This window comes from Gordonia sp. McavH-238-E (assembly GCF_022348225.1).
GTDB lineage: Bacteria > Actinomycetota > Actinomycetes > Mycobacteriales > Mycobacteriaceae > Gordonia > Gordonia terrae.
Genome location: NZ_JAKRFE010000017.1, coordinates 57,672 through 107,242, shown reverse-complemented (window position 1 = coordinate 107,242; position 49,571 = coordinate 57,672). Strand labels below are relative to the sequence as shown.

Annotated in this window: 49 protein-coding genes and 1 pseudogene (1 of these 50 only partly in view); 30 read left to right on the top strand and 20 right to left on the bottom strand. The window is 68.0% G+C overall.

Translation table 11 applies throughout. The annotated features are described in order from the left end of the window. Both MHN80_RS21855 and MHN80_RS21850 read left to right on the top strand, forming a co-directional pair. Positions 1 to 139 (top strand): integrase core domain-containing protein (locus MHN80_RS21855; protein ID WP_239403655.1); only part of this gene is annotated, 139 nt, incomplete at its 5' end. A gap of 9 nt (positions 140 to 148) precedes the next feature. Beyond that, complete coding sequence (locus tag MHN80_RS21850; RefSeq protein WP_275448019.1) at positions 149 to 772, top strand: TetR family transcriptional regulator; 624 nt, start codon at positions 149 to 151, stop codon at positions 770 to 772. 84 nt (positions 773 to 856) lie between these two features. Here MHN80_RS21850 and MHN80_RS21845 read toward each other — a convergent pair whose 3' ends face one another. Further along, entirely contained in the window at positions 857 to 2,146 is a 1,290-nt protein-coding gene (locus tag MHN80_RS21845) for a DUF1214 domain-containing protein (RefSeq protein WP_239403647.1), read from the bottom strand. A gap of 82 nt (positions 2,147 to 2,228) precedes the next feature. Between MHN80_RS21845 and MHN80_RS21840 the strand changes: the two genes are divergently transcribed. Both MHN80_RS21840 and MHN80_RS21835 read left to right on the top strand, forming a co-directional pair. Continuing rightward, positions 2,229 to 2,600 (top strand): YidH family protein, encoded by a 372-nt coding sequence (locus MHN80_RS21840; protein ID WP_275448018.1) that lies wholly within the window; start codon positions 2,229 to 2,231, stop codon positions 2,598 to 2,600. A gap of 11 nt (positions 2,601 to 2,611) precedes the next feature. Next, a complete protein-coding gene (locus MHN80_RS21835; RefSeq protein WP_239403645.1) occupies positions 2,612 to 2,974 on the top strand; it encodes a DUF202 domain-containing protein in 363 nt (120 codons plus the stop codon). Positions 2,975 to 3,022: 48 nt separating this feature from the next. On the opposite strand, the gene MHN80_RS21830 is transcribed toward MHN80_RS21835, so the two are convergent. Then, a complete protein-coding gene (locus MHN80_RS21830; protein ID WP_374206404.1) occupies positions 3,023 to 4,096 on the bottom strand; it encodes an ABC transporter substrate-binding protein in 1,074 nt (357 codons plus the stop codon). An 84-nt stretch (positions 4,097 to 4,180) separates the two neighbouring features. Here MHN80_RS21830 and MHN80_RS21825 point away from each other — a divergent pair, with 84 nt between their 5' ends. Continuing rightward, entirely contained in the window at positions 4,181 to 5,584 is a 1,404-nt protein-coding gene (locus tag MHN80_RS21825) for a DUF1254 domain-containing protein (RefSeq protein ID WP_239403644.1), read from the top strand. A gap of 13 nt (positions 5,585 to 5,597) precedes the next feature. On the opposite strand, the gene MHN80_RS21820 is transcribed toward MHN80_RS21825, so the two are convergent. Then, positions 5,598 to 6,938, bottom strand: coding sequence for an amylo-alpha-1,6-glucosidase (locus MHN80_RS21820; RefSeq protein WP_239403643.1), 1,341 nt, complete (start codon positions 6,936 to 6,938; stop codon positions 5,598 to 5,600). Between the two features lie 85 nt (positions 6,939 to 7,023). Between MHN80_RS21820 and MHN80_RS21815 the strand changes: the two genes are divergently transcribed. Then, positions 7,024 to 7,704, top strand: coding sequence for an SDR family oxidoreductase (locus MHN80_RS21815; protein ID WP_064572123.1), 681 nt, complete (start codon positions 7,024 to 7,026; stop codon positions 7,702 to 7,704). A gap of 3 nt (positions 7,705 to 7,707) precedes the next feature. Here MHN80_RS21815 and MHN80_RS21810 read toward each other — a convergent pair whose 3' ends face one another. Next, entirely contained in the window at positions 7,708 to 8,097 is a 390-nt protein-coding gene (locus MHN80_RS21810) for a nuclear transport factor 2 family protein (RefSeq protein WP_064572124.1), read from the bottom strand. Between the two features lie 350 nt (positions 8,098 to 8,447). On the opposite strand from MHN80_RS21810, the gene MHN80_RS21805 reads away from it, so the two are divergent. From MHN80_RS21805 to MHN80_RS21780, 6 genes and pseudogenes are all read left to right on the top strand, one after another. After that, positions 8,448 to 9,383, top strand: a complete 936-nt coding sequence (locus tag MHN80_RS21805; protein WP_239403642.1) for a glycerophosphoryl diester phosphodiesterase membrane domain-containing protein — start codon at positions 8,448 to 8,450, stop codon at positions 9,381 to 9,383. Further along, complete coding sequence (locus MHN80_RS21800) at positions 9,380 to 10,060, top strand: DUF4129 domain-containing protein (protein ID WP_239403641.1); 681 nt, start codon at positions 9,380 to 9,382, stop codon at positions 10,058 to 10,060. The genes MHN80_RS21805 and MHN80_RS21800 overlap by 4 nt, the downstream gene beginning before the upstream one ends. Further along, positions 10,057 to 11,352, top strand: a complete 1,296-nt coding sequence (locus MHN80_RS21795; protein ID WP_374206403.1) for a DUF4350 domain-containing protein — start codon at positions 10,057 to 10,059, stop codon at positions 11,350 to 11,352. The genes MHN80_RS21800 and MHN80_RS21795 overlap by 4 nt, the downstream gene beginning before the upstream one ends. After that, positions 11,349 to 12,431, top strand: a complete 1,083-nt coding sequence (locus MHN80_RS21790) for a MoxR family ATPase (RefSeq protein WP_004021042.1) — start codon at positions 11,349 to 11,351, stop codon at positions 12,429 to 12,431. The genes MHN80_RS21795 and MHN80_RS21790 overlap by 4 nt, the downstream gene beginning before the upstream one ends. Continuing rightward, positions 12,431 to 13,723, top strand: coding sequence for a DUF58 domain-containing protein (locus MHN80_RS21785; RefSeq protein ID WP_239403640.1), 1,293 nt, complete (start codon positions 12,431 to 12,433; stop codon positions 13,721 to 13,723). The genes MHN80_RS21790 and MHN80_RS21785 overlap by 1 nt, the downstream gene beginning before the upstream one ends. 184 nt (positions 13,724 to 13,907) lie before the next feature. Further along, positions 13,908 to 15,606 (top strand): annotated as a pseudogene (locus MHN80_RS21780) (DUF222 domain-containing protein). 21 nt (positions 15,607 to 15,627) lie between these two features. On the opposite strand, the gene MHN80_RS21775 reads toward MHN80_RS21780, so the two are convergent. Beyond that, entirely contained in the window at positions 15,628 to 16,038 is a 411-nt protein-coding gene (locus tag MHN80_RS21775) for a RidA family protein (RefSeq protein ID WP_239403639.1), read from the bottom strand. A gap of 81 nt (positions 16,039 to 16,119) precedes the next feature. Here MHN80_RS21775 and MHN80_RS21770 point away from each other — a divergent pair, with 81 nt between their 5' ends. Further along, complete coding sequence (locus MHN80_RS21770; RefSeq protein ID WP_239403638.1) at positions 16,120 to 16,503, top strand: helix-turn-helix domain-containing protein; 384 nt, start codon at positions 16,120 to 16,122, stop codon at positions 16,501 to 16,503. Here MHN80_RS21770 and MHN80_RS21765 read toward each other — a convergent pair. Together MHN80_RS21765 and acnA are read right to left on the bottom strand one after the other, a co-directional pair. Then, entirely contained in the window at positions 16,500 to 16,793 is a 294-nt protein-coding gene (locus tag MHN80_RS21765; protein ID WP_004021037.1) for a hypothetical protein, read from the bottom strand. The genes MHN80_RS21770 and MHN80_RS21765 overlap by 4 nt on opposite strands. 93 nt (positions 16,794 to 16,886) lie before the next feature. Further along, the gene (gene acnA / locus MHN80_RS21760) at positions 16,887 to 19,481 is read right to left on the bottom strand and encodes an aconitate hydratase AcnA (RefSeq protein WP_239403637.1); all 2,595 of its coding nucleotides are present in this window, start codon (positions 19,479 to 19,481) and stop codon (positions 16,887 to 16,889) included. 106 nt (positions 19,482 to 19,587) lie between these two features. Between acnA and MHN80_RS21755 the strand changes: the two genes are divergently transcribed. From MHN80_RS21755 to MHN80_RS21730, 6 genes are all read left to right on the top strand, one after another. Further along, positions 19,588 to 20,268 (top strand): GntR family transcriptional regulator, encoded by a 681-nt coding sequence (locus tag MHN80_RS21755; protein WP_004021035.1) that lies wholly within the window; start codon positions 19,588 to 19,590, stop codon positions 20,266 to 20,268. Positions 20,269 to 20,523: 255 nt separating this feature from the next. Next, entirely contained in the window at positions 20,524 to 21,570 is a 1,047-nt protein-coding gene (locus tag MHN80_RS21750; protein ID WP_239403636.1) for a tripartite tricarboxylate transporter substrate binding protein, read from the top strand. A gap of 59 nt (positions 21,571 to 21,629) precedes the next feature. Next, complete coding sequence (locus MHN80_RS21745; RefSeq protein ID WP_064572029.1) at positions 21,630 to 22,028, top strand: universal stress protein; 399 nt, start codon at positions 21,630 to 21,632, stop codon at positions 22,026 to 22,028. Then, positions 22,018 to 22,581 (top strand): tripartite tricarboxylate transporter TctB family protein, encoded by a 564-nt coding sequence (locus MHN80_RS21740; protein WP_239403635.1) that lies wholly within the window; start codon positions 22,018 to 22,020, stop codon positions 22,579 to 22,581. Before MHN80_RS21745 ends, MHN80_RS21740 begins: the two co-directional genes overlap by 11 nt. Then, on the top strand, positions 22,581 to 24,086 hold the full coding sequence (locus MHN80_RS21735) for a tripartite tricarboxylate transporter permease (RefSeq protein ID WP_004021031.1): 1,506 nt from the start codon (positions 22,581 to 22,583) through the stop codon (positions 24,084 to 24,086). Before MHN80_RS21740 ends, MHN80_RS21735 begins: the two co-directional genes overlap by 1 nt. Beyond that, positions 24,086 to 24,757, top strand: coding sequence for an RraA family protein (locus tag MHN80_RS21730; RefSeq protein WP_239403634.1), 672 nt, complete (start codon positions 24,086 to 24,088; stop codon positions 24,755 to 24,757). Before MHN80_RS21735 ends, MHN80_RS21730 begins: the two co-directional genes overlap by 1 nt. Before the next feature lie 64 nt (positions 24,758 to 24,821). Here MHN80_RS21730 and MHN80_RS21725 read toward each other — a convergent pair whose 3' ends face one another. The 4 genes from MHN80_RS21725 to MHN80_RS21710 form a co-directional block, all read right to left on the bottom strand. Then, the gene (locus MHN80_RS21725; RefSeq protein WP_004021020.1) at positions 24,822 to 25,097 is read right to left on the bottom strand and encodes a hypothetical protein; all 276 of its coding nucleotides are present in this window, start codon (positions 25,095 to 25,097) and stop codon (positions 24,822 to 24,824) included. Between the two features lie 84 nt (positions 25,098 to 25,181). Then, positions 25,182 to 25,814: an alpha/beta hydrolase gene (locus tag MHN80_RS21720; protein WP_239403633.1), complete on the bottom strand. Its 633-nt coding sequence runs from the start codon at positions 25,812 to 25,814 to the stop codon at positions 25,182 to 25,184. 11 nt (positions 25,815 to 25,825) lie between these two features. Then, the gene (locus MHN80_RS21715) at positions 25,826 to 26,020 is read right to left on the bottom strand and encodes an epoxide hydrolase N-terminal domain-containing protein (protein WP_239403632.1); all 195 of its coding nucleotides are present in this window, start codon (positions 26,018 to 26,020) and stop codon (positions 25,826 to 25,828) included. 7 nt (positions 26,021 to 26,027) lie between these two features. Continuing rightward, the gene (locus tag MHN80_RS21710) at positions 26,028 to 27,023 is read right to left on the bottom strand and encodes a stage II sporulation protein M (RefSeq protein ID WP_064571866.1); all 996 of its coding nucleotides are present in this window, start codon (positions 27,021 to 27,023) and stop codon (positions 26,028 to 26,030) included. A gap of 111 nt (positions 27,024 to 27,134) precedes the next feature. Between MHN80_RS21710 and MHN80_RS21705 the strand changes: the two genes are divergently transcribed. After that, complete coding sequence (locus MHN80_RS21705) at positions 27,135 to 27,977, top strand: RDD family protein (RefSeq protein WP_239403631.1); 843 nt, start codon at positions 27,135 to 27,137, stop codon at positions 27,975 to 27,977. 339 nt (positions 27,978 to 28,316) lie between these two features. Then, positions 28,317 to 29,282 (top strand): lipase family protein, encoded by a 966-nt coding sequence (locus tag MHN80_RS21700; protein ID WP_239403630.1) that lies wholly within the window; start codon positions 28,317 to 28,319, stop codon positions 29,280 to 29,282. A gap of 29 nt (positions 29,283 to 29,311) precedes the next feature. Here the strand turns inward: MHN80_RS21700 and MHN80_RS21695 are convergent, their stop codons facing one another. Beyond that, on the bottom strand, positions 29,312 to 30,505 hold the full coding sequence (locus MHN80_RS21695) for an acyl-CoA dehydrogenase family protein (RefSeq protein WP_239403629.1): 1,194 nt from the start codon (positions 30,503 to 30,505) through the stop codon (positions 29,312 to 29,314). A gap of 72 nt (positions 30,506 to 30,577) precedes the next feature. On the opposite strand from MHN80_RS21695, the gene MHN80_RS21690 reads away from it, so the two are divergent. Then, a complete protein-coding gene (locus MHN80_RS21690) occupies positions 30,578 to 30,910 on the top strand; it encodes a TfoX/Sxy family protein (protein ID WP_064572148.1) in 333 nt (110 codons plus the stop codon). Positions 30,911 to 31,000: 90 nt separating this feature from the next. Here MHN80_RS21690 and leuS read toward each other — a convergent pair whose 3' ends face one another. Continuing rightward, positions 31,001 to 33,883: a leucine--tRNA ligase gene (gene leuS / locus MHN80_RS21685; protein WP_239403628.1), complete on the bottom strand. Its 2,883-nt coding sequence runs from the start codon at positions 33,881 to 33,883 to the stop codon at positions 31,001 to 31,003. A gap of 108 nt (positions 33,884 to 33,991) precedes the next feature. Here leuS and MHN80_RS21680 point away from each other — a divergent pair, with 108 nt between their 5' ends. From MHN80_RS21680 to MHN80_RS21665, 4 genes are all read left to right on the top strand, one after another. Beyond that, positions 33,992 to 34,501, top strand: coding sequence for an SdpI family protein (locus MHN80_RS21680; protein WP_004021012.1), 510 nt, complete (start codon positions 33,992 to 33,994; stop codon positions 34,499 to 34,501). A gap of 43 nt (positions 34,502 to 34,544) precedes the next feature. After that, the gene (locus MHN80_RS21675; RefSeq protein ID WP_239403627.1) at positions 34,545 to 35,552 is read left to right on the top strand and encodes a bile acid:sodium symporter family protein; all 1,008 of its coding nucleotides are present in this window, start codon (positions 34,545 to 34,547) and stop codon (positions 35,550 to 35,552) included. Positions 35,553 to 36,169: 617 nt separating this feature from the next. Next, positions 36,170 to 36,703: a hypothetical protein gene (locus MHN80_RS21670; RefSeq protein ID WP_239403626.1), complete on the top strand. Its 534-nt coding sequence runs from the start codon at positions 36,170 to 36,172 to the stop codon at positions 36,701 to 36,703. Positions 36,704 to 36,750: 47 nt separating this feature from the next. After that, entirely contained in the window at positions 36,751 to 37,290 is a 540-nt protein-coding gene (locus MHN80_RS21665) for a hypothetical protein (RefSeq protein ID WP_180819370.1), read from the top strand. 115 nt (positions 37,291 to 37,405) lie between these two features. Here MHN80_RS21665 and MHN80_RS21660 read toward each other — a convergent pair whose 3' ends face one another. The 3 genes from MHN80_RS21660 to MHN80_RS21650 all read right to left on the bottom strand — a co-directional run bounded on the left by MHN80_RS21660 (position 37,406) and on the right by MHN80_RS21650 (position 40,957). Next, positions 37,406 to 37,897 (bottom strand): hypothetical protein, encoded by a 492-nt coding sequence (locus tag MHN80_RS21660; protein WP_101820458.1) that lies wholly within the window; start codon positions 37,895 to 37,897, stop codon positions 37,406 to 37,408. A 266-nt stretch (positions 37,898 to 38,163) separates the two neighbouring features. After that, on the bottom strand, positions 38,164 to 40,215 hold the full coding sequence (locus MHN80_RS21655; protein WP_239403625.1) for a CocE/NonD family hydrolase: 2,052 nt from the start codon (positions 40,213 to 40,215) through the stop codon (positions 38,164 to 38,166). 148 nt (positions 40,216 to 40,363) lie between these two features. Next, positions 40,364 to 40,957: a YqgE/AlgH family protein gene (locus MHN80_RS21650; protein WP_004021009.1), complete on the bottom strand. Its 594-nt coding sequence runs from the start codon at positions 40,955 to 40,957 to the stop codon at positions 40,364 to 40,366. A 145-nt stretch (positions 40,958 to 41,102) separates the two neighbouring features. Between MHN80_RS21650 and MHN80_RS21645 the strand changes: the two genes are divergently transcribed. Further along, entirely contained in the window at positions 41,103 to 42,437 is a 1,335-nt protein-coding gene (locus tag MHN80_RS21645; protein ID WP_101820456.1) for an MFS transporter, read from the top strand. On the opposite strand, the gene MHN80_RS21640 is transcribed toward MHN80_RS21645, so the two are convergent. Continuing rightward, positions 42,418 to 42,975 (bottom strand): hypothetical protein, encoded by a 558-nt coding sequence (locus MHN80_RS21640; protein ID WP_239403624.1) that lies wholly within the window; start codon positions 42,973 to 42,975, stop codon positions 42,418 to 42,420. The two genes, MHN80_RS21645 and MHN80_RS21640, sit on opposite strands and share 20 nt — an antisense overlap. A gap of 120 nt (positions 42,976 to 43,095) precedes the next feature. Between MHN80_RS21640 and MHN80_RS21635 the strand changes: the two genes are divergently transcribed. Further along, positions 43,096 to 44,187, top strand: a complete 1,092-nt coding sequence (locus MHN80_RS21635) for an aminotransferase class V-fold PLP-dependent enzyme (RefSeq protein ID WP_239403623.1) — start codon at positions 43,096 to 43,098, stop codon at positions 44,185 to 44,187. Between the two features lie 31 nt (positions 44,188 to 44,218). Here MHN80_RS21635 and MHN80_RS21630 read toward each other — a convergent pair whose 3' ends face one another. Then, positions 44,219 to 45,748 (bottom strand): glycerol-3-phosphate dehydrogenase/oxidase, encoded by a 1,530-nt coding sequence (locus tag MHN80_RS21630; protein WP_239403622.1) that lies wholly within the window; start codon positions 45,746 to 45,748, stop codon positions 44,219 to 44,221. Between the two features lie 36 nt (positions 45,749 to 45,784). Then, a complete protein-coding gene (locus MHN80_RS21625; RefSeq protein ID WP_033204208.1) occupies positions 45,785 to 46,381 on the bottom strand; it encodes a TetR/AcrR family transcriptional regulator in 597 nt (198 codons plus the stop codon). Positions 46,382 to 46,430: 49 nt separating this feature from the next. Here MHN80_RS21625 and MHN80_RS21620 point away from each other — a divergent pair, with 49 nt between their 5' ends. Then, a complete protein-coding gene (locus tag MHN80_RS21620) occupies positions 46,431 to 47,339 on the top strand; it encodes a diacylglycerol kinase family protein (RefSeq protein ID WP_239403621.1) in 909 nt (302 codons plus the stop codon). Positions 47,340 to 47,366: 27 nt separating this feature from the next. Here the strand turns inward: MHN80_RS21620 and MHN80_RS21615 are convergent, their stop codons facing one another. Next, positions 47,367 to 48,833 (bottom strand): CCA tRNA nucleotidyltransferase, encoded by a 1,467-nt coding sequence (locus MHN80_RS21615; protein ID WP_239403651.1) that lies wholly within the window; start codon positions 48,831 to 48,833, stop codon positions 47,367 to 47,369. Positions 48,834 to 49,040: 207 nt separating this feature from the next. On the opposite strand from MHN80_RS21615, the gene MHN80_RS21610 reads away from it, so the two are divergent. After that, positions 49,041 to 49,571: the beginning of an NUDIX hydrolase gene (locus tag MHN80_RS21610; RefSeq protein ID WP_239403620.1), read on the top strand. The gene runs 717 nt beyond the window's last position; only the first 531 of its 1,248 coding nucleotides appear in the window; its start codon is at positions 49,041 to 49,043; its stop codon lies off the right edge, out of view.

The window sequence follows — 49,571 nt, the reverse complement described above, 5'->3', positions numbered from 1 at the left end:
CAGCTCAGAGACCGCCCGCACAGCCACCTACGACGACTGGCTGCACCACTACAATCACCACCGAGCCCACAGCGGTATCGGCGGACTCACCCCGATCGAACGCCTACACGTTCACAACCTGCCCGGGCCTTACAGCTAGTCTCGACGCATGCCAGATTCCTCCGAGACCGGTGGCCTTCGGGCCCGCCGGCGGGATGCGACGCGCATGGAGATCCACGAGGCCGCGGTGGATCTGTTCGAGCGCAACGGATTCGACGAGACGACCGTCGACGAGATCGCCGCGGCGGCCGGGGTGTCCCCACGGACCTTCTTCCGCTACTTCCCGACCAAAGAAGAGTGCGTGCTGTTCGACCGCTTCGGTTTCGATCAGGCGCTCGACGACCATCTGGCGGACATCGACCCCGACACCCTGGCGCTCGCCGACATCGAGCGTGTCTACCGGGCGCTGCTGGACGGCTTCGGCGATCGCAGCGACGACGTGTCCGCCCACTTCATGCGCGTGCAGAAGCTCGTGCTCGCAACCCCCACGCTGAGTAGAGCCGCACTCGGACGCTATGCCGACAAGTCGCGCCGCCGTCCGGAGGCTCTCGGCGACCGGAGTTCGGCGCGCACCCGGGGCCAGATCCGGATGATCCTGGAGATCGCCAATCTCGAGGTCCAATGCGCGTTTGAGGAATGGGTCGAGATCAACGAGGGCGCAGGCGCAGCGGGGACGGCCCGCGCGCTGGTGGACGTCTATGACGACGTGTGCCGTCGGATGCGGGAGCTGTAGGCGGAAACGACTCCCGCACCTGGATCACAGGCGATCACCCTGGCCGGGACCGGATACCGATGCGCAGCGACGCTGCGTCGAGGACTACCCGACGCGCACGATCGCAGGCGGCGACCAGGACGGGTCCCGCGGCCCGTACAGCCGAAGCATCACCCGGAACTCGTCGGGCGGACACGGAAGCCAGTTCGCCCCGGACGACGGTCTCGCATGCTGGAGGAGGAGAGCGAGCGTCCCGTCGTCGTTCACCTCGAGACCGGGCGTCCGATCGGTGATCGCATGGCGTCCGATGACGTTCTCGCACAGCAACCCTCGCCGGTGATACATCGTGAGCGACCAGAAGTGGTCCGCAGGAGGGAGATCGTCCGACGCGAACGTGATCGAGTAGTTGTGCGCACCGGTCAGGGAACGCCCGAGGTGGTCCGTCTCGCATACCGGGTACACCGCCTCGGCGGCCGGGTTGATGTAGATCTGCGAGTACGCCACTGCCGCTCGGAGAAGGTGGTCGTCGCCGAAGTCGGTCCCTCCGTCGTTGATCGCCCAGCCGTTCACGGTGCGGCCGAGCACCGAAACGTGCTGCGCGATCCGGTCCAGTCCTGTGGCCAGGCCCTGCGCGACCATGTTGCTCCCACCGCCCGATTCGTCGTCGGCCAACCACTTACGCAGTCGGAGTCGTGCCTCGACGACCCAGGAAGGTATGTCCGCCGTCGACAGGCCGGCCATCGCAGTGTCGAGCGATTCGAGAAACCCTTCTGGAGTGCGGACTTCGTCGTCGCGACCCCGGTTGACGAGGGCAACGGTCCCCGGGGCGGACGGAGTCGCGGGCGACGGCGGCCCGGTCAGTTCGATCAGGTCCTGAATCCGTTGCGCCGCAAGCAGGTCCCCGGACATACCGGGGTCGACGAGGATGCGGATCGCCACCATGACATACCGCGACCGGCACTCCACACGGTCGTCGACCTCGGAACGTCCGGCCCCTCGGGTCAGTAGGAGTGGCGGCAACGTCGCTCCATGCGTCCGACACCCCACGACGGCGGCCGTCGACGAGTCCGCCTCCCCGATCTGCACGCTGTAGTAACGACTGCCGAAGTCCGGCATCCGCAGCTCGAAATCCCCGGAGTCGAGGTCGAGAAATGCCAGCGAATAGAGGGTGTCGACGTTGGGCGCCACGCCGGCCGTCAAGGTGTGGTCGGACAGGCGTCGTTGATGCCCGAGTTCGTTGAGCGGCGCTCCTGCCGAGGTCGGCGGGCGCGGGGTGCGCGGGTCGAGCGGACAGGTGAATCGGAGACGCAGTCGCTGCGCAAAGATCAAGGGGTAGCCCCAGATCTGTAGATCGCGTGCCGCGTCCATCACGGCAGCGGATTGGCTGGAGGTCATGAGTTGACTCCTGTCCGGGTTCTTGAAGTAAGTTCAATTCGGTCGAGTTGATGAACGACGAGGGTTTGACGAGGGAGCGACGTTGCCGCAGAACCGATCAGCACCCCGCCGACCTCGGTGGGTCTATGCCGCGGGCGGGGAACCAGATGCTCGATTCAGCCTGGCGAACGAGCGGACGTACCTGGCCTGGATTCGAACGTCACTGGCGCTCATGGCATCCGGCGTGGCGTTGCAGGCCTTCGACATCGGTGGCGGGTCCGTCGCGGGCATCGTGGCATCCTTGCTTCTCGTCGGCACATCCATCTGGTTGCCACTCCAGGCGTGGTGGAGCTGGGCACGCACCGAGCGTCAGCTGCGGCGCGACAACCCACTTCCGGCACCGCACGTGGCCGTGCCGCTCTCGGTACTCCTCGCCGTCACCGGTTGCCTCGTACTCTGGGCGGTTCTGGATTGACCGCGGCGGCCGTGCCCCCGAACCGAATCGCCGACGGTGGGCTGCAACTCGAACGCACGAGTCTGGCGTGGCAGCGCACAGCGTGTTCGATCGTCATCCTCGCCGCCGTCGGGATCCGTCTCGCCGCACATCTCGATTCCGTGTGGATCACGGTGGCCGCATCGGTTGTGGGCGTCGGCGCCGCGCTCGCCGTCCTCGTCGCCATTCGCCAGACCATGCCGGACCGGCGGGACCTCGCCCTCGACGACGATTCGGGGCTCGTGTACCTACAGGCCACCGCTGCGAACCGCGGCCTGCTCATGAGCGCCGCTGTGTCCGCGATGGGTGCCATCGCACTCCTCGGTGTGCTCACAGTGGCGTCAACCGGTCGATGACCGCACCCCGAGTGGAGGCCTCGCCGGCTCCGAGGCCTCCACTCCGTACTACCCGGTGAACATCTGCTGCCAAGCCTGCGAGCGCTGCTTGACGTAGTCCGGAGTCAACTGTCCGGGGTCAGGGGACCGGATGTCCTTCGCATCGGCGGTCGACCCGGGAATTCCCGGTAGCGCGGTGGCCACGCCGATCGCCTGCGCCGCTTGCCCTTCCGGACTGACCAGGAAGTCAGCGAGCAGCTGAGCCGCGTTCGGATGCGGCGCGACTGCCGTGATGTGCCCGAAGAACGGTGTGCCCCAAGACGGATCGGGCAGCGCCCAGTCGACCGGCGCACCGGTGGCCGCCTCCTGCACGAGCGGTTGGACCATCGGCGACACGACGACCTCGCCGGACGTCAGCGCCTGGGCGACACCGATCGCACTGGGGAAGATGCGCGGCTCGAGACCTGCCAGCTTCTCCTCGAAATCAGCGCCGAAGTGCTCACCATAGAAGTCATACAGGTCGACGAAGGAAGCGATCCCGTTCGGGTTCACGATCCCGATCCGGCCCCGGTACTCGGGTTTCAGTACATCCTGCGGCGTCGTCAGACCGGCGGGAACCGCGTTCGTGTTCCATCCCATGCCGAAGGTCGCGGCCACGGTGAGAAAGAAGTCACCGGCGCGGACACTCGTCTCACGCGCGTAGTCGGGATTGTCGAAGGCCGGCCCGCGCACCGCCTGGGAGAAGTCACCGGATTCGCCCGCGGAAGTGATCCACGAGGTGTCGGTCACCACGTGGACGTCGGCCGCTCCCCGACCGGTTCGGTTCTCGGTCTCGATCCGCGGATTCAGATCCGCGTCGGTGCCTCGGACGAACTCCATCGTGATGCCGGGATACTTCTTGTTCCAGGCCTTCTTGACGTTCTCGAGGATCACCGAGTTCTGACTCGAGTACAGCAGCACCGAGCCTTCCTGCTCCGCGGCAGCGACCACCTCGTCCCAGCTGCCCTCGACGGCAGACGTAGCGCCCGAACTGCCACCGCACGCGGCCGTCGTCATTGCGACGGCGGCGGCAACGGTGGCGCAAGCGACGTGTTTGACCAGCCTTCTGACCCGCACGTTCTCCTCCTTATGTTGAACTGACATCAGTTCACCAGCTAGACTGAGTGATGTCAATCACGCTGTGGCAAGAGTTGTGATCAGCCTGATTTTTAAGAGAATGGAGCCGAGATGCGCGTCGACGACGACCGGAGATACACCACCTACGATCCGGCGGCCGCAGATCAGCTGACCAGCTCGTCCGCGCCCGACATCCGTCCGATGTCGTCCTGGGCGCGACGCTCGCTGGCGCGTGCGGCCTCTCAACAGGCGGTCATCTATGGCCTGCCGTCGGTGTACCAATACGCCGCGATGTGCGCGCAATGCGCGCCGGACGGCGAAGGAGAACCGTGGCGTCTCGACGAACTGGACCACGCTCGTCGTCCCGCGGATGCCCGTTACCAGCCGTTTCGGGTTCCCAACGTCGACACCCTGTACTCCAACGGATGGCTGGACCTCACCGCCGGGCCCGTCCTCATCGATCTTCCCGACTTCGGGGATCGCTACTACACACTGAACTTCCTGGACGCCTACAGCAACGCCAGCAACGTGAGCGCGCGAACACATCCGGTGCAACCCCGCCGACTCATGGTGGTCACCTCTGCGTGGACCGGAGACGTCCCACCGGGTACCACCCTGCTACGCGTGGCCACACCGGTGATGTGGCTGCTCTTGCGGATTCAGTACTTCGACGTCGACGACGACCTACGCGCGGTCCACCGGCTTCAGGATGGCGTGCACCTCAGATCACCCGCCGCCGGCTCACGGTCCTGGCCGGTTGTCGACCAGGGTGCTGTCGAGACCTCGCCGGGAGAGTTCCTGACCGCTCTGGACGCGTCGTTGCGGATCAATGGTGTGCCGCACGCCGATGCCGCCCACGTCGACCAGTTCCGCATTCTCGGCGTGGGTGACTCGCCGACCGACGGCCGGCCGGAGCCCGATCCGGATGTCGCGCAGGGAATCCAGGACGGTTTCGATGAGGCGATGCGGTTGCTGCGCGAGTCCAGACCGCTGTTGGGACGCAGGGTCGCCAGCGGATGGACCAGGGTGCTCGACAAGGGCGCCCACGGCACCAACTTCGTCGCCCGGGCCGTGATGAATCTGGTCGGCCTCGGCGCGAACGTCGTCGAGGAGAACTGCTCGTACAACACCTACGTCGACTCCGACGGGGACACCCTCGATGGGGCTGCGGCCGCCTATCGGATCTGTCTGCCGACACCACCACCCGCGCATGCCTTCTGGAGCGTCACCCTCTACGACGCCGACACCGGCCTGCTACACGACGCGCCCGACGCACGTCACAGCATCGGCACCGCGGTCAACCGCGATCACGACCAGGACACGTTCCCCGACATCGTCATCTCCACCGCTCCGCTGGCGACCCCCGATGAGGAATGGTTACCGTGCCCGGCGAGACCCTTCTTCCTCGTGCTGAGGATCTACCAGCCCGCGCTCTCGGCACTTCGGGAGGAATGGACCCCACCACCGGTCGAGCGGATCGATGTGCACGGTGCGGCGAAACCGGTATCCGCATGACCGAGTTGGTCTGTCAGTCCAGCCAATCCAGCACGGACGCCGCGGTCCAGCTCTGCTGCATGCTGCCGAGCGGCTCACCGGTGAACGGTTCGTAGTACTCGGCGAACGTGCCGTCGGTCGCTTGCCGGAGCCCCTCCTCACGCAGGCGTGCCGACCGTTCGGTCCAACCGCGGCGGGCGAATGCCCAACTGAAGAGCCAGGTCATCACCGGCCAGACCGGGCCACGCCAGTACTCGCGGGGACGGAAGTCCGCCGAGATCGGCGACGTCGACGGCGGGACCGCGTAGCGCAGGTCCGGGTGACCGCAGTACCGCGGGCCGTCGAAGAGTCGGATCAGGGCGCGTTCGCGGTCCCGGGAGAGGCCACCGCACAGCAGCGGCGCGAACACCGCGATCGTATCGGTGTTGATCCACGAGTTGGCGCGCAGGTCGAAATCCCGTGCGGCCCCGTTGCGGTCGTTGGCGGCGGAGACGACCCCGGCCCGGAAACGGTCGGCCCACGCGCGGAGGTCGCGCACATCCGACCGCGGTTTGGAGTAGTCCTCCCCGATGGTGGCCAGCACGTCGCAGGCGACGGCGAAGATGGCGCTGACGAAGACGTCCTCGACCGCGAAGTCCATCACCTTGGGAAGCAGCTCGTCGTCGTATCCGGCGCGCTTCATCTGTTCGACGAGCCAGATGTACCGGTCGTATTCGAGGTCGGTGGGGCGCATCGACGAATCGTCGACGTGGTCGAGGTCGGCCCGTCGATACGGCGGAAGGTCGGGGCCGGGAACGACATTGGCGTACGCCGAATCCCAACGGGGCGAATTGTCCATCCCCGACTCCCACCCGTGGAAGATCGTGATCCGACCGCGCCCGTTGGGATCCCGAGCGTGCGCCAGCCAGCGATGCCAGCGGACGAGCGAGCTCCAGCGCCGGTCGATGAACTCGTTGGCCACGGCGCGGGTGGTGCGTCCATGGCGTCGGGAGTGATCGAGGATCCGCTGCACCGCGATCGCGTGTACCGGCGGCTGGGTGATGCCGGAGGTGTCGGGGAAATCGGGCGCGCACTCGGCCAGTCGGGCGCACTCCCATCGGGCCGGCCCGGGGAAGTATCCGTCGCGGCCGTTGGCGAACACGATGTGCGGGATCATGCCGTTGCGCCACTGCGCCGACAGCAGGGTGTCCATCTCGATGACGGCTCGTTCCACCGACAACGGCGCCAGACCGACCGTGACGAATGCCGCGTCCCAGCTCCACATGTGCGGATACAACTTGGGCGCAGCGCTTGTCATCGTGCCCAGGTCATTGCCTCGGAGCAGGTACGCGGCACGTGCCGAGAGCTGCGTTGGGGTGAATCCGTACCTGGCCACGTCGACGATTGTGCCCCGCGACGTCGGCCTGTGCTCATCGAGCCCGACGCGGCTCCCGGTCGCCGATTCCCAGTAGGGTCGAGGCGTGCCCACCGCGTTGATCACCGGGGCGAGCCGTGGCCTCGGAGCCGAGATCGCCCGCCAGCTCGCGCCCACCCACGACCTCCTCCTGGGCGGACGACCCTCTCCCGAACTCGACCGACTGGCCACCGAACTCGACGGGGCGAGCACCTTCGCCGTCGACCTCACCGACTACGACGAGGTCGAGGCCGCCGTGGAGGCGATCAACGAACTCGACGTACTCGTCCACAACGCCGGAGTGGCCAGCAGCCTCGAGCCGGTCGCGGAGACCCCCGTCGAGGAATGGCAGCACGTCCTCGAGGTGAACCTCGTTGCGGTCGCCGAACTGACGCGGCTGCTCCTGCCCGCGTTGCGAGCGGCCGGCGGCCACGTCGTGTTCATCAACTCGGGCGCGGGACGCCGGGTGAACCCCGGCTGGACCCCCTACGCCGCGAGCAAGTTCGGGGTGCGTGCGCTGGCCGACGGATTGCGGGCCGAGGAACCGACTCTTCGCGTGACGTCTGTCTTCCCCGGGCGCATCGACACCGACATGCAGCGTGACATCGTCGCCATCGAAGGGGACGACTACGACGGGTCGCGGTTCCTGCGTCCCGCGACCGTCGCCCGCGCCGTCGTGCAGGCCGTCTCCACCCCGGCCGACGCCCACCCGGAAGAGATCATCCTGAGGCCGACCGGGCGGGGGTGACCCTCAGAGCTGCTTGAGGTCCGACTGCTGCCAGACCGCGCGCATCGTCGACACCTTGCCCTCGGCGTCGAAGACCATGATGTCGACGGGGGTGATCTCGAAGGCGAGTCCGGCGGTCTTGGTGACCAGGGTGAACTCGAAGACGGCGGTGTCGCCGGCGATCTTCTTCCACTTGAGCGTCGCGGTGCGCTCGTCCATCCCGGTGATCACCGAGTAGAACTCGACAAGCTGCTCCCGGGTGTCGCGGATGTCCGCGCCGATGGGGTCCTCGACGGTCGCGTCGGCCGCGTACAGGTCGGCGATCTGTTCGGCGGTACCCGAGTTGAGCAGCTCGATGTAGGCATCGACGGCAGCGTCGATCTTCTCGGCGAGCCCGGCTTGTTCCACGGTCATGAATCCTCCAGAAAAGTAGAACGTGTTCTAGTTCGGCACGGTAGCACGGCGTCCGTCAACCGGTGGATGATTCCGGTGCGCCGTCGCAGTTGTTTGATACGTTCGCCGCACAGTTCTCCAGCGCGGAAAGGCCGGTGCACTTCTCGATGACCGAGCCGCCGCGCGTCCCGCACCCGCCGTCCGGCGAACCCCCATGGCAGCCACCCGATGTCTCCGACGAGTGGAGCCCGGTCCCATCTGCCGAGGCGTCGGACCGTCCGCGGGCCCGTCCGCCGGCACCGCCGCAGCAGCCGTCGACCGAGCCCGGACCGCAGCCCGCGTGGGGGTCAGCCCAGAGGGGTTCCACACAGTTGGGTTCCACACATTGGGGTTACGGAGGTTTCACACCGACCGCCCCGTGGGCGGGATGGGGGCCGCCGCCGGTGTCGGCCGGCGTCCTGCTGCAGCGGATCTTCTCGACGGCAGTCGCGGCACCTCGTGTGTACCTCGGCCTCGTCGGCCTGACCTGGATCGTCGCGGCCGCCCCTCTCGCGCTCGCCACGTTCTGGCTGGTGAACGCCGAGGCCACCTTCGACGATCCGAGCGAATGGGCCTCGACCGTCGCACCGACCGCCGCGTTCGTCGGTGTCATCTTCGCCCAGTGGGTCGTGGTGGCGGGCATGGTCAGCGGCGTTGCCGCCCACTCGGTCACCCGACGTCGCGGCGGGTCGCGTCCGACCCTGGCCGACACGCTGCGCCATGCACGGGGGTCGCTGCCCCGGCTGCTGGCGTGGACCGCGCTCCTGGGGCTCGCCATCGCGGCGGCCTTCGCACCTGGCCTCGCGCTGTTCGGCCTGGGCGTGGGCTCCGGCGGGTTCGTCCTGCTCGCCGGGAGCCTCCTCCTCACCGTCGTCGCGCTCATCCCGGTGTCGTGGCTGCTGGTTCGTACGGCCTTCACCGCACCGGCGATCGTGATCGACGGGCTCGCCGTCAGAGACGCGATCGCCCGATCGGGTTCGCTGACGGCGGACCGGTTCTGGCGGACCTTCGGCATCCTGGCGGTCATGCTCGTGCTGGCGTGGGTCGCGATGACGACGATGATGTACCCGTTCGATCTGCTGGGATCGATCGCCGACACGTGGTTCGGCACCTCGGACTCCGGCATCGCGGCGACCGTTCTCTCGGTGATCGGCACCGTGGTCGCATCGATGGTCGTGCAACCGGCGCTGACGGTCGTGCCGGCAGTCCTCTACGACGATGCCGCGTCGGTACCGACAGCGTTTCCCCCGGGACGGGTCGACCGGTGATCGAAATCCTCGCGGCGCCGTTGGATCCCGACAACGAGCAAGCACGCCGGTGGGCCGAGCAGGAACTCTCCGAGTCCGACTACCAACCGCCCGAGCCGTCCTGGCTCGACCGCTTCGGTGAACGTCTCTGGGAGTGGATCGCCGACAACGTCTTCGGCTGGTTCGGCGGCTCCGACACCCTTCGCGCGATCGTCATCGTGCTCGCGATCGCACTCGTGCTCGGTCTCGTCGTCGCGGTCGTCCGTCACCTCCGCCGCAACCCGCGGCTCCCCCGGACCACCGGCTCGGCGTCCTCCGAGACGGTCCTGATCGGGCCCGCCCGGTCGGCGGCCGACTTCAGGTCCGACGCCGAGTCCGCCTTCGCCGCAGGCCGGTACGACGCGTGTGTCATCGCCGCCGTACGTGCCGTCGCGCGCCGCGGCATCGAGCGCGAGTTGCTGGCCGACGAGCCCTCACTCACCGCTCACGAGGTGGCTGTCGACCTCGGTCCTCGATTCCCCGCACAGGACGACCGGTTACGAAGGGCGACAGACCTGTTCGACGCCATCGCCTACGGCGACCGGCATGCATCCGCCGAATCGGCCCGCGAGGTACTGGAACTCGAGCAGGCAGTCTCGTCCACCCGGCCGGTCGAGGCCGACGCCTCACGTCCGCACCGCCTGGCGGTGCCCCGTTGACCGGCACCGTGCAGGCGACGCCGGCACCCGTGCCGGTCATGTCGTCACCGCTACGACCGGCCCCGGTCAAGAACCGGACCCCGCCGTGGGTCTGGGTGGTCATCGTCCTGGTGATCCTCGTCGTGGTCGCCGGTGTCGGTCTACTCGGGATCACCGCGCTCACCGGTGTCGGGGGTACCCCCGGGCCCGGGGTCAACAACGACCCCGACAACGCCCGTCCCACCGGGTCACGCGCGCTCGCGCAGATCCTCGACGACCGCGGGGCCGACCTCCGGCAGATGCGCGGACTCGACGAGTTCACCGACGCTCCTCGTCCCGGCCGGGGAACAACGGTCGTGGTGAGCTCGACGTCGTCGCTGAATCCCGGTACCACTCAGCAGTTCCGCGAGCGCGTGCGAGACGCCGACCGCGTGATCCTGATCGCGCCGGACAACACTCCCCTGACCGCGCTGGATCTGCCCGTCACCTCCGGTTACGGTGCCGGCCCGGCCGCGGTCGCCGCCGGGTGCCGCACATCCGACATCGACGAGACCGACATCGTCGACTTCACCCCCTTCGGTTACTCACCGACGTCGACGTCGGCCACCGCCTGCTTCACCTCCGGTGGGGCGTCGAATCTCGTGATCGTGCCGCGGACGGCGGGGCGCCCCGAATTCATCGTCCTCAGCGGCGAGATGCTCACCAACGAGCGACTCGCACAACAGGACAACGCGGGCGTTGCGATCCGGGTCTTCGCGAGCTCCGACGAGATTCTCTGGTATGTACCGTTTTTCACCGACCAGGTGGCATCCGACGACGACGAGTCCGACATCCCGGCCGCGGTCGGACCGCTGATCGTGCTGGGCGTGTTCGCCGTTCTGGCCCTGATGCTCTGGCGTGGTCGGCGTTTCGGGTCGCTGGTCGCCGAGCCGCTCCCCGCGGTCGTCAGGGCTGTCGAGACCACCCGTGCGCGGGGCCGGATGTATCACCGCGCCGGTGCCGACGCGCGGGCCGCGGGGGCGCTGCGCATCCACACCCTCGGTTCGTTGGCGTCGTATCTCGGTCTGCCGTTCGACGCGGCGAAGGCCACCGACGCACTCTCACGACCCGACTGGGAGACCGTCATCGCGCCGACCGAGACCGCGGATCCGTCGGTGTCGGCGATCGTCATCGCCGTGGCCGGGGCGACACACCGCGACCTCGCCGAGGTCCGTGCGCTGCTCGCCGGTCCGCTCCCCACCACCGACGCCCAGCTCGTCCACTTCACCGCCGAACTGACCGTCCTCGAGAAGGAAGTCCGACACACACCATGACCGTCGACCCATCCCGCAACCCCGGCCCCGGTCCGTACGCCCCGGCCGGACCCCCATCGTCGGACCCCTTTGCGAAAGCGTCCGCCGGGCCGCCGCCGGAGAACGCGCACCACCGGCCGGGCGGACCGCCGAACCGCGCCCGCGACGCGCTCGGCGCAGTGCGCGGCGAGGTCGCGAAAGCCGTTGTCGGGCAGGACCCGGCAGTGGCAGGCATCTTGATTGCGCTGCTGTGCCGCGGGCACATCCTCCTCGAGGGTGTGCCCGGCGTCGCCAAGACCCTGCTCGTCCGGTCGGTGGCCGCCGCGCTCGACGTCGAGACCAAACGTGTGCAGTTCACGCCGGACCTGATGCCCGGTGATGTCACCGGATCGCTCGTATTCGATTCCGCCAGCTCGGAGTTCACGTTCCGCGAGGGGCCCGTGTTCACCAATCTCCTGCTCGCCGACGAGATCAACCGCACCCCGCCGAAGACGCAGGCATCCCTGCTGGAGGCGATGGAGGAACGGCAGGTGACCGTCGACGGCGACCCACGCCCGCTACCGAGTCCGTTTCTCGTCGCGGCGACACAGAACCCGGTGGAGTACGAGGGCACCTACCCGCTGCCCGAAGCCCAGCTCGACCGATTTCTGCTGAAGGTCACGCTTCCACTGCCCCCGCGCGACGACGAGATCACCGTGCTCACTCGACACGCATCCGGGTTCGATCCGCGGAACCTGGCCGCCGCGGGACTCCGACCGGTCGCCTCGGCCGCCGACGTGGAGGCCGGCGCCGAACAGGTCCGCCGGGTGACGGTCGCTCCGCAGGTCACTGCCTACATCGTCGACATCGCCCGGGCCACCCGGTTCTCCCCGTCGCTGGCACTCGGCGTCAGCCCGCGAGGCGCCACCGCCCTGCTGGGCACGAGCCGCGCATGGGCGTGGCTGAACGGTCGCGACTTCGTGACCCCCGACGACGTGCAGGCGCTCGCCCAATCGACGCTGGCGCACCGGTTGTCGTTGCGCCCGGAAGCCGAACTCGAAGGCGTGTCGGTGGGTTCGGTGCTCGACGCGGCGATCAACTCGGTGCCCGTACCCCGCTGATGTTCCTCACGGGCCGCTTTCTGATCCTGGTGCTGCTCGGCGCGGTGCCCATCCTGATCTGGCCGAATTACGCGGTCCCCGTGCTGTGGGCGCTGTTCTGCATCCTGCTCGTCTGCCTCGACATCGCGTTGGCGGGATCCACGAAGTCGATCACCATGTCGAGGTCGGCGCCCGGTCCTCTCCGACTCGGGCAGAGCACGACGTGTTCGATCGCGGTCACCAACCACGGCTCGAACACGTTCCGTGGCGTCCTGCGCGACAGCTGGCAGCCCTCGGCCGGCGCGTCGGGAAACACGCACCGCGTGACCGTTCCACGATCGGAGACCCGCTCGGTGACAACGACTCTGGCCCCCACCCGGCGCGGTGATCGGCTGGCGGTCCGGGTTGCCGTTCGTCGCGTCGGTCCGCTCGGCCTCGGCGGACGGCAGCGGTCCGTGCCCCTGCCCGGTCGCGTCCGCGCACTCCCGCCGTTCGACTCCCGGCGGTTGCTGCCGTCGCGGCTGGCACATCTCCGTCAGCTCGACGGCAGGTCAGCGGTGCGGGTGCGCGGTCAGGGCACCGAATTCGATTCCCTGCGCGACTATGTCGAGGGTGACGACGTCCGCAGCATCGACTGGCGCGCGACCGCCCGGCGTCGATCGACGGTGGTCCGCACGTGGCAACCGGAGAAGGACCGGCACATCGTCATCGTGCTGGACACCTCCCGGACGTCGGCCGGGCGCGTGGGCGACACCCCTCGACTCGACGCCGCGATGGACGCCGCATTGCTCCTCGCCGCGCTCGCGTCGCACGCCGGTGACCGAGTCGACCTCATCGCCGGTGACCGCCGGGTCCATCGACGGGTGGTCGGCGTCGGCCGCACCATGTTGCTCAACAGTCTCGTCACCGCGATGGCGGATCTCGAACCTGCTCTGTTGGAGGCCGATTGGCCGCTGCTCGGAGCCGAGGTCGCCAAGATCGGGCGGCAGCGCGCACTACTTGTCCTGCTGACGCCGCTCGAACCCGCAGCCGTCGAGGAGTCGCTACTGCCCCCGCTGGCGGTACTGGCGCAGCGGTACAAGGTCGTCATCGGCTCCGTCGCCGACCCCGCGCTGGACGCCATGCTGATCGAGCGTGCCGACACCACGCAGATCTACGACGCCGCGGCCGCAGCCCGCACGCTCACCCTGCGGGACCGCACCGCCACCGCGGTGAGCCGGCTCGGCGTCGACGTGGTGGACGCGGCGCCCGACAAGCTCCCGGTGAAGCTCGCCGACCACTATCTGCTGCTCAAGTCGCGCGGGTTGCTCTGAGCCACCCCGGGATGGACCCAGCAGCGAGCGCAGCCCCCAGGCCGAGCAAGCGACGGAGAAGCGCGTCGAGGTCGAGGCGCCGAGTCGAAACCACCTCGCAACCAAACCACCCTTCTCTCAACCACTCCCGGCATCGACCGCGTTTGTCGGTGGGGTGGTTTACCTTGGTGGGCAGAGGGCCGGGATGGGGACCGGTCCGCGAGAGTCCGGGGTCATCGTGCGGGTGTGGACCGATCTACCGAGCGAGTTCCTCGCCGGGATCGAGCCTGCCTACGTCGACGAAGACGACATGGTCACCCTCACGAACGGGCTGTCCGCCACCCACCGGGGCCAGTCCTATCTCGCCTGGAGTCGCTACCAGACGGTCGCGGTCATGTACGACCGGCTCGTCGCCGCCCGCGAGCACACCGATGCGTTCGTGATGGACGGCTACGCCGACTGCGCCGCCCGCATCGCCCGCCAGTCCACCATCTCGCGGCGCCGCGCCGAGATACTGATCGACGAAGCCCTCGCCCTGCGAGATCGGCTCCCCGAGGTCGCGACCACCCTGCGCGACGGGATCCTCAGCGAGGACCAGATCCGCCTGATCATCTCGCGGACCGACCTCATACCCGGCGACAGTTCCATCACCCCGACCATCGACGCCCAGATCGCGAAGACCATCCGAAGCCGACGAGGCGCGTGGGATCGTGCACGGCTGCGGGACATGGTCGACCGACTCGTCTTCCGCCACGACCCCGACCTCGTCCGGGAACGACGCCGCGATGCTCTCGAGTCCCGCGGGGTGTGGACCGACAACTTCCACGACGGCGTCGGCGAGATCACCGCCGTCATGTCCGCCGAGAACATCCGCATCTCCGCCAAAGCGGTACGGATACTGGCCGATTCGGTGTGCGAGCACGACGGCCGCCTCCTGGGTGTCCGAACCTCCGACGCCATGTTCGCCCTCCTCACCCGAACAGCCTTCGAGTGCCAGTGCGACCGCGACGAATGCACCGCCACCATCCCCGACCCCGACGCTCTCGTCGCCGCTCTGCGCACCGAGGTCGTCATCCATGTCGTCACCGACGCCGCCACCCTCGCCGGCGCCACCGGACCCGGATTCCTCGACGGATACGGCGTCATCTCCGACGAGCATGTCCGCGACCTCGCCGCGCGTGCAGACGCCACCCTCACACCCGTCACACCATCCCGGACGCGGCCGATACCCGCAGCGGCCGAATCGGTTTCCGAACCCAGCACCAACGACCCCGACCACACCGGCGCACCGCGCACCGCGCACCGCGACGCACCGGCCGCGTCGTCAGATCCCGAAGTCGCGGTGATCTACCCGGGTTCACAACCGGCCGACCCCTACCGGCCCACGACGGCGTGTGCCGACTTCGTCCGCGTCCGCGACGGTTACTGCACCGAACCCGGTTGTGAACGTTCGGCTTTCGACTGCGACCTCGACCACGTCACCGAATACGACCACACCCATCCCGCGTATGGCGGTCCGACCTCGAGTGACAACCTCAACGCGAAATGCCGCCCGAGCCATCTCCTCGAAACTCACGGCGACTGGGTCGACGAGCAGTACCGCGACGCCGACGGACGCCTGCACACCGCATACACCACACCTGAAGGCGTCACGATCGACGGCGACGCCGAAACCCTCGAAGACCTGTTCGGTGAACCTGCGCCGCATCCGGTTCGAACAGGCCGCACAGGCACCGCCCTCACCCCACACGATCGTGCCCGAGGACAACCCGCGGCGCACCACCACCCGACTGGAGGCGAAACTGGCCCGTCGGCGGGCCGAACGTGCCCGGAACAAGAAGCAGCGCGAAGCCGAAGAAGCGGCCGAACGTCAAGACTTCCTCGACAACCCGCCGCCGTTCTGACATCGCGCTTCCGCGCCGCTATCAGTCGAGGATCGCGGTGGCCTCGACTTCGACGAGCACGTCTGGTTCGAAGAGGTAGTCGACGCCGATCAACGAAGCGGGCGGCATCGGAGACGGCAACCCGACGTCCGTCGCGACGCGCTCGACACCGGCCATGAAGTCGGCGATCTTCTCGGGAGCCCAGTCGGTCACGTAGAACGTCAGCCGGAGAACATCGTCGAAAGACGCTCCCGCCCCGGCCAGTCCGGTCGCGGTGTTCCGCAACGCCTGCGCGACCTGGCCCGCCAGGTCACCCGGTGCCACGGGCGTTCCGTCGGCCGTGCGGGCGATCTGGCCACTGACGTGCACGTGACGCGTCCCCGTGCCCACGGCCACGTGGTGGTAAGGCGTCGGTTGTGTCATGCCCTTCGGGGTCGAGTATGCAACTGCCATCGTGTTCTCCTTCGAGTGAATCCGATCAGGTATATCGTTGATACCTGGTTGTCGAAAGACACTTCAAGGAGACGTGGTTTCATGACCGATACCGGTGGGCAGGCCGCCGACCTCGCGATCAGCGCGCCGCATCGAGAGCTGCTGGATCAGGTGCTCGACAAATGGTCGTTGGCGGTGTTGAACGAACTCTGTGAACAACCGAGCCGCTTCAACGGTTTACGGCGCGCAATACCGACGGTCACACAGAAATCGCTGACCGCGACCCTGCGGAAGCTCGAGCGGAACGGCATCGTCGAACGGGTACTGCTGAGCTCGCGTCCGGTCGCGGTCGAGTACCGAATCACCCCGCTGGGCAAGACACTGCGTCCGCCGATCGATGCGGTCGTCGGGTGGGCGACGGCACACATGCCCGACATCGAACGTGCCCGCGCGGCCTTCGATTCCGCCGAAGACGACCGGACCTAGACCGCCACCGCAGGGATGTCCGCTGCGTAGCGGATGACCGAATCAACCCGGCCGAAACGGCGTTCGATGATCACGATCGCCTCGGCGAGCTGGTTCGGGTCGTCGACGTCGGCGACGAGGGCCGCGGTGTGACCGTTGTTGCCGAGCATGAACGGAAGGACCGCGGAGTACTGACTGCTGACGACGGCCAACGGGATGTCGCGACGGAACAGGTCGTAGGCGTGGTCGATCGCAGCGGGGTTCTCGAGGACGACCAGTGGGACTGAGGTGACGTGCTTGTTCTTTCTCATGATCCGAGAGTGAACCCGCAGGTTATGAGGCGGTTGACGGATCACTGTGAGTTCGCTGGCAGCTGCGTCCCGGCGCCGCCCCGGCCGACGAGGTCACCTGCCGAGTTGCTCGTCCAGAATGCTGGGGATGACCCCGCCGCGTCGGAGCAGGCGGCGGTCCAGGTCGGTCTCCGCGGCGACCTGCGCGTCGAAGCGGACGGCGGTCCCGTCCACCCGCCGAACCTCGACCGGCACCGTCCCGCGGTCGACGGCATCGGCGGTGCCGACGATGTGCAACCGGTCTCCCGGCCGCAGGTCCTGCAGGCCGCCGTCGACGTCAGCGGGGATGAGCAACGGCAGGACGCCGACGCCGATCAGATTGGACCGGTGGATGCGTTCGAAACTGCGCGCGAGCACGGCCCGCACTCCGAGGAGACGCACGAGCTTCGCCGCCCAGTCGCGCGAGCTGCCCATGCCGTACCGTTCCCCGGCCACGATCACCACCGCGTCGCCGTCCTGCGCGTACCGGTCGGCGGCCTGCGGGAGGGTCATGACCTCGCCGGTGGGTGCGTGCACGGTGTGCGCGGGACCCGCATCCGGGGCGAGCGCGTTGCGGACATTCTTGTTCTGAAAACCACCCCGCAACATGGCTTCCCAGTTGCCGCGTCGGGACGCGTAGACGTTGAGATCGCCCGGGGCCGCACCCCGCTCCACGAGATATCGCCCGGTCGGACTCTCGACGTGGATCGCCCCCGCCGGCGAGATGTGGTCGGTGGTGATGTCGTCGCCGAGGACGAGCAGCGGGTGGGCGTCGTAGTCGCCCAGCATGCTGCGCGCGAAACCGTCATCGGCGAACGGGGGACGCCGCAACGCCGTCGACGACGGGTCCCAGGGAAAGAGCGGCTCATCCGGTACATCGAGTGCGTCCCACGCGGGATTGCGCGACGCCGAGACGAAGTCGCCGACGACATCGCGCGGCCGCCGCGACGAATCCGTGAGGGAGTCGATCTCTTGAGGACTGGGCCACAGATCGGCGAGCATCACGGCCCGTCCGTCGGCGTCGACCCCGATCGGTTCGGCGGTGGGGTCGATGGCCGCATCACCGGCGAGCGCGAAGACGATCACCATCGGCGGTGACATCAGCAGCCCCAGTTCGAGGTCCGGGTGGACGCGGCCGGGGAAGTTGCGGTTGCCGCTGAGTGCGGCAACCGGTTTGCGTGTTCCGTCAGCGGCCACCCCGGCGATCTCACGAGGTAGTCCACCCGAATTGCCGATACATGTCGCACAACCGAATCCGACGATGTCGAATCCGACGGCGGACAGGTCGTCGACGAGCCCGGCTCGCTCGAGCACGCCGGCAGCGGAGGGCGAACCCGGCGCGAGGGAGGTCTTCACATACGGCGGCACCCGCATCCCTCGCTCCCGTGCACGGCGGGCGACCAGGCCCGCGGCGATGAGGAAGCGCGAGTCGGAGGTGTTGGTACAGCTCGTGATCGACGCGATGGCGATGGGGAAGGCGGGCATGTCGATGTCGTCGTCGCATACAGAAGGCGCCTCGGCGCGGAAGGTCGCCGGCAGATCGGTGAGCGGTACGAGATCCTGCGGACGGCGCGGGCCGGCCACCGAGGGGACCACGGCGCTCAGGTCGATGTCGATCGTGCGAGTGAAACGCGGCACGGCGTCGGGGTCGAACCAGAGTCCGAGACGTCGTGTGACCGACTCGACGAGGTCGCAGTGCTCTACCGAACGCCCGGTGTCGGCCAGATAGTCGAGGGTCCGTGCGTCGACGGGGAAGAACCCGGTGGTGGCACCGTATTCCGGTGCCATGTTGGCGATCACCGCCCGCTCGCCCACCGTCAGCGCCGATACGCCCGGCCCGAAGAACTCGACGAATTCACCCGTGACCCCGATGTCGCGCAGACGGTGGGTGACCACCAGCGCGAGATCCGTGGCGAGCACGCCCGCGGACAACGCACCGGTGAGGCGCACACCGACCACCTCGGGGACCCGCAGGGTGGTCGGCATGCCGAACATGACCGTCTCGGCTTCCAATCCGCCTATGCCCCAGCCCAGTACACCCAGACCGTTGATCATGGGGGTATGACTGTCGGTGCCGAGCATCATGTCGGGGACCGCGTGATCGACGCCATCGACCGCCTCCACTGTCACCACGGCGGCGAGCTGTTCGAGATTGATCGTGTGCATGATCCCGGTGCCCGGCGGGTTGATGTGCACGGTGTCCATGGTCTTCGACGCCCAGGACAGAAAGCGATACCGTTCCGCGTTGCGGCGCATGTCGTGGGCCAAGTTGACGACGGCGGCATCGCGGCGCCCGAACGACTCGACCGCAAGCGAATGATCCACCGAGACCTCCACCGGCAGGCGCGGGCTCAACGCCGTCGGATCCCCACCGCGGGCGGCGACCGCGTCCCGCATCGCGGCGATGTCGACGAGGGCGGGCGTGCTGGTGGTGTCGTGCATCAGCAACCGACCCGGTGCGTACGGAATCTCGGCGTCGCTGCTGCCGGTCTCGAGCCACCGCGCCATGTCACGCAGGGCTCGGTCGCGCGTGTCGGGGTCGGCTCGGCGGGTCACGTTCTCGGCGAGCAGGCGGATCACCGTGGGCCACTGCCGGTACACATCGACGTCGACTCGCTGCTCGACGTCGACCACCGGCAGCTCGGACCCGCACTGTTCTGATCTGCTCATTCGCTCATCATAGGTTATAACCTATAACTTGCACCACCGGTGCTAGTATCTCCGCGTCCGGGAGCGCCGGACCCCGACGCCCACGACCACCACCCGGAGGCCCGCCATGACGACACCCGGCGGGATGTTCACCAAAAACGACTACGCATACGCCGAGCTCCAGCGACGCATTCTCACCGGCGTCCTCCCGGCCGGCGCGGTGATCCCCCAGGCAAAACTCGCGGCCGAGATCGGCGTCAGCACCACGCCCCTCCGTGAGGCGATCCGTCGCCTGTCCGCCGAGGGCATGGTCGAACTCGAGGCCCACCGGGATGCTCGGGTGACCCCCGTGTCGGCCGACGAGGCACGTCACCTCTACCAGGTGCGCGAGAATCTCGATCCACTCGCGGCGGCGCTCGCCGCGCAGACGCGGACTGCGTCCGACATCGCGGCCATCAGCGCGGCCTTCGATCGCCTGTCGCCCATCGCCAGCGCATCCGATCTCGATGCCCTTGTCCGACACCGGGAATTCCACCGCACGGTGTACCGCGCATCGGGCAATCCCGTCCTGATCGACATCCTCGAACGACTCTGGGACAAAGCAGACCGCTACCGGGTCATCGGCCTCTCCCACCGCGGCGACTCCCCCGAAGACCGGTCGCGGGTCACCGCCGAGCACCGGGCGATCATGGAGGCCGTCGCCGACGGCGACGCCGACCGAGCGAACGCGGTCATGCGCGAGCACATCGGCAACAGCCTGGGGCGTCGCGCGATCGATGCGCTCGCCGAGGATTCCGCAACCGCCTGACAGCCCACCTCTGCACTTTGTGCGATGTGGCACGCGTCACGGTCATAGGTTATAATCTATAACCAGCACACACGGTTAAGCGCGCGAAAAGCGCAAAACGATACTTATGCGCCTAAGCGTGACCGTGATGCCGGTTACACCAACACTCCTGATGTGACCACCGACGTGGTTGCCTCACATCCGACCCAGAATCGAGAAGGCGATGTTGGCACTACTCGGCCTCGGCGACCGACCCCGAATGGAAACGAGCAACGCATGACCTCACCACCTCCCGGTGCCGACGAACCGGCCGAGACACCGCCGGCACCGTCCACTCCGAGGCGTCTGCCCACCCTCGTCAAGGCGCTCGGTGCCCTGGTCGCCGTCGCGATCGTCGCCGTCGGGGTCATCGACGCGGCCGGGAGTGAGGGTGGGGCCGACGCACGTTCTCAGCTGACCCTGATCGCTCCCGCCGCCGCCGGCGGAGGGTGGGACGGCGCGGCGCGCGAGATGCAGCAGGCGATGCGAGCCCAGAACATCGTCAACAACTCGCAGGTCGTCAACATCCCCGGCGCCGGCGGCACCATCGGGCTCAGTCAGTTCGCCGGAATGACCGGGGACGCCACCACGATCATGGTCATGGGCATCACGATGCTGGGCGCGATCAACATCAACGGGTCCGATGTGGATCTCGGCGACGTCACCCCGATCGCTCGCCTCGCCGATGACTACGACGTGGTCGTCGTACCTGCGGATTCGCCGATCACCAGCGTCGACGAGCTGATGGCCGCGTGGAAGAAGGACCCGAAGGGTTTCACGTTCGGCGGCGGATCGCTGGGCAGCGTCGATCAGATGATCATCAGCCAGATGGCCCGCGAGAACGGCATGGACCCCGCTGCGGTCAATTACATCGCCTATTCCGGGGGCGGCGAGCTGGCGACGTCGCTCATGTCCGGGACGATCAAGGCCTCGGTCAGCGGTTACGAGGACTTCGTCGACCAGATCACCGCCGGAAACCTCCGCGCGCTGGCGATCTCGGCTCCCGCCCCGGTCCCGGCCATCGACCTGCCGACCCTGTCCGAACTGGGCTACGACGTCGCCCTCACCAACTGGCGGGGAGTGGTTGCGCCGCCGGGCATCACCGATGACCAGCGCACCGAACTCGAGGCGATCGTCACCGAGGTCGTCGAGTCACCCGAGTGGCGAGATGCGTTGCAGCGCAACAACTGGTCCGACACGTTCACCCCGGGGAACGGATTCACCGAGGTCATCGACCAGCAGTCGGAGTTCGTCCGCGGCATCTGGGCCGATCTCGGGTACTGACCGATGACCCCGGACCTCCACCGCACAACCCCTGCCTCACACGACATCACGGAGACACCATGACCATCCTTGTCGCCTTCGCCCACACGCCCGAAGGCCGCGCGGCGCTCGAACACGGCCGTCGCGTCGCGCGCAGCGAGAACTCGCAACTGATCATCTTCGACATGGACACCCCCGCTGTCGACGACGACGGCGGCATCCCCGAGCCGGACTTCGCCCGTGCCGGAAACCCGATCGACGACATCGCGATCCGCTGGGTCGGCCATCGCCGGGAGGACTCCGATCCGGCCGCCGAACTCATCGACGTCTCGGAAGAATTGTCCGCCGATCTCATCGTCGTCGGCCTGCGCCGACGGTCGCGGGTCGGGAAGCTCCTGCTCGGCTCCAACGCGCAGCGCATCCTCATCGACGCCGAGGTCCCGGTCCTCGCGGTGAAGGCAGCCCATCATGACGACTGACAACGCGGCGGCCCAGCCCGCGGACACGTCGATCGACGACGGACCGGTGCGCGCCCGCCGACCCCTCACCGGACGGAGCGGTCTGGTCGTCGCGGGCCTGATGCTCGCGCTCGCCGTCTACCTGACCGCCGGCATCATCGGCATGGAGATCCCGGGAAGCGCGGCCACTCCCGGGCCGGCGTTCTTCCCGATCATCCTGACGATCTGCGCCTACCTCATCGCCGGTCTCCTGACCGTGCAGACGCTCCGTCACCCCGACGAGCCCGATCCCGACATCGTCCCACCCGCAACCGGACAGTGGCGCACGCAGAGCGATTGGCGTGCAATGGGTCTCGTCCTGGCCGGGCTCATCGCCTTCACCGTGCTGCTGATCCCGCTGGGTTGGATCATGTCCGCCGCACTGCTGTTCTGGATGGTCGCCCACGCCATGGGTTCCACCCGCCCGATTCTCGACATCGGGGTGTCCCTCGTCGTCTCCTGTGCCGTGCAGGCGTTCTTCTCGGCGGGCCTCGGTCTGAATCTGCCCGCCGGCATCCTGGGAGGGCTGTTCTGATGGACAACGTCTCGCTTCTGCTGGAGGGCTTCTCCCAGGCGCTCACGCCGATGAACCTGCTCTGGGTCTTCATCGGCGCGCTGCTCGGTACCGCGGTGGGGGTGCTCCCGGGTCTCGGTTCGGCGATGGCCGTCGCGCTGCTGCTCCCGGTGACCTTCACCCTCGACCCCACCGCCGCGTTCATCATGTTCGCCGGTGTGTACTTCGGCGGTCTGTTCGGTGACTCGACCATGGGCATCCTGATGAACACGCCCGGCGGGTCCACCGCCATCGCGACATCGTTCGAAGGTCACCGAATGGCCAAGCGCGGGCGGGCCGCACAGGCGCTCGCCACCGCCGCCATCGGCGCCTTCATCGGCGGGATGATCGCGACGACGATCGTCGTGTTCTTCGCTCCCAAGCTGGCCGACCTCGCCATCCAGTTCGGTCCCGCAGAGTATTTCGCACTGGCCGTCTTCGCGTTCATCGCGATCGCCTCGGTGGTCTCCGACTCCGTCATCAAGGGCCTGACCGGGTTGCTCATCGGTCTGATCCTCGCGGTCATCGGGATCGACGGGATCTCGGGCACCCAGCGCTTCACCATGGGCGCTCCCGAGTTGTTCGACGGCATCAGCATCATCGTGATCACCGTCGGTACCCTGGCCCTGGGCGAGGTCATCTATGTCGCTTCGCGCATCCACCGCACTCGTGCCCCGGACGCGGACGCCGTCATCGGCCGGCCCTTCCTCAAGCGCGCCGAGTTCCGTGAGGCGCTCCCGGCGTGGCTGCGCGGCACCGGTTTCGGTGTTCCGTTCGGCGTCATCCCGGTCGGTGGCGCGGAGGTTCCCACGTTCCTCGCCTACGGAACCGAGCGGCGCCTGGACCGCAAGCGACCCGACCCCCAGTTCGGACAGGGCGCCATCCGCGGCGTCGCCGGACCGGAGGCGGCGGGCAACGCGACGTCGGGCACCGCGATGGGAGCCCTGCTCGCCATGGGCCTGCCCACGTCCGCCACCGCGGCCATCATGCTGGCTGCGTTCCAGCAGTACGGCCTGCAGCCCGGACCACTGCTCTTCGAACGCAACGCGGACCTCGTGTGGACCCTCATCGCCAGCCTGTTCATCGGCCTGGTCATGCTGCTGATCCTCAACATGCCGTTCGCCGCCATCTGGGCGAAGCTGCTGCTGATCCCCAGGCACTACCTCTACGCGGGCATCGCGGTGTTCTGCGTCCTGGGCGTCTACGCAACCTCGGCCGCGATCACCGACCTCATCCTGGTCATCGCGATCGCGTTCGTCGGATATCTGCTGCGCCGTTACGGTTTCCCGCTCGCGCCGGTCATGATCGGCGTCGTGCTCGGCCCCCTCGCCGAGACCAGCCTGCGCAACGCGATGATGTCGAGCGGCGGGGATCCGAGCGTGTTGGTGGGCAGCGCGATCACCTGGGTCCTCTACGGCGTCCTCGCTGTTGTCGTCCTGTTCACCGCGTTCCGCCGCCTGCGCATGCGGACACGTCAGGACACGTGATGCGCACAACCACCGACCGCGCACTCATCCGTTCCCGGTTCCTCGCCGTCGACGTCGCCAATGTCGCCGATGTCCTCGACGACCTCGGCCACCGTGATCAGGCGCTCGGGACCGACCTCGCCTGCGTGGCCGGGCGCGAACGTCTGGCCGAGTGGGCGTTCACCATCTCGGGTGCGATGAGCGACGCCCCGGGACGGGACCCGTTGAAAGCGCAGGCGTGCAACGAGATCGGCCCGGACGAGGTCTCGGTGTGGCAGGGGAACGGACGTGGTGTCTGCTACTTCGGTGAACTCGTCGCGACCGGGATGATGCAGCGGGGCTCTCCCGGCGCAGTGCTCGACGGCGGTGTCCGCGACCGGAAGTGGCTGCACGAGATCGGCTTCACGACATTCTCGCGCTACCCGACGTCGGTCCAGACCAGCGGTCGCTGGCGCGTCAGCGCGTGGCAGCAGCCCGTCACCCTGCCGGGCGCCTCCGGGCAACCGGTCGTCATCGAACCCGGGGACTTCATCCTCGGCGACGACGACGGCGTCATCGTCATCCCCGCCGCGATCGTCGACGTCGTGCTCGAGGCCGCCGAAACCATGACGGACAAGGAAATCGACGTCCGTGCGGCGATCCGCAACGGTATGACCCTCGCCGATGCGATGACGCAGTTCGGGCGGATTTGAGCACAGAGTGCGGGATTCGCATCGGTTTCCGATACTGATCCCGCACTCTGCGCACTACCCGCCGTCACTTCTTCGCAAGCGCCGCCCTGTAGCCGAGGAAGCCCACGTAACCAGCCAGCCCGACCAGGCCCAGGCGTCGGGTGCGCTTCGACACCAGCGCCGCACCGATTGCGGTCTCGCAGGCGCCGTTGCGGTAGGTCCACGTGGTGGTGTCGTCGGGGAACACCGGCGCGGTGATCGGCGCGAACGCTTGCGGGGCGACGAAATGCGCGAGCCCCATGGCCGCGAGTCCCCCGCCCACCAACGAGACCTTGTCCAGCGATTGCTTGCCTGCGGCCATCAGAGTGTTCCCTCCGTCGTCGAGTCTTTCCGGTGATCGTATGCACTCAGGTGGGTCCGGTTGCGGCGACCCACTCCTCGGCCGTCAGTGACCGCCGGCCTCGAGTGCGCGGCGCAGACCCCAGATGTAGTCGTCCGGCCGCTCCCACGCGGCGAAATGCCCACCGCGATCGAACTCGCGCCAGTCGGCGACAGCGAAGTGACGGTTCGCGAACTGCCTCGGGGCGTTGACCAGATCGTGGGCGAACAGCGTGAACACCGTCGGCGTCTCGACCCGCGGCCAGTCTTTGGCAGCCCTGGTCGCGTAGGGGCCGAACGATGTCGCGATCGTGCCGGTCAGCCAATACGCGGTCACCCAGGTGAGGACCTCGTCGTAGGAGAACACGCGGGTGATGTCACCGTCGCAGTCGGTCCAGCGCAGAAGCTTCTCGACGATCCACGCCGCCAGTCCGACCGGAGAGTCGCCGAGTCCGACCGCCAGGGTGTCCGGCCTCGTCGACTGCTGGTGCATGTATCCGCCCTCGGCGGCCTGCCACCGATGCCCGCGCTCCACATACGCCACCTCCTCGTCGTCGAGGTCGGGCGGGAGGTCGGTCAAGAAGTGATACTGGGATACATCAGTGAGGTGCAGTGATGCCACGCGCTCCGGGTGGCGGGCGGCCAGGGCTTCCGCCACGTCACACCCGACGTCGCCGGCCGAGACGGTGAACCTGTCCACACCGAACTCCGTCATCGCGGTAGCGACGGCATCCGATCCTCGTGGATCCGCCAGTCGAACCCGGTCGTCCAGTGATCGACGAGGTCATCGAGCAACTCCGGATCGAATCCACCGGTCCCGGCGACGTCGGCGCGCGGGATCGACCGGAAGCGGAGCAGCCGGTCCCGGAGATCGTCGAGCGCGGCGGTCGTGCTGCGACGGAACATGTCCCGGTCACCGCACCGTCGGTGCGGTGAGTCCGCGGTCGGCCTCGTCCAGATCACCGGTGTCGCCGTACTCGTACGCTCGGCGGCCGGCGACGAAGACGTATGCCATGAACAGCGACCAGGCCGTCACGCCGATCCCGATGCGCGCCCAGGTCGGGAGCGGGGACGGCGTGACGAACGCCTCGATGACCCCGCACAGCAACAACACGACGACCAGGCCCAGTGCCACGCCGACCGCCGCCCGGCCCTCCTCGCCGAGAGCCGCTGCGCGCGTCCGATTTCCCGGCGACACCCACGCCCAGAAGATTCGCAGTCCCACCCCCGCGGCGACGAACAGGCAGGTCAGCTCGAGCATCCCGTGCGGCAGGATCAGTCCGAAGAACAGGTCGCCACGGCCGTGGCGGATCATGATCGACGCCACGACGACCAGGTTCAGGACATTCGTGTAGAGCATCCAGATCACCGGAAAGCCGAAGACGCCCAACGCGATACACAATGCGGCGAGCCAGAAGTTGTTGGTCCACACGCGCGCGGCGAACGACGTCGCCTCGTATTCGCTGTAGTAGTTCTCGAAGTCGTTGGTCACGAGGCGCTCGATCTCGCCCGGTGACGCGAACGAGCTCTCGATCCGCGGGTGCTCGAGGACCCACCACGTCATGATCACGGCTGCACCGAGCGACCCGCCCATCACCGAGAGCCACCACCAGCGCATCCGGTACAGGGCGGCGGGGAACGACCTCGTGAAGAACTCGATCACCGTCGCCGGCGTGCTGACCCGGGTACCGGTCGCACGACCGCGAGCGCGTGCCAGCAGAGCCGACAGGTACGCGACGAGCGACGCATCGGGGGCGGTCGAGCGGATGACCGACAGATGGGTGGCCACCCGCTGGTAGGTGTCTATCATCTCGTCGGCCTCGGCACCGGTGAGTCGGCGGTGCCGCGAGAGCGCGTCGAGCCGCTCCCACGTCGCGCGATGCGCGGAGACATAGGCGTCGAGGTCCACGCGGCCAGCGTATCCGGCATTCTCGCGCCGGCGACGCGTGTCATTCAGCGGACGTCCGCGCTGTGTGTTCCCGATGCCGCCTCCCGGGACCGCGTCGTAGGGTGAGGCGTGATGACTCATCCCGTGCCGCCGCGACCCCCCGCCTGGGGATCCGGCGCCACGGCGACGGTCGGAGTCGGGCGCGACGACCTCGTCTCCGGCGAAGCGGTCGCGCTCGCACTGCCGCCCGCGAACCTCGGCTATCGGATTCTCTCCGGCATCATCGACGTCCTGCTGGGGTTCGGGCTGTGGCTGTTCTTGTGGTGGTTGTCGTTCAAGGTCGCCGGCGAGGCGAGCGAGGCGTGGCGGGGAACCATCAACACGCTGATCCCGATCGTCGCCGTCGTCGCGCTCCCGACACTGCTGGAGACACTGACCCCGGGAAAGTCCGTGGGCCACCTCGTCCTCGGTCTCCGGACGGTCCGGGACGATGCCGGACCGACGGGCTTCCGGCACTCGCTGACCCGCGCCCTGATCGGTTTCGTCGAGCTCTACGCCTGCCTCGGGCTCCCCGCCCTGATCTCGGCGGCCATCTCCCGCAGGAACAAGCGTCTGGGTGATCTGCTCGCCGGGACCTACGTGATCCGCGACCGTCATCGGCTGGTCGAACAGGCACCCATCGACATGCCGCCGGGCCTGACGTCGTGGGCCGTCTCGGCCGACATGGCCGCACTTCCCGATCGGCTCGCCGTGATCATCCGCCAGTTCCTCAACGGCCGGCACGGCATGAAACCCGAACCGCGGGCCCACGCCGCGCGACGGATCGTGTTCGACGTCGCACCGTTCGTCGCCCCGGCTCCCCCACCCGGGGCCCCGTTCGAGGACGTGTTGTCGGCGATCATGGCCGAGCGCCGGCGCCGCGACACCGAACGCCTGGCGCGCGAGGCGGAACTGCGCGCGCGTCTGTTGCGATGATCCGTGCCTCGGGCCGCTCGGCTCGCCACGCGCGGTGACCGTGGCGGTTACGCTGCTGGGGTGACGGTGCCGGCCCCCTCCGCGAGGGACACGAGACGAGCCGGCGGGCGGCGCCCGGTCTCCGTCTTCCTCGCCGCCGGAATGGCCTGTGCCGCGGTCCTCGCGGGCGGCGGACCGTCATGGGCGGCGCCGGCCGAGGGGGCACCGGCGGTCCAGCAAGTGATCCCCCGCATCATCGATATCGAGAGCGTGACCGACCGGACCATAGCCCTCCCCCAGGCTGATTCGACGCTTCGCGTGCGATACACCTCGACTTCCGTGCGAGGAGTGCCCACGGTGATGTCCGGTACCCTCCTCACGCCGTCGACCCCTCCCCCGCCCGGCGGCTGGCCTCTTGCCGTCTGGAACCACATGACGGTGGGCGCCGCCGACGTCTGTGCGCCGTCCGCGGCGCACGCCGGGCACCCCGAACTGCCTCGGATGGTCTCCGGCGACGCCATCGTCTCGCGCCTGCTCGACGCCGGATTCGTCGTGGCCCGGCCGGACTTCGAGGGAATCGGTTCGCCCGGTCCGCACCCCTACCTCATCGGGCGTTCGCTGGCGCGGTCGACGATCGACATGGCGCTCGCCGCGGCCGATCACGACGCACGCATCGGTCGTCACGTCGTCGTCGCGGGCCACTCGGAGGGCGCCGTCGCCGCCTTGTCGGCCGCCGGCCGTCCCTCCTCGGAATGGGGACATCTGCGACTGCGCGGTGTGTCGGCGCTGGCACCGCCGACACGGGTGGCCGACCTGCTCGACGGGGCGTCGAACATCCCGGTGGCCGGGCCGGCGATCGATGAACTCATGGGGTTGGCCGCGCTGATCGGAAGTGGCGCGGCCGCAGCAGATCCCGGCTTCGATGCGTTGATGGAGAACGGGGGGCTCAGTGCGCGGGCACGTGCGTTGCGCCCACAGGTGGAGACCCGCTGCTACGCCGACCTGACAGCGCCGGACTCCTTCGGAGGTCTCGCTCCGACGCAACTCCTCGGCCCCCGGGGCGACGAGATGAAGCGGGAACTGCTCGAGGTGCTCAAGGCGAACGACGTTGCCCGTCTGCGGTTTCCACCAGGACTCCCGGTGCGCATCGACTCGGGAACCGTGGACACCGTGTCCCCCCAACCCCTGGTGTCCAGTCTGGTCGACACCTACCGACGGGCAGGGGTGTCGGTGACCTACTCCGACCACTTCACCGGACACCCGGGAGTGGCGACCGACCCACGAAACGCCGCGACCATCGCCACCTGGCTCATCGCTCAGAGGTGAGGACGTCGGGCGACGGCCCGACTCGGGTCCTACCTCAGATCGGTGGAGGTCTTGCCGAGTACCCGTCGCGCGATGATCAACTGCTGAATCTGCTGCGTGCCCTCGAAGATGTCGAGGATCTTCGAGTCACGCGCCCACTTCTCCACCAGCGAGGTCTCGGAATAGCCTGCGGTGGCGCCGATTTCGACGGTCTTGTTGGTGATGTCGGTGACAGTACGGCCGGCCTTCGCCTTCGACATCGAGGCCTCGGTCGAGTTCGGCTGCTTGTTGTCGGCCATCCACGCGGCCCGCACCGTGTGCAACCACGATGCCTCCCAATCGGATTCGAGTCGGATGAACTCGGCGACGGTGGCGTGCTGCGACGTCGCGGGACGGTCGTAGTCGATCTGGTGACCGGCCTCCTCCAACATCCGCCGCAACTCCTCGAGGGACGCGCGACCGAGCCCGATGGCCATCGCCGCGACGACCGGGCGGGTGTTGTCGAAGGTCTGCATGACCCCGCCGAAGGCCTTCTTGGTGTCGATCTCCGGCGAACCCAGGAGGTTCTCGGCAGGCACCCGCGCATTCTCGAAGCGGATGACCGCCGTGTCGGAGGCCTTGATGCCCAGCTTGTGCTCGAGACGGGCGACGGTGACACCGTCGGTGGTCATCGGGACGACGAAACTCTTGATGGCCGCGCGTCCGACGCTCTTGTCGATGGTCGCCCACACGACGACGTGGTCGGCGCGCGAGCCCGCGGTCACGAAGATCTTCTCGCCGTTCAGGATGTACTCGTCGCCGTCGAGCGTCGCGGTCGTCGACACCGCCGCCGAGTCCGAGCCGAAGCTCGGCTCGGTGATGGCCATCGCCGCCCACACATCGCCGAAACGCTCGAGCTGCTCGGGGTTGGCCACCGCCGCGATCGCCGCGTTGCCGAGGCCCTGGCCCGGGATCGAGAGCAGCAGGCCGACGTCGCCCCAGCTCATCTCGAGAGCGGAGAGCAGACCGCGCATGTTGGCGCCGTTCACCGACGGCGCGTCGGAGGCCGGCTTCTCGGTGTCGTCCGACTTCTCCGAGGATCGGCCCTGCTTGGCGAGCTTCGCCAGTTCGTCGAGTTCGACCGGATACTCGTGCTCGGCCTGGTCGTACTTCCGCGAGATCGGCCGGAAGAGGTGCTCGGCAGCCATGTGGGTGCGCTCGACCGTCGAATCGAACTTCTTCGGGAGCTCCAGGTTGATCGCCATGTCAGCACCTTACTGCGCAGTAAGTTCCTTGCCAAGTCCCGGTCCGTGACCGAAGCCGAATAGCCTGGACCGGTGGCGTACGACGAGGAACTGGCCTACCGCATCCGCGCTCTGCTGGCGACCGAGTGCGGCCTCGACGAGAAGACCATGTTCGGCGGGCTGGCGTTCCTGATCAACGGCAACATGGCCGTCGCTGCCAGTGGCAAGGGCGGGATCATGGTCCGCGTCGCACCCGAGGAGACCGAGAGCCTCCTCGAGTACCCGCACACCCGGCCGATGGTGATGTCCGGCCGTGAGACCCGCGGGTGGCTACGCGTCGACGACGCGGGCATCGCGACCGACCGACAGCTCTCCCGCTGGATCGCCATCGGTTCCGACTTCGCGCGGAAGCTGCCGCCGAAGTAGATAGCGTCGCCCTTCGAGGCTCGTCGACCTCGACTCGCTTCGCTCGCTCGGCCCGGCGGCTTACGCTCCTCGCACCTCAGGGAGCAGAGGTCAGGGGACGATGTTCACCATCCGGCCGGGCACCACGATGACCTTGCGGGGCTCGGCGCCGTCGAGGATCGCGACGATCTTCTCGTCGGCGAGGGCGGTGGCGCGCACCGTGTCCTCGTCGGCGTCGGCGGAGACGGTGATCCGGCTGCGGACCTTGCCCTTGACCTGGACCGGGATCTCGACGGTGTCCTCGACCAGCCACGCCTCGTCGGCCACCGGGAACGACGCCCGCACCACGAGAGTGTCGTGACCCAGCCGGTGCCACAGCTCCTCGGCGATGTGCGGGGCCAGGGGGGCGAGCATGGTCACGAGCGGCTCGACGGCATCCCGCGGCGCACCCGACTTCTCGAAGTTCTTGGTGAGGTGGTTGGTCAGGACCGTCAGCTTGGCGACCGCGGTGTTGTTGCGCAGCGCGTCGTAGTCCTCGCGAACGCCGGCGATCGTCTTGTGCAGCAGTCGCTTCGTCTCGTCGTCGAGTTCGATGTCGGCGACGCGCAGCGAACCGGACTCCTCGTCGACGACGAGCCGCCAGATGCGCTGCAAGAAGCGCTGGGAGCCGACGACGTCCTTGGTCGCCCACGGGCGCGACTGGTCCAGCGGACCCATGAACATCTCGTAGACGCGCAGGGTGTCGGCACCGTAGTCACGGCAGATGTCATCGGGGGCCACCGAGTTCTTCAGCGACTTGCCCATCTTGCCGTACTCCTGGCGGACCTTCGCACCGTTGTAGAAGAACTCGCCGTTCTCCTCGGTGACCTCCTCGGCAGGCACGTAGACCCCGCGCGAGTCGGTGTAGGCGTAGGCCTGGATCATGCCCTGGTTGAACAGCTTCCGGTACGGCTCGCGACTGGTGACGTAACCGAGATCGAACAGGACCTTGTGCCAGAACCGCGAGTACAGCAGATGCAGCACGGCGTGCTCGACACCACCGATGTACAGGTCGAGACCGCCCGGATCGTTCGCACCGTGCAGTGCCGGGCGCGGACCCATCCAGTACGCCTCGTTCTCCTTGGCACACAGGGTCTCCGAGTTGGTCGGGTCGATGTAGCGCAGCTGGTACCACGAACTGCCCGCCCACTGGGGCATGACGTTGGCGTCACGCGTGTAGGTCTGGACGCCGTCGCCGAGGTCCAATTCGACGGTCATCCAGTCGGTGGCCTTCGCCAGTGGGGGAGAGGGCTCACTGTCGGCGTCGTCCGGATCGAAGGACACCGGCGCGTAGTCGTCGACCTCCGGGAGTTCAACGGGCAGCAGTGATTCCGGCAGCGCGTGCGGCTGACCGGCGGCGTCGTACACGATCGGGAACGGCTCGCCCCAGTACCGCTGCCGCGCGAACAGCCAGTCGCGCAACTTGTACTGGATTCGTCCGGAGCCCACACCGTCGGCCTCCAGACGTTCGACGATGGCCGCCTTCGCGTCCTCGACGTTGCGACCGTCCAGGAACCCGGAGTTCACCAGGGGACCATCGCCCACGTAGGCCTCGGTCGCGATGTCGGTGTCGGAGCCGATCACCTCGCGGATCGGCAGTCCGAAGACCGTCGCGAACTCGTGGTCCCGGGCGTCGTGGGCCGGAACCGCCATGATCGCACCGGTGCCATATCCCATCAGCACGTAGTCGGCGACGAAGACCGGAACCCGCTCGCCGTTCACGGGATTGACGGCGAAGCTGCCGGTGAAGACGCCTGTCTTCTCCTTGTTCTCCTGCCGCTCGAGGTCGGACTTCGCGGCGATCGACGCGCGGTATTCCGCGACCGCGGTCGCGGGATCCGTTGCACCGCGGGTCCATCGGTCATCGGTGCCGGCAGGCCATTCGCCTCCGGTCAGCTCGTCGACGAGCGGATGTTCGGGCGCGAGGACCATGTAGGTGGCGCCGAAGAGCGTGTCGGGACGGGTCGTGAACACCTCGATGCCGCCGACACCGGGCACGTCGAAGCGAACCTGCGCGCCGCGCGAGCGTCCGATCCAGTTGCGCTGCATGGTCTTGACCTTGTCCGGCCAGTCCAGCAGATCCAGATCGTCGAGCAGGCGGTCGGAGTAGGCGGTGATCCGCATCATCCACTGCCGCAGGTGCTTCCGGAAGACGGGGAAGTTGCCGCGGTCACTGCGACCGTCGGCGGTGACCTCCTCGTTGGCCAACACGGTGCCCAGCCCCGGGCACCAGTTGACCAGCGAATCGCTCAGGTACACCAGGCGATGGTCGTCGAGGATCTCGGTGCGCTCGGCGGGGGAGAGGTCGGCCCAGTTTCGCCCCTCGTGCTTTCCGCTCAATGCTCGTGCACCCGAGACGAATTCGTCGACCAGTTCGGAGATGCGCCGGGCCTTGCCCTGGTCGGCGTCGTACCAGGCGTTGTAGATCTGCAGGAAGATCCACTGGGTCCAGCGGTAGAAGTCGACGTCGGTGGTGGCCACCCGACGACGCTCGTCGTGGCCCAGCCCGAGCCGGCGGATCTGGCCCAGGTAGCGCTCGATGTTCTGCTCGGTCGTGGTCCGCGGGTGGGTACCGGTCTGCACGGCGTACTGCTCGGCCGGCAGGCCGAAGGAATCGAAGCCCATCGTGTGCAGCACGTTCTTGCCGGTCATCCGCTGGTAGCGGGCGAAGACGTCGCTCGCGATGAAGCCGAGTGGGTGGCCGACGTGCAGGCCCGCACCGGACGGGTAGGGAAACATGTCCTGCACGAAGAGCTTGTCGGCCGCGTCGGCAGAGCCGCCGCCGAAGGCGGACAGGTCACCGGCGAGCGGCCCGACGGGATTCGGCGCCTCGTAGGCGTGCTCGTCGGACCAGGTCTGCTGCCAGCGCTGCTCGATCTCCCCGGCGACCGACGCCGTGTAGCGGTGTGCGGTCGTGCCGGCGGTGTCGCCGCTCGTCTTCTCGGCTGAAGTCACGCGACCAGGGTAAATCCTGTCGGCCGCAGCCCCCCAATCCGGTCGCTTCCGCGGTGGCCGGCGCCGGCGCGTCCGATACCGATTCTCCGCCGTACGACGCACGGTCGTATGCTGTGGGTCGTGAATGCCGTGTCCGTCGCCGTTGCCGTACTGCTCTTCGTGCTGGCCGGACTCTGGGCGGTGGTAGGAATCCGCGGACTCCGCGGCACCCTCCCGCGCAATCGTTGGATCGGCGTCCGCTCCGCGGAGACCATGCGATCCGACGAGGCGTTCACCGTCGCCAACCGCATCGCCGGGCCCGGCACCCTGGGAGCCGGTCTGATCCTCGCCCTGGGCGGCATCGCGACCCTCGCGGTCCCGAGCGGGTGGGCCGTTGCCTTCGGCCTGGTCTCGCTGGTCGTCGCGCTCGTGGTGATCGGACTGGTCAGCGGCATCGGCGTACGTGCCGCGGCAGCCGTACCCGTCGACGACGACGGCTGTTCCTGCTGTTCGGGCGGCGACGCCCACGGTCATGCCGCCGACGAGGACACCTCGGGTCCGGCGGCCGATTGCGGCACCAGCAGCTGCGGTGCCTGCTCGTTGCGCGGCGTCTGCGCGAGCGACTCGGCCCAGGCCTGAGTCGGCCCGCGTCGTCTCACACCACTGATCTCGGGGCACATCCATGCGTACTCTCAAGAATCTTCTCGATCGCTCACCGATCGACGGCTTCATCCTGGCCATCATCATCGCCGTCGTCGTCGCCGCCTTCCTGCCGGTTCGCGGCGCGGCAGCAGAGGCACTCGACTGGGTGGTGATCGTCGCAATCGCCGCGCTGTTCTTCCTCTACGGCACGCGACTGCATCCGCGCGAGGCACTCGAAGGCCTCCGGCACTGGCGACTGCACGTCACGATCCTGGCGTTCACGTTCATCGTGTTCCCGATCGTCGGGCTCGCGCTCAAACCGGTCGTCGAGCCGCTGATCGGCGAGGATCTCTACGCCGGCCTGCTGTTCCTGTGTCTGGTGCCGTCGACTGTCCAGTCCTCGATCGCCTTCACCTCGATGGCCCGGGGCAACATCGCCGGTGCCATCGTCAGCGCGTCCACGTCGAACATCCTCGGCGTCTTCCTGACCCCGCTGCTCGTCGTCGCGCTGATGCAGAACGCAGGCGACATCAGCATCGACGCGACGTCGGTCCTCAAGATCGTCGCGCAGATCCTGGTGCCGTTCCTGATCGGGCAGCTCGCCCGCAAATGGGTCGGCCCGTTCTTCACCCGGCACGCGAAGATCACCAAGCTGGCCGACCGTGGCGCCATCGTGCTCGTCGTCTATGTGGCGTTCAGCGAGGGGGTCGTCCAGGGCATCTGGTCGACCGTGGGCGTCGGCCAGGTCATCGCCGTGACCGTCATCTCGCTGCTGCTCGTCCTGGTCATGCTCACGATCACCGGCTGGCTCCCGAAGCGGCTCGGCTTCGATCGCGCCGACACGATCGCCATCCAGTTCTGCGGCACCAAGAAGAGCCTGGCCACCGGACTGCCGATGGCGACCGTCCTGTTCGCCGGGACCACCGTCGGCCTCATCGTGCTGCCGCTGATGATCTTCCATCAGATTCAGTTGATGATCTGCTCCTGGCTGGCCACCCGGTACGGACGCGAGGCGGACGCCGCCGAAGCGGCGGGCGCGCCGGTCTGATCAGTTGATGGCGCTGCTGTCGTCCGCGGTGTCGACGCCGTGACAACGACGTGCGTGCACGAACCGATTAGCTTCAACGCCGTTATGACATATTCGCAGGAAGAGGGGCAGCCACTCCACCTCGGCCCAGCACGGGTTCACTCTTCGGACAGGTACCCGGTGTTGGGGTCAATCTCCGCCAGGAACTCACTGATCGACTTCCGTAGGTAGGCGATCGTCCGACCCGGATTCGTTGGCGGGGGGGGGTGGGAGACATGACGGGCTCCCTCCACGCGATGCGAACCGGGCCTGAGGAGAAGCCGTAGCCAGGGTTCGGACCAGAGACCCAGGCGTAACGACAACCCCCGTCGGACTGCACGGTTACTTGCCACAGCTCACCATCGACCACCAAATCGACAGGACCGTCCGCGGGAGTCGGGGCCCTGTCATCTGCGTAGTTGTTGGGTTCCATCCTCGTATTGTCGGCGGCCGGTTGACCTTCAGCCATCGATTTCTTCCAGTGCGCGCCGGGACGATCTACCTCAGCGCCACCCAAACCTGATCTCGAGGTCGATCGGAGTCCGAGCCAGATGGAACGATCGGGGAGTGGTAGCGGTCGGCCGAGAGAAGGAGTGACGGTGGAAGCGTTCTTCGTGCTGCTCACGCCACCGGTCGCACTCGCGCTCATGTTTTGGGCGTGGACCATCTGGCAATCCTTCAGAGCCGCTGGTCGAAATATCCGACGTTCCTTAGCCGCATTTTCTGCGGTGTTGGCGATCTGCGGGGCAATCGCCTTCTTCGGGTTGACCAGTCTCGACGACTACAACGACTACCCCGGTCACACGTGCTCGGTGCGTGATGGGTTTGCACCCGCCGGCTTTCCCCCCGAGCGACTCCCTCTGCCACCTCCAGATGTGGTGAGCACATTCCATCCCAGCCTCGACTGGCCTCACCGATTCGAGCTCCTTCCCCTCGGCGTTCGCTGCACCTACTGGATTCGTGGCGACCCCCGCATCACAATGAGCACCCATAGCCCCTGGCCATACTCGGTGTGCAGCTACGGCCTCCTCGTCGTTGCCCTCGTCCAGGCCATCCGAGTCGTCAATCCCGACCTGCTCAGACGCGGTGCCCCGCCGCGGCCAGCGCGTGCAGGTGATGGCGGGCAGATGTAGGGCGTGCATGCCCCGGGCAGTGGAGGTCCCGTGCGACTATCGGACGCATGACCCGGGTGAAACGCTGGACGCGGTGTGCGGTCCTGGCGCCGCTACTGCTGCTGGTGGGCAGTTGCGTTCCCACGGCAGTCCTCAACGAGGTCGCCAATCCATCCTCTGCGCTGGACGTGACCGCCAACTTGACCCTCGTGATGATCTTCGGAGCATTCTTTTATCTGCCGGCACTCGTGGCCACATGGCTTTCCGTCGAGGCCATCACCGCGATTCCCCTGGCCGGCCGGATTATCGCCACTACTGGTTTGCTCTGGACATCTGTGGTGTGGGCGGTTGCAATTGCCGACACCGCACGCCTGACCTTCGATCCACAGCGCTACGACGAATACAGTTGGACCGCAACCCTCACCACCGTTGAACTGCTCATATTCGCTGCGCCATTTGCCGCCATGCTGCTGGTGAACGCCTGCACAACCTGGGTGTTGTGGTGGCCCAGTAGAAAACCCCGCAGCGAACGTGCTGCGCAGCCGGGATCATCCGAAGTCGATCCTGACGTGGGTAGCGACATCGGCGCCGGACGACGACGGGCCTAGGAGATCGAAGTCCATCTCCCCCTCTGACTTTCAACTGATAACGAGACGTATCGGCGTGGGACGAGTTGCCTGCGCCGAACGTACACCTATGTCGCGGACGGCCGATGGTTCGAAGTCAGGCAGCGAGGGAGCCGATCGCTGCTTGCTCGCCGTCGCGGCCACTCCATGTTGCTATCCCTCCGATGAGAACTGCGCCCATGGCGCCTCCCGCGCGGCCGCGGGGCCACTGAGTCCCCGTCCGCTCGATCTGGTCCTGCACCAGATTTGCACAGCTGACAGCTACGGCCTCTTCTCCGGCAATGGCCAACACCCCTTCACCGGAGTGCCCCATTCCATGAGACATGCCGCCATCAGGGGTGACGTCGCTCGACAGCCAGACGTAATCCAGCTCGTCATCCTCGCGAATCTGGCGATGCTCGGCCTCGAATCGAATACTGGCAAGAGCACCGTTGAAGTGGCGAACACGCAAGTCACGGCCGATCCGCTCCAGCGCTCGAGTCCACGCCATAGGCAGGACGCTCGACGTCACCACAACGCCGGCGTCCGGACTCCACGTGGCGGTCAGCAGAGTCTCGTAAGAGAACCAGCTGTCGAAGTAGGTACTCACCCGAGCAGCCTAGACAAATAGACCGCGTGGTGAGCAGGCGCGAGAATCTCTCACCTGTTGCGAGAAACCAACGACGAAGTGCCAGGACAGGGACGCCGAGCGCCGACGACAAGCGACACGCGCCCACAGGGACTTGTGCAGTCGTGACGCGCCCTCCGCACGCTCCGGGCGCTCCTCAGGGAGCAATGGGGGCGCTTCCTTCGGATCAGGGAGCAGGGTGAAGCCGGCGCTATCGCTCCGCGCCCGTCAAGGTCAGACGGCTCTGATCAGCCGACCGGCCGACCCACCGGCGTCGACAGCGGCAGGTTCACAAAGCTCGGCCGGTTCGGGTCGAGCTGGATGTGCTGCGGCCGCAGACCGGACTCGTTCAGCAACGGCCGCAACGGAAGACCGCGTGGGAAGTTCATCACGAACACGTCGACCCGCAGCCGGTGCCCCGGCTTGATCAGCGCCTCGGTCGGCAACAGACCGATGTCGACGCTGACCGGACGGCCCGGCACGACCGGCTGCCGCGACGCCAGCGTCAGCTCGTAGAACGGGTCGATCACGTCACCGTTGGGCGCGAACTGCGAGGCCGCCTTGTCGTACCCGCGCAGCGACGCCATCACCTGACCCGAGGTCAGCACCTTCGACGTCCCGTCGGGGGCAACGTCGTTCAGCGTCGCCGTCCAGTAACCGTCGGTGGCGTCAAGCACGGTGTTCAATCGCACGTTCGAATACCCGGACACGCTGCGCGTCGTCGTCAGCGGGGGAGTGGTGAACGACAACGCCGCGCGCTCGGAGATGCGGGCGTCGTCGGCGCAGAAGGGGAAGACCGCGAGGGCACCGGCCAGCTGTTGCGCGGCGTCGCGCGAACACATCGGTGCCAGACCGGGCGCGATGGTCATCCGGGCACGCGAGGCGGGTGGGGTGGGGGTCAGGCTGCCGTCGCGGACCGCGTGCGCCGCGGTGCCGCTGCGCCGGTCGCCGAGATAGAGCCGCTGACGTTCCATCCCGGCCCGCGGGAACTGCTGCGCGGTGATCCACGAGTCGCCGACCTGCTTGAGGTTGACCGGCCCATAGGAGTCGACACCGTTGTCGATTCCCTTGAGCCACTTGTCGAACCACGCCTTCTGTAAGACGTCCAACCGTGGCGGGGTGTTCCGCCGGCCCTCCTGGCCGCCGCCGATCGTGAGGTGATACCCGTCGCCCATGATCAGTTGCTTCTGGCCCGGCGGCAGCGGGATCTTGTTGTACATCCGGACTTCGCTGTTGGTGAAGAGGTCGAACCAGCCGCCGTAGATGAGCGTCGGGGTGGTGATGCGATCGGCGTGGTCGAGCCAGGACGACCGTGGCTCGGAGTCGTTGTCCAGCAATGCCTTCAGGTTCGGCGGCACCGACGGGATGTCGGGGGTCAGCAACGCGGCGAACAATTGCGGGTAGAACGTGAACGGGTCGGAGATCCGGTCCGCCAACCACTTCCAGTCGAACGTGCCGTTCAGCATCGACGCGACGTTCGGGATCATCTTGGTCGTGTTGACCAGTGTCAGCCACAGCGGGAGGAATCCGACACCCAGAGCGCCGCCCGGGGCGACGATGTCGCGGATGAGGTCGCCGCCGGGCTCGACCGGGAAGATCGCCTTGAGTGCCTTCGGGTTCTTGTTGGCGGCCTGGATCTGGTTGATCGCCGAGTAGGACACACCCGACATGCCGACCTTGCCGTTGGACCACCGCTGCTTCGACGCCCAGTCGATCACCTCGATGGTGTCGCGCTGTTCCCGCGACTGGAAGACGTCCCAGACGCCCTGGGAGAAACCGGTGCCCCGGACGTCCACGACCACCTGCGTGTAGCCGCTGCGGACGAGGTCGAAGTCGACGAGGAAGGTCTTCGCACCGCCGTCGCGGATCGTGTGCGCGATGTCGTTGATGCCGTCGATCGGCGTCCCGGACAGGTTGATCGACCGCGCGATCTGCAGCAGATAGGGCTCGAGGACCGGGTTCTGCATCACCGCGGATCCGACGGTGGTGATGAGCTTGGTGTACGGCGTCATGTTGACGATGACGGGCGTCTTGGTCGACGTCGGCCGCTCGCGGACGTCGGCCGGGCGGTACACGTTGGCCCGGAGCACCGTGCCGTCGCTCATCCGGATCGGGACATCCCAGGTGACGTTGACGCCGGCGTACGGCTGCGGGCCGTCATGGCTCGCCGCCCACCGTGCCGCATCAGCTCCGCCTGTCGGTCCGACCGGGGCGGCGCCCGCCACGGCGATCGGCGCGACCAGCGCGACCACCGCCAGGACCACCGCGACCAGGACCCGAGCACTCTTCGACCCACTCATGCACACCCCCGCATGTCATGCGCTGGAGAACCCACGGTTGATCCAGCGAGCTTGTGATCAAGCGTCCACAACCTAACACCTCGGGGGTGACGTGGATCACCGGGTGTCTCAGGGAATGCTCAGCATCACCGATTGGAGCCGGGACGACTCAGTTCAGACTGAGATCGATCGGGTGCGTCGCGAGGAGTGGCTTGGGCCAAGCCTGCCTGCGCAGGACGTCGAACCACACATCGGACGCCGGCGGTGCGAGCAGATCGCGGGGGAGTGCCGAGGCAGTCATCCAGCTGAACTGGTCGAGCTCGTCGTCGAGCTGCCCGACCCCCCAGCCGCTGTAGCCCGCGAAGATCCGGACGCCCTCGAGGACGTCGGCAAGAGGTTCGGGGTCGGCGTCGAGGTCGACGAGGACGACCCGGCCGTCCACCGGACGCAGGGCGGGTACGTCGTCGACGTCGATGCCCGGTTTCACCACCCCCAGGCACAGCGCGGCTTCCTGGTTCACCGGCCCGCCCACATAGAGGGCGCGCGGCGAGGCCGCGATGTCGGTCCACTGGGGCAGGAGATTGTGGACGGCGGTCTGGCTCATCCGGTTGAGGATGACACCGAGGCTGCCCGACTCGTTGTGCTCGATCACGTAGATGACGGTGCGCGCGAAGGTGGGTTCGACGAGGTCGGTCGACGCGATCAGCGCGGTGCCCGCCCGCACCCTCGGCGTCGGGTCGGCGTCCCACGGAACGCCGGGCATACGTGCACCACCACCGGCACCCGCCGAGTGCTCTCCGGGACGGGATTCCGGTGTGGGATCGTCTGCGTCGTCACCTCCGGCCACCCGACCATCATCGCACGTCCGTGGCCGACGGGGTCCATCGTCAGCTCGGTACCCTGGATCAGTGAGCAGCACCCAGGTGACCCGTGACCGACGCGGGTGGTCGGTGTTCGTCCACTCCCTCCGTTCCTCGCCTGGACTCGGCCGCCTGCTGTCGGTGCGTCTGTCGAGTCAGATCACCGACGGCATCTTCCAGGCCGCGCTGGTCGGCAGCATTCTCTTCAACCCGGAGCGTCACGCCGACCCGCTCGCGGTGGCCGGTGGCCTGGCAGTGCTGCTACTGCCGTATTCGCTCATCGGCCCGTTCGCGGGGGCGTTGCTCGACCACTGGGATCGACGCAACGTGTTGCTGTACGCGAACCTCCTGCGCGGACTGATCATCGGACTCGTCGCACTCTCGGTCGCCTCCGGCGCGCCCGACGTCGTGGTACTGATCTCCGCGCTCGCCGCGACGGGCGCGAGCCGGTTCGTCGCCGCCGGGCTGTCCGCCGGACTGCCCCACGTCGCCCGGCGAGAAGTGCTCGTCGCCACCAACGCACTGTTCACGACACTCGGTGGCGCGATGCTCACCGTAGGGCTCGGCGTCACGCTGGGTCTGCGTGCGATCTTCGGGGACGACAACGTCGGCAGCGCCCTCACGATGCTCTCCGGGATCGTGCTCGCCGTCGTCTCCGGCGGGCTGGCACACGGGTTCCGCCCACTGCAGCTCGGTCCCGACGAGCCCGACGATCCGGGTCGTTCGGCGGTGCACGCGGTGTCCGTCGGGCTGTGGCACGGCGCGCGTGCCGTCGCGCACCACAAGACCGTGGCCGCCGCGCTCTCGGCGATCGGCGCGCATCGGCTCGTGTTCGGGATGAACACGCTGATGATCTTGGTGCTGACGCGCCAGATGGGTCCCGGCGACGGCCTCGACCGCGTCAGCGTCGTGATCGGCTTCACCGGCGCCGGTGCGCTTCTCGCCGCGGTCGTGACGCCGATCGCGGTGGCACGCGCGGGCCGGTACGCGACCCTGCTCGTGGCGCTGGGCGTCGGGGCGGTCGCGGAACTCTCCGTGCTGAGTTTCGAGTTCGCGGTGATCTGCGGTTCGGCATTCGTGCTGGGGCTCATCGGCCAGATCACGAAGCTGTGTGGAGACGTGGCGATGCAGGTCGACGTCGACGACGCGGTACGCGGTCAGGTGTTCTCGGTTCAGGACGCCGTGTTCAACATCGCCTATGTCGGTGCGGTGACGGTCGCGGCCCTCGCGATCCCCGACAACGGGCGGGCGACCGGGCTCGTCGTGCTCGGGGTGGTGCTGTACCTCCTCGGGATGCTCGTGGTGCGCCTCCTTCATCCGCGCGGGCACGGGTCCACCCAGCCCACGACCGTGCGGCCCACCGTCACCGACCCCGCCGCGTGAACCGCGGATCCCGCTTGTCGTAGGTGGCGTCGGCGATCCCGTCACCGTTCGTATCGACCAGGACCACATCGTGTCCGCCGTCGGCATCGGAATCCACGTACAGACGTTCGCCGACGATCCGGCCGCCCCGGTCGGCTCCGACGATCTCGGCGTCGGGGTCACCGTCATCGTCGAGGTCGATTCGGGTGACGAGCGCCGCCGGGGGTCGCGAATTCTCGTCGGGGACGTCGCGCCGCGGCAGCTGGTCGCCGGCAAGGTCGGCTCGCGCGACGGGCTGGTCCCAGAGTCCCGCCCCGGAGTCGCGGTAGAACGCATCGGGCACTCCGTCGTCGTCGGTGTCGAGAGCGGCCACGTCAGCGACACCGTCCGCGTCCGTGTCCCACATCGCGTCATCGCGATGTCCGTCGCCGTCGAAGTCGAGCCGGATGGCATCCAGGGCTTCGGACCGCGGGGTCCCGAGCGCGAGATCGGCGGTGCCGGACCAGCGCGTCGTCGGACCGTCGCCGGTCCCGAAGAAGTACTCGATCGCCGGGTCCATGAGGTGTTGGACGCAGCGGGGCGTCGTCCGGTTCCCCGGAGTGGACACATCGCCGGGCCGGGTTTCACCGACGCACCCGCCGGGTGACCCCGCACCCGACCACCCGGTAGGTTGTGGCCCATGTATGTCAGCGATCTCGGCGAGCAGTGGCACGCGGCCCGGCTCGAACCAGCCCTGGCACATCTCGACTCTGCGTCGGCGGGTCGCTCCTCCTACGCACTGATCGGCGCGATGACCGCACATCTGTGGCGGGAGACCGAACGCGGTTCCTACGTCGCCGCTGACGACCGCGCCGATGAGATCGTGCGGGACACAAGGAATCTCGCCGCGCTCATCGGACACACCGGCGACGAGGTCGTCTTCCGTGAGAGCGCCCGCGCCGCACTGCGTGCCCTTCTCACCAACTGGAGCCTGCCCGTCACCTCGACGGTGTGGGTGGCCAAGAACGAATTCGGGCCCAACCTCGAGGAGTTCGAGCGCCGCGGCTACGCGGTGCGGACGATGCCCGACGGCGACGTCTACGGTCATGTCGACACCGACGCGCTCGAGAACATGCTGCAGTTCGAGCAGCCCGACTTCATCCACGTCTGTCACATCGGCTCGATGTCCGGTGTGGTGCAGCCGGTCACGCGGATCGTCGAACTCGCGCACCGGGCCGGCGTGCCCGTGGTGGTGGACATGGCGCAGTCGGTGGGTCACGTCCCCACCGTCACCGGTGCCGACGTGGTCTACGGCACCAGCCGCAAGTGGCTCACCGGTCCGCGCGGCGTCGGGTTCGTCGCGGTGCGCCGGGACTCGTTGCGGCCGGTCCGGATCGACGGCTCGGAGGCATTCATCGCCGGACGCCTCGGACTCGGTGTCGCCGTTCGCGAGCTGCTGGAGATCGGCCAGCAGCGCGTGTTCCGCGAACTCGCGAAGATCGGGAAGGCCACCCGCGAGCGGCTCCACGGCATCGCCAGCTGGGAGGTCCTCGAACCGATCGACGAGCCGTCGGCGATCATCACCCTCGCACCCCCGCCCGGGTGGCAGTTCGACGACGTCGCCGCCGCCCGCGACAAGCTGCTGTCCCTCGGCGTCCTGGTGACCGCCGCGGACACCTGGCGCGCGCCGCTCGCGACCGAGCACCCGGTCCTCCGGATCAGCCCACACCTCGACGTGCGCAGGTCCGAACTCGATCAGGTCGCCGACGCGTTGCGGACGATGGGTTACTGACGCCCCCGGGCTAGCCCCGACACCGAGCACCTCACCCGAGCACCTCGCCGACGATCCGTTCGATCTCCGGGCGTGCCGCGTCGGCGTCACGCCGGACGAGTCCGATCCGGGTGCGCCGGTGCAGGATGTCGTCGGCGTCGAGGGCTCCCTCATGAGTCATTGCGAACTCGATCTCGGCGCGGGTGACGTCGATCCCGGGGACAATCGGATCCAGCGGACGGTCGATCGTCGCGGCGTCCACGACGGCCGGCGCCTCCCCACCGAAACGCTGCACGAGCGACGGCGGGAGGCCCTGCTCCCGCGGTGTCCGCACCGCCCCCACCAGCGGCGTCGTGGTCGTGACACAGTCTCCGGCCGCCAGATCGGTGCTCGCCAGCGCGGCGTCGACGGCGTCCTGCGCCATGCGCCGGTAGGTGGTGAGCTTGCCGCCGAGGACGCTCACGAGACCGTCACCGCGGACGCCGACATGATGTTGCCGCGAGACGTCGGCCAGGGCACCGGCGTCGCGGCCGGCGGTGCCGCCGCGGGTGTCGACCAGGGGTCGCAGGCCCGCGAACGTGCCGACGATGTCCGAGCGGTCGAGTGGCCGCGCGAGCGCGGGATTGATCGCGTCGAGCAGGAAGTCGATCTCCGACTCGTCCGGCGTCGGGACATCCGGGATCGGTCCCGGCGCGGCGACATCGGTGAGGCCGACGTAGACGCGACCCAACTGGGCGGGTATCGCGAAGACAAACCGCGACACCGAGCCGCCCAGCGGGCTCATCAGCGCGGCGTCGGGATGGCCGAGCCTGGCCGCGTCGACGACGAGATGCGTTCCGCGACTGGGATAGACGGCGATGCCGTCGTCGATGCCGCCGGACCAGACCCCGGTCGCGTTGACGACCATCCGGGCACCGACGTCGAACCTCTCGCCGGTCTGCCGGTCGGTGAGGGTGGCCCCGCGGCCGTCAACGCGTTCGGCCCGGACCCGGGTGCAGATCGATGCGCCGTAACCCGCGGCCGTCCGCGCAAGTGCGATGACCAGTCGGGCATCGTCGATAAGCTGGCCGTCAGCGGCGGAGATCCCGCCGCGCAGACCATCGGGGGACACCGCCGGACAACGGCCGAGGGTCTCCAGCGCCGACAGCCGTGAGGGTGGGGGCAACAACGAATCGGAGGTGCCGGCGTTGCGTCGGAGCACGTCTCCCGCCCGGAGACCCACACGGATGACAGAGCTCTGCCGGCCGCCGCGATCGGGGATGATCTGCCGGAGGGGGGCGATCAGATGTGGGGCGATGGCGGTCATGAGGTGATGACGCTCGACCGCGCTCTCCCGCGCGATCCGGATCTCACCCTTCGCCAGGTAGCGCAGGCCGCCGTGCACGAGCTTGCTGCTCCAGCGGGAGGTCCCGGCCGCCAGGTCGTCCTTCTCCACGAGCGCAACGCGCAGGCCACGGGTCCCGGCGTCGAGCGCCACGCCGGCGCCGGTGACACCGCCTCCGATCACCAACAGGTCGAGAGGTTCATCGGATGCCAACCGGTCCAGCGCACGGCGGCGGGTCTCGGCGGACAGCGTGGCCATCAGTGCCGTCCCGCCACGGGATCGGTGCTCACGTCGTCACCCGTCGCCGCCCGGTCCGACCGGACGCAGGTAACCGGCCAACATCTCGTGCAGTTCGACGCTCCAGCCGTCGGCGAGGATGTCGGACACCAGCGCCCCCGACTGCAGGAACGACTGCGCGATCAGCAGCACCATCGCGGCCATCCGCTTGGTGTCACCCGCACGCACCTGTCGCCGTTCCTGCCCCTGCGACAGCATGTCGGCGAGAATGGCGAGGATTCCCTGCTGGCTCGTACCCAGACGCTCGAAGACATACGGCGACATGAACTCTCGCTGCTCACGCCACAGCGAGGCGATCAGTTCGTCGTCCCGGAGCGCGCCGACCACCGCCACCACCTGCCCGACGAGCGCGTCGAGATCGGCGGGCTCACCGGTTCCGCCGATGGCATCTTCGACCACCCCGAGGACCTCCCGGGTCAACAGACCGCGGATGATCTCGGTGATGTCGGGCCAGCGGCGGTACACCGTCGGTCGACTGACGCCTGCTTGTCGGGCCACTTCGGAGACAGTCACCTTGCGTCCGCCGCTACGCAGCAGGCAGCTCCGCGCTGCATCCAGAACGAGATCCCCGATCTCCTCGTTACGGATTGCCATGATGTGTAACACTGTAACGGATCACTTGAACGGCGGGGGGCCGACTCATATGACTATCGAACACGCCACAGTTGTGGCCAGTCCGTACGCGCGTCACGGAACGGGACTCCGTGTGGCGCACGACGCTGCGGAACTCCTGCGCGCCCGGGACGTGGAGGTGGAGGTCATCGTCGGCGAGGACATCGCCGACGCCGCCGATCTCGCGGGCAAGGCAGCACGGGGAGATACCGACGTCATCGTCGTCGTGGGGGGCGACGGCACGGTGCGTCTGGCGGTCGAGGCCATCATCGGATCCGGCAAGCCACTCGCCGTCATCCCGGCCGGCAGCGGAAACGACTTCGCGCGCAACCTCGGCATCCCGCTCGAGCCCGCCGATGCCGTCGAGGTCGTCCTCGCCGGACACCGCCGGCCCATCGACCTCGGCCGCGTCAGCTTCCCGGACGGTCAGACCGCGTTGTTCAGCACGGTCGCCGCCACCGGGTTCGACGCAGCCGTCACCGCCCGGGCGATCGACATGCGCCGCCCGCGCGGACAGTCGCGGTACACGATCGCGGCGCTGCTCGAGCTGCTCGCGCTGCGCTCGCGCCACTACCAGGTCCGAGTCGACGACCAGGCCGTCGAATCCGACCTCGTCTTCGCCGCGATCGGCAACACCACGTCGTACGGCGGCGGCATGAAGATCACTCCTGCGGCTTCGATCACCGATGGGCAGCTCGACGTGACCCTTGCGCTCACCCCGCCGCGGCTGGCCCGCTGGACGATTGCCCGCGTGTTCCCGAAGGTGTTCTCGGGCAAGCACATCGACAGTCCCAGCGTGCGGACCATGCGCGGCGAGGAAGTCGAGCTCTACTGCGATCCGCCGGCGCTGGTGTCGGTCGACGGCGACCTCGTCGGACAACTCCCGGCGGTCTTCGAAGCGGTGCCCCACGCGATCGAGGTCTTCGCACCCGCGAGCTGAGCCGGCCGGGGGATGCCGCGGGCGGCGTCACTTCCCGCCGCGGGCCGCCCACCATTCCCGCAACGCGTCCTCCGCCTCATCGCGGCTCAGGGGTCCGCGGTCGAGTCGCAGTTCCTTGAGGTGACGCCATGCCTGACCGACGATCGGACCGGGCGGCACACCGAGGAGTTCCATGATGGCGTTGCCGTCGAGGTCGGGACGGACCTTCTCCAGGTTCTCGGCCGCCTGCAGGGCGGCGATCCGCTGCTCGAGGTCGTCGTAGTTCTGTTGCAGACGCCGCGCGCGGCGTTTGTTGCGCGTGGTGCAGTCGGCGCGCACCAGTTTGTTCAGCCGGTCGAGCAGGGGTCCCGCGTCGGTGACGTACCGGCGGACGGCCGAATCGGTCCACGCGCCGTCACCGTATCCATGGAACCTCAGATGCAGGAAGACCAGCTGCGCGACATCGGACACCACCGCTTTGGGGTACTTCAGGGCCCGCATCCGTTTGCGCACCATCTTCGCGCCGACCACCTCGTGGTGGTGGAAGCTGACGCCGCCTCCCGGTTCGTGACGGCGCGTCGCGGGCTTGCCGATGTCGTGCAACAGGGCCGCCCAGCGCAACACCAGGTCCGGATCGCCGTCCTCGAGGTCGATGGCCTGGCGGAGCACGGTCAACGAGTGCTGGTAGACGTCCTTGTGCTGATGGTGTTCGTCGATGGTGAGCTTCATCCCCGGCACCTCGGGCAGCACCCGCTCGGCCAGGCCGGTCTCGACCATGGCGTCGAGGGCCTCGATCGGGAACTCCCCGCAGATCAGCTTGTCCAGCTCGGTGCGAACGCGTTCGACGGTGATGCGTTCGATCTCGCCGTTCATCTCGGTGACGGCCTGCCACACCCGCGGCGCGAGCCGGAACCCCAGCTGGGAGACGAATCGGACCGCGCGCAGCATCCGGAGCGGGTCGTCGCCGAACGACTGCTCCGGGGTCGCCGGGGTGTCGATGACCCCCGCCAGGAGTGCGGTCAGACCGTCGAGTGGATCGCGGAAATCCTGGGCGCCGGAGGAACCGATCTGCACGGCCATCGCGTTCACCGTGAAGTCGCGCCGGATCAGATCGTCCTCGAGCGACTCCCCGAAGGTGACATCAGGATTGCGGCTGACCTGGTCATACGCGTCCGCGCGGAACGTCGTGATCTCGATCAGGTGGTCACCCTTGCGGACCCCGACCGTGCCGAACTCGATGCCGACGTCCCAGAACGCGTCGGCCCAGCCCCGGAGCAGCTGGGAGACCGCTTCCGGACGCGCGTCGGTCGTGAAGTCGAGGTCGTTGCCCAGACGGCCGAGGACGGCGTCGCGCACCGAGCCGCCCACCAGGTACAGCTCGTGGCCCGCGGTCTCGAACAGTTCCCCGAGCGGCACGAGGACATCGTCGAGTCCGCGCAGCGCGATCGCGGCGGAGGCGAGCAGGCGCGTGCGCCGTTCCGGGTCCGTCGCGCTCGATCGCCCGTCCGAGCTCACCTGGTCCGAAGAGGCCGTCGTCCCGGACGAGGATATGTCGTTCACGGCTTGTCACCCTACCGTCGTGACCCGCGCCGATGACGCCGCGCAGTTCGACGGCGACCACTCATACACTTCCCGCGCACTCTCGACACCCCGAATCCACAACCTACGCGCCCGGGGAGGCGTCCAGACAAACTGCAGGTGACCAGCCGCTAGCATCGTGGAGTGTCCACCGATTCCTCGACCAACCCTTCAGACGTCAGCGGCGTCTCGTCGGGTGCACATGGCGAGGGCGGCGGACAGGGCGAGCAGAACCCCGCCGGCCAGGGCCGTCGTTCCCGTCGCGGCCGCCGACGCCGGGGCCGTCGCAAGTCCGAGGCCCGCGGTGCCACGGCCGCCCACACGTCGGCATCGCACAAGCAGAGCGGCCACCCGCAGTCCTCGAACAGCCAGCCCAAGAACAAGCAGCCGGGTTCCGGCCAGGCGGGTTCCCGACCGGGCCACAAGCCGGGTTCACCCAACCCGGCGTCCGAACCGGCACCGTCGACACACCACCCGACGCCGAACGACCTCGCGCGCGCCCGGGCGTCGGATCCGGCGTGCCCGGACCCCGTCGAGGCCGAACCGGTCGACAAACTCCCTGTCGATCCCGACCGCGCACGGCCGCGGGTCACCCCGCCGAAGCCGTCGGACATGGTCTCCGTCAGCGCCAAGCTGACCAAGACCGGTCTGGCCCAGACGGGATCGGCGCCATCC

Coding starts and splice junctions, on each gene's coding strand:
- MHN80_RS21755 (WP_004021035.1), top strand. CDS start 19,588: ATGACGACACCCGGCGGGATGTTCACCAAAAACGACTACGCATACGCC.
- MHN80_RS21730 (WP_239403634.1), top strand. CDS start 24,086: ATGCGCACAACCACCGACCGCGCACTCATCCGTTCCCGGTTCCTCGCC.
- MHN80_RS21825 (WP_239403644.1), top strand. CDS start 4,181: ATGCGCGTCGACGACGACCGGAGATACACCACCTACGATCCGGCGGCC.
- MHN80_RS21640 (WP_239403624.1), bottom strand. CDS start 42,975: ATGGACCCGGCGATCGAGTACTTCTTCGGGACCGGCGACGGTCCGACG.
- MHN80_RS21715 (WP_239403632.1), bottom strand. CDS start 26,020: ATGTTCCGTCGCAGCACGACCGCCGCGCTCGACGATCTCCGGGACCGG.
- MHN80_RS21750 (WP_239403636.1), top strand. CDS start 20,524: ATGACCTCACCACCTCCCGGTGCCGACGAACCGGCCGAGACACCGCCG.
- MHN80_RS21770 (WP_239403638.1), top strand. CDS start 16,120: ATGACCGATACCGGTGGGCAGGCCGCCGACCTCGCGATCAGCGCGCCG.
- MHN80_RS21695 (WP_239403629.1), bottom strand. CDS start 30,505: ATGGCGATCAACCTGGAGCTCCCGAAGAAGTTCGATTCGACGGTCGAG.
- MHN80_RS21655 (WP_239403625.1), bottom strand. CDS start 40,215: ATGAGTGGGTCGAAGAGTGCTCGGGTCCTGGTCGCGGTGGTCCTGGCG.
- MHN80_RS21765 (WP_004021037.1), bottom strand. CDS start 16,793: ATGAGAAAGAACAAGCACGTCACCTCAGTCCCACTGGTCGTCCTCGAG.
- MHN80_RS21700 (WP_239403630.1), top strand. CDS start 28,317: ATGTCCGGTACCCTCCTCACGCCGTCGACCCCTCCCCCGCCCGGCGGC.
- MHN80_RS21725 (WP_004021020.1), bottom strand. CDS start 25,097: ATGGCCGCAGGCAAGCAATCGCTGGACAAGGTCTCGTTGGTGGGCGGG.
- MHN80_RS21740 (WP_239403635.1), top strand. CDS start 22,018: ATGACGACTGACAACGCGGCGGCCCAGCCCGCGGACACGTCGATCGAC.
- MHN80_RS21630 (WP_239403622.1), bottom strand. CDS start 45,748: ATGGCCACGCTGTCCGCCGAGACCCGCCGCCGTGCGCTGGACCGGTTG.
- MHN80_RS21650 (WP_004021009.1), bottom strand. CDS start 40,957: ATGCCCGGCGTTCCGTGGGACGCCGACCCGACGCCGAGGGTGCGGGCG.
- MHN80_RS21830 (WP_374206404.1), bottom strand. CDS start 4,096: ATGTCAGTTCAACATAAGGAGGAGAACGTGCGGGTCAGAAGGCTGGTC.
- MHN80_RS21775 (WP_239403639.1), bottom strand. CDS start 16,038: ATGGCAGTTGCATACTCGACCCCGAAGGGCATGACACAACCGACGCCT.
- MHN80_RS21745 (WP_064572029.1), top strand. CDS start 21,630: ATGACCATCCTTGTCGCCTTCGCCCACACGCCCGAAGGCCGCGCGGCG.
- MHN80_RS21635 (WP_239403623.1), top strand. CDS start 43,096: ATGTATGTCAGCGATCTCGGCGAGCAGTGGCACGCGGCCCGGCTCGAA.
- MHN80_RS21625 (WP_033204208.1), bottom strand. CDS start 46,381: ATGGCAATCCGTAACGAGGAGATCGGGGATCTCGTTCTGGATGCAGCG.
- MHN80_RS21705 (WP_239403631.1), top strand. CDS start 27,135: ATGACTCATCCCGTGCCGCCGCGACCCCCCGCCTGGGGATCCGGCGCC.
- acnA (WP_239403637.1), bottom strand. CDS start 19,481: ATGAGCAGATCAGAACAGTGCGGGTCCGAGCTGCCGGTGGTCGACGTC.
- MHN80_RS21810 (WP_064572124.1), bottom strand. CDS start 8,097: ATGACCGTGGAACAAGCCGGGCTCGCCGAGAAGATCGACGCTGCCGTC.
- MHN80_RS21620 (WP_239403621.1), top strand. CDS start 46,431: ATGACTATCGAACACGCCACAGTTGTGGCCAGTCCGTACGCGCGTCAC.
- MHN80_RS21850 (WP_275448019.1), top strand. CDS start 149: ATGCCAGATTCCTCCGAGACCGGTGGCCTTCGGGCCCGCCGGCGGGAT.
- MHN80_RS21845 (WP_239403647.1), bottom strand. CDS start 2,146: ATGACCTCCAGCCAATCCGCTGCCGTGATGGACGCGGCACGCGATCTA.
- MHN80_RS21665 (WP_180819370.1), top strand. CDS start 36,751: ATGACCCGGGTGAAACGCTGGACGCGGTGTGCGGTCCTGGCGCCGCTA.
- MHN80_RS21675 (WP_239403627.1), top strand. CDS start 34,545: ATGCGTACTCTCAAGAATCTTCTCGATCGCTCACCGATCGACGGCTTC.
- MHN80_RS21680 (WP_004021012.1), top strand. CDS start 33,992: ATGCTGTGGGTCGTGAATGCCGTGTCCGTCGCCGTTGCCGTACTGCTC.
- MHN80_RS21790 (WP_004021042.1), top strand. CDS start 11,349: ATGACCGTCGACCCATCCCGCAACCCCGGCCCCGGTCCGTACGCCCCG.
- MHN80_RS21735 (WP_004021031.1), top strand. CDS start 22,581: ATGGACAACGTCTCGCTTCTGCTGGAGGGCTTCTCCCAGGCGCTCACG.
- MHN80_RS21785 (WP_239403640.1), top strand. CDS start 12,431: ATGTTCCTCACGGGCCGCTTTCTGATCCTGGTGCTGCTCGGCGCGGTG.